Below are 57671 nucleotides of genomic sequence, written 5' to 3'. Positions count from 1 at the left end.
TAAATACAGCATTAATGTATTGTATGATGACAGCGACGAGTCAAATATTCTTTTAAGTGATATTGAAGTGTGCGTAAAAGAAGGGATCGTTCTACTCCGATCAAAAAGAATAAACAAATTTCTGATTCCGGTTTTATCAAGTGCTTATAATGTGGATACAGATCAGCATCCATACTTCAGGTTTTTAGTACATGTAGGTAAACAATTTATCATTAACCCGATGAATATATTCTGGCCTGAAAAATTGAACAATAGAAATTATTTGCCACGTATCGCATGTGAGAAGGTGATTTTATCAGAAGCTACCTGGCAGTTTTATGAAAAAGAGATTAAACAGTTGCAGACCGGAATGTCAATGCATGCATTTACCGAATGGAAAAATAAGTGGAAGCTGAATGATAAAGTGGTTCTGGTAGAGGGTGATAACGAATTGTATTTTGATTTTACCAATGAATTTAGTGTACGTGTCTTTCTGGATACTATACAACCCATGAAGTATCTGAAAATATTTGAATTTTTAGAGACCAATGATAATGTTGTGATTCGTGATGAAAAAAATGACGGATTTGCTTCGCAATGTTTTTACTTCTTTGTGCCGGAGAAAAAGGAGTATACACCTGATTTCAAGCAATTCTTACAGCCCGAAACTCACTGCGACCATGAAAAAAGATTCTTTTATCCGGGTAGTGAATGGATTTACCTGAAACTGTATTGTAATCAGATATCAGCTAATAAAATCATTCACCAGTATATACAACCTGCTGTTCAGGAGTTATATCAAAAGTCTCTTCCGGCTTTTGCATGGTTCTTTATCAGATATTCAGATCCGCATTATCACATCAGACTGAGAGTGAAAACCGCTGATTTTGTGGAGGTGTTTCCTGTGTTGTCAAAATATCTGAATAAGGCATCTGAAAGTCAGTTGATTTATAATATGCAATTAGATACTTATAGAAGGGAACTGGAGCGTTATGGCGGAAAAACGATAGAACCGGTTGAGCTGATTTTTCACTACGATAGCCTGGCCGTCATGAATGTGATAAACTTGTATCAGGGGAAAGTCATTCCGGGTGATCAGACTTCTTATTTAATTGGCATCCGGTTGATCGATTCAATGTTTGATGCATTGGGTTTCAACAAGAACGATAAAATAGAAATTATCAGAAGCCTTGACCATAGCTTTGGTACTGAATTCAATAAGTCTACAAATAAAGCGCTTAAATCGCAACTGGCTTCGATGTACAGAATAATGAGTAAGCAGATTGTGGAGGTATTGACAGACCAGAGTAATTATGCTCCTTTTAATGATTGGTCGGCTTCAATTAAAGCCATTACCGAAGTGCGTGAGCAAGCAATCAAACGGATTGTGGCAGAGTATACCGGAGTTACAAAAGATAACTGGAAAGAAGTTGCTGCAAGCCTGGTACACATGACGATGAACCGATTATTTTTTAAAGACAACCGGTTTCACGAAATGGCTGTTTACGATTTAATGAACTGTGCGTATAAATCTATTGCTGCAAGAAAAATGAATACACATGAAACAACTGGTGCTCATTAATAAAAAGAAAGAATTACCGGATCGTAAGCTCGTTAGTTACCACGATTTTACATTGAAAGGATTATGTGGCGTGTTTACAATCGGCTTGTTGGAAACTGACGATATTCACCTGGATACATCCTTGCCTGAAAATGACTATAATGTACTGGTGAAAATTTTAGCGGTTTCATCAAATTACCGTGATATATACTTATTGAATTTGTATAGCCATCTTTTAAAAAAAGAAGATGCTCCGCATTATGTATTCGGATCTGAATTCGTAGGAGAAATTGTTGCGGTGGGTAAAAAAATAGAACATCTGAAAGTAGGCGACCGCGTAATTCCTAACTGTGCTTATCCTGAAAAGGAAGCACCTTTTCCACTGATGGAAGGTATTCCTTCTAACAGCAGTTTTTCAGAGTTGTTAGTAATCAATGCCTTTAACGTGGTAAAAATTCCGGCTTCTATGTCGAATGCTGAAGCTGCAGGTTTTTCTGTAAACTTCTTTACGGTTTACAGTATGCTGCGTAAACTGGGTGTTGATAATGATAAACCTAAGAACATCCTTTTATTCGGTGTTAAATCGAACGTTTCGCTCACTGCTTTATTGGCGTTACAAAATAGAAGTGACGTTACATTGTACGGTACTTCTTCTAACGATGAAGGATTGAGTGAGCTATTCAGTTATGGATTAAACCGGTTAATTATCAGCGATTCAAATCACTCGGTAGATATAAATAAAATTATGTCGATACGTGCTATTGCAGAAGCCGGCGGCTTTGATTATGTTATTGATCCTTTTTCTGATATGAATATGAATGCTGCCGCACAGCTGTTAAAGAAAAATGGAAAATATGCCACCTGTGGGATACAAAATCAATTACCTGAGGGTGTAAATAAGTTTGACAGCAGTATTCTTGAAGTACTGATCAGAAAAAATATTCAACTCATATTTAATTGCCTGGGAATGGCGGAAGATATTGAGGCCGCTTTTGATGATTACAGAAACGAAAAGTTATCGGTACCGGTTTACAAAACATATCCGCTTTCACAATACCACGACTTTCTGCAGTATTCCTATGGACATTCTAAAAAGCCATTCGGAAAGTTAGTACTGTCGTTCGCTGAATAATATTTTAATTATCAAACTTTATATTATTGTGATTAAATACCTACAAAATATCATCAGGTTTGGTAGAAAAAGACGCTTTCGGTTTAATAAACAAACGAACATGATGGACTGCGGTCCTACATGTTTAAAAATGATTGCTGCATACTACGGTAAGAATTATAATATTGACACACTCAGAAGGATTTCGGGATATGGAATGCATGGTGTTTCAATGCTGGCGCTTTCTAAAGCTGCCCGTAAGATAGGTTTTAAAGCAGAGGGTATCAATATCAGTATGGAGTCGTTGTCGTCGATTGAGCTGCCGGCTATTATGCATTGGACGAATAATCATTTTGTTGTATTACTGGAAGTAAAAAAGAATAAATACAAAATTGCTAATCCTGAAGCAGGAATCATAGAATATACGGAAGAAGACCTCTTGCGTTCATGGGCGCAAGGCGATGGACAGTCTGGATATATTCTCTTATTACAGCCTGATGAGGAAAGTAAAGAAATAGAAGAGCAGCCATTGAAGAAGTTAGACTGGAGCTTCGTTACAAAGTATCTTCGTTTCAGAAAGATGGATATTACAGTGGTGTTTATTGCCTTGTTACTGGTGATGGTCATCAACTTTACATTTCCGTTCGTAGCCCAGAACCTGATTGATAATGGAGTAACGGATAAAAATCTTTCATTTGTTACTTTATTGTTGCTGGCGCAGGGAATGTTAATCATCAGCCGCACGGTGATTGATTTTGTCAGAAGCAGAATCATGCTCAAAGTAACCAGCTATCTGAACTTTCAGATTGTTTCGGATTTCTGGATCAAACTCACCAGTCTCCCGCTCAATTTTTTCGAAAAACATCGCACGGGCGATATTCTGCAAAGAATAAATGACTCAAACCAGGTGCAGCGGTTTTTCACGGAAACAACTTTTTCTACAATTTTTTCATTGTTAAACTTTTGCGTATACGCAGTGATTCTGATAACTTATAGTGTAGAATTATTTGGTATTTTTCTGATAGGATCTGCGTTGTACTTCCTGTGGATTACATATTTTCTCAAGTATCGTCGTGAAATAAATCACAAATATTTTACACTCGCATCGTTAGATAATACTACAAAGATTCAGATGGTGCAGGGTATTAAAGATATCAAACTGAACAATGCAGAGCGCGAAAGGAGATGGGAATGGGAGAATTTACAGGTAGCTATTTTTAATCTGAATTTACGAAGTCTGAATATTAATCAGCTGCAGCAGGCCGGTGCTTCGCTGATTCTTCAAATACAGGGTCTCTTTTTGAGCTACCTCGTAGCCCGCTATGTGATTGATGGAAAGTTAACGCTGGGTGCCATGTTATCTATTCAATACATACTGGCTCAGTTAACAGGCCCGATTACCCAATGGATCGGTATGATTCAAACGCTACAAGATACCAAAATCAGTATTGAACGTTTGAACGAAGTACAGCATGTGCAGGAGGAAAAATCAGATAAAGTAGAGTATTGTAAATATCTTCCTGCAGACAGATCTATTATAATAAAAGATCTGTCGTTTTCCTATCCGGATATTGACGAAGAAGTCGTTTTGAAAAATATAGATCTCGAAATACCGGAGAATAAGGTTACAGCAATCATTGGTTCGAGTGGTAGCGGAAAAACATCATTAATCAAGATGTTACAAAAAGTATATTCAAACTATAAAGGTGAAATGTATGTGGGGCGTGATGAGAAAGTACCGTTTAATAAAATAGAACCTTCTTACTGGCGATCAAAGTCAGCTTCTATATCTTCTGACAGCTTTATTTTCAACGGAACGATTCTGGATAATCTGACTATCGGATCGGGTGATATAGATTATGACAGAGTATATGAGAGCTGTAAAATTGCAAATATTCATGACTTTATTGAGTCGCTGCCAAGAAAATATTATACAGTAATTGGCGATAACGGTATGAGCTTTAGTCAGGGGCAGCGGCAGCGCTTGTTGATCGCGCGGGCAGTTTACAGAAAATCAGACTATCTGTTTCTTGACGAAGCCACCAGCGCATTGGACTCTCAAAATGAATATGAAATCATGCAGAATCTGCGAAGTAATGCTGCTAACAAAACGGTGGTGATTTCAACGCATCGCCTGAGCACCATTCAGCACGCAGATCAGATTATCGTTTTAGAAAACGGCGAAATTATCGAACAAGGTACACACGATTATCTGATGGAACTGAGAGGCCGTTATTTCAGATTGGCCAACGAGCAGTTTATTCATTCTTAAAATTTATTGATTATGTCTGTAGATATACGTGAGCGGTCTCCGATAGCAAATGGTTTGGTGCAGAATCATAAAAGTTTTATCGAAAAACACGCACTGTCGCTGTTTTTAATCATTCTGACGTTTATCTTTTGTTTTTCATGGCTGGTAGTAGAACAAAAAACCATTAAACAGGATGCGATACTGCTTTCTCCGGAAACGCAGCTAAATAATTGGCCGTTTTCTTCCGATTCTGCAAAAAAAATATTATCTTCAGAGAGAACCACCGGTTCTTTATACGCAGACCTGAAATCTGCTGATCATCTGTTGGTTTACGTTAGGATTGGGAGTAGGCGCGAAGAAATATTGCAGCATAACGATTCTTTATCTGTTGTATTCACTAATCTGCTTACCAATGAAGTGGCCGGTGTAAGAGCAAAACTGTTAAAAGACTATCCGATGGAAGAGTCTAAAAATGATTTTGCTATTGTGTCGGCTGATAAATTGCAGTTAGATCAATTTTTGTCGAACGTTTCAGGGGGAAATGAACTGAGAATAGAGGTTTTCTTTAAAATGAAACCGAAACGTTTGATTGAAAACTTATTTACTTTTTCTAATCCGGATTCTTTTCAGCTATAATTATGCATGTATTTATTAAAATGTTTTTATTTTCATCATTAATTTTTAGTTGTAAGCAAAAGAAAAAACAAGTTGTTGTTCAGGATCCCGTTCCTCAACGGGCAGCCTTTCTGCATTTGATCAATAAAATTGAACACTCGGTTCCCTATCTTTCCCAAACCGTTGATAGTGCCTGGTTGAATAACCTACAAAAAAATACTTTAGAACAAATTTCTGCTTCTACCGGAACAATAGAGTTCTTCAGATTAACTTATCCGATTGTTACAGGTATTAAAGATCCACACTTCAAACTGGCATTGTCTGACGATTCAGCCAGCGTCATCTTTGAGAAAAATAAAGTATTTCCTTTAAAACTCTATGTGGGCCCGGATGAGTTGTATGTAAAAAAAGATTACCGGAATGTTGCTGATAAAATAGAACACGGCCGGAGAATATTATCTATCAATCATCTTTCTGCAGATCAGATTATAAAAGAATTAAGTGCGGGCATTCACTATAATGAAAACGAACAACGATTTTTCTATTCACACCTCGAACGTAACCTGAATGAGTTGTTGTTATTATTGATGGATTATAAGAACGAATTTGTTGTAAAACTAGACGATGGTATTGAGTATACGATAGAGGGTGTTTATAAAAAAGATTTAAAGGATAAGGATACCGTTGAAAATGCAAGCTACCGGTTTTTAACAACCAATACTAAAAAGGTCGGTTATTTAAGACTGGCTTCTTTAGTAATTGAAGATGACTTGTCATACTACGATAATATTTTTAATGATTTTTTTGCACAGGCAAAAAATGAAACAATAAAAGATGTAATTATCGATATCAGAAATAATTATGGTGGAAGTACAAGAGTAATACGAAACTTGCTGGAATACATCGCCCGGGAAAAATATGTATTGGCAAAGGAAGCTTTTTATGACAAAGAAACCGGAAAGCCTGAAGTCAGAAGTGATGCTTATATCTACCCTTCTAAAAATAAAACACCTTTCAAGGGAAGAGTCAAATTGTTAGTGAATGAAAATACATTTTCCAGCGGACATATTTTTGTTTCTGTTTTTAAGTTTTACAAAATGGGCGTCATCATCGGTGAGCCGGGAGTAGAAAAAACGATCATTTCCGGCGAACTCAAAAAAGAAGTTTTTGAAAATGTCGGTACTGAACTGTGGTATCCCAACAGTAATTTTTTGTTGAACGGATACAAGAGAAACAAAGTACAAAGTGTGTTACCTGATTATATGGTTCGGCAAACTGTTGCTGACAGAATCAATCAGGTAGATCCTGTGCTGGATTTTGCTTTAGAGTTGATTGAGAAAGACCGGTAATTATAATTCAATAAAATTTTGAATCCAATCTGATTGCTGCCGGAGGCTATTTAGTAAAGTTGCTGTTTTGGTTTTTAACTGCAATCTTGTAATAACTGTTTTATTAAAGTTGGCGTATTTCTTTTTTGCTTCCACAAAATCATTTTTGATACCGAGCTCAACGGAGGTTGCAAAATAAGAAATGTGTAAATGCGGTAAAGCGACACCGAGAATCATACCTGGTAGGCCGTTAAATGATTCAGGACCACCGCGTGGCATCAGTTCAGTGGTATAGAATGCAACTACATAAATAGAATCCATCATAATTCCGTTGGCCCGCTTACATTCATAGCCCGCAATCTCTCTTATTTCATCGGTAAATTTCCATTTGATCTGCTTTAAACTATCACTTACATAAACCGTCTGGTCAAAAATTTCTTTTTCACTTAGCTGTTGAAAATTAGAAAAGTTAGTAACAATGACGTTCTTGTATCCCGCAGGAATGGCAAAATATTGTGAAAAGGTAATATCACTGTTAACCGGTTGATAGATGCTTAGGTTTGCTTCAAAGTTGAGTGCAAAAGTATCTGTCCAGAATTGAGGTGAGGACGTTCTGTATTTCTCCATGAAGCCGAAAATATCACTTTCTGCTATGGCTTTTGTTTCTTTCAGGTAAATAGGCATTGTAGCGAATGTATTTACTTTTCTTTCGTAAATAATTCTGCCCTCTCTGTATACATTCGTTACCTGAGCGGTGGTAATGAGTGAAGAGAAAATGAATAAAGTGATTATTAAGTATTTCATGAATTATTCATTTATTGATGGATACGTTTAAAGCGTGAAAAATTCCACGTTGCTCCTATCAGAAAAAATCTTTTGATGGCAAGATGACTGCTTTCTTCGAAAAAATTATCCGTCGCCGTTCTGTTATAAACCCTGTTTTGATTTAAAATGTCGTTGCAGGAGATTTTTACCATCAGCTGTTCGTTTTTCAGGAACTTTCTTCCTATCCAGGCATTCCATAAAAACCTGTTAAAGTTTTCGTCAAAGAACTGATTTTTCTGTTGCCATAAATAATTGACATCATTGCTGAGTTGATATTTGCCGAGGAAAAGATTGACACGTGAAACGATTGTTACTCCTAAATAATCATTTGGTTGACCTGTTTGCAGGCTTGAACGGTTTTTGGTATAGCTCAGGTTACTGGCTACGGTGATATCATAACTATTGGCTTTCGCTTTGTAAAAGCCTACTCCTCCCGATACCGTATGGTAATTGAGTTTATTTAAAACATCATTGACCAGGTTGAATGATTCTCCTCCGGTAATACTTCCCATTAATGTAACCTGTGATTTGATGGATTTTATTTTCTTTGAAATAAAACCATCTGCAGTATAGCTGCTGGTATTTTCACCCGGCAGGTTAATATATCGATACTCGTAAATACCGTTTGGTGTAATGTTGATACTCAAAGAAGCCGGATTGCTTAATATTTTAGCAGATCCTGCCATTCTCAAATAGGTTTCCGAGGCAACTTTATAGTTGGTGTATTCCAGCTGAAAACTATTGTCAAAGCTTGAGTTAAGATTCAGATTGTCACGGAAAAAAGTTGTTTGACTGTTGTTGTACCGAAATGGTTGAATTTTATCTCTTTCAGGAACAATTGTGTTGCCGTTATAAATGAGGTTCAGCGTTTTTCCGACACTGAGACGATAAGTGATGGTGGAGCTTGGGTTCCAGGTAGTGAAATTTCGTTTAAGCAAATGATCGGTAAACCTGTTTTCCATATGGAGATTAGTATTACCTGCACCACCACCTATTTTAACGGTTAGTTTGCGGTAAACATAGTTCAGGTCTACTTTTCCTCTATTGCGGTATTGATTCGTATGAAAGTTATTGCTGAATAAATAATCTATCTCACCGGCGTGCGATCCATTGTTATTAAATGATTGCTGATCGTCAATAAACTGATCATAATTGAATCTGTAGGTTACCAATAAACTTACTTTGCGTGAAAGCGGTTCCGTATAAGTAATGCTGGTACCGTGTGTGAATTTATCTTCAATTGATCTTTTTAGCAGCGATAATACAGCTGAACTGTCAATGTTGTTATTGAGATTATAAAAGTCAGTGCGCGAAAAATAATTTTGGTTACTGGTAGCATCGGTAAACCCATTTTCTAAATAAACAGCATAGCTACGACCGGTTTTTTTCAACCTTTGTTCCCAGTTTATATTCAGTGTGTAATACTTAGTGTTAATGTCTCCAGACTGATTTCTTGAATAATTGTTTAAGGTATATTCGTTATCAATATTTCTTTCTCCGGTTAAAAAAGCAGCGTTATTGTTTTTGTAAACAGACCCGCTGCTGAAAATTTTCAGCGTAGTTTTAGAGTTAATGGTTCTGATGAATTGCGCATTCAGGTATTGAGTATTTTCGTCTACCCTGCTGCTGCTTTCTGATTTTCCGTAAATTGTATTGGAGGGTAAATTGTTCACGCTATTTACGACAGATTCATTTCTGTTGTTGAATAACCTGAGTTGATAATTTGAATTGAGTGAATTTTTGTTTTTATCCCATTTTTGGTCGAGGTGTGCTCCGCCCGAAGTGATTTGCGGAATACCGGCACCGTTGTAGCTACCGTTTCCGGATTCCTGAACGCCTAATCTTTGTTTGTCAGCATTTTCAAGTCCGCTTTTTCCGGTATTACTACTGGTAATAAATGCAGCTTTTTTATGTTTAGGTTTAAAGTGATTGATAAAACCCTGTGCAGCATAAAAATTTTCAGCGCCGGCACCTGCTTCTGCTTTACCGAAAATTCCATTGTTTTTATCTTCCTTTAATTTCAGATTAATGGTTTTATTGCGTACCCCATCATCAATTCCGGTAAAAGTAGCCTGATCTGATTTTTTGTCGAATACCTGTACAGTTTCTACCATATCTGCCCGGATATTTCTGGTAACTAAGGTGGGGTCGTCTCCGAAAAACTCTTCACCTTCTACCAAAACGGTTCTTACCGTCTGACCGTGGGCAGTGATATTTCCGTTAGGGTCGATTTGTAATCCAGGAAGTTGTTTCAGTAAATCCTCTACCGTGGCATTTTTATGTACTACAAAACTATCGGCTTTAAATTCGGTAGTATCACCTTTGATTCTGATTTGTCCGTTACCGGATCTTACAATGACCTGTTCGAGTAGTGCTGCTTTGGGTAACAAATGAATTTCTTTAAGATCAATTGTTGCAGAGGAAATGTTCAGGTCTTTAAGCCGGATAAAGTAATCGAGGTATTTCGGATAAGAAAAATATACAATCAGGTCGGTATGCGGAATATTTTCAAATACAAATTCACCGGTTTTAGAAGACCGGTTATCTGCGATAATGATGGAATCTTTTGCATTGATAAGTATAACGGAAACGTCAGCCAGGTTAATGTTGTTCACACTGTCGGTAATTTTCCCTTTAATAACCTGCTGTGCCTGGATATTGGTATAAGTAAATATTGAAAAAAATAAAAATACGAGCTGTATTTTCTTCATTCCTGTTTAGTTGTGGTTTTGAGACAATAAATCAGTCATACAATTTAACAAGAATGCGGAAGAGAACTCTACTAACGTTCATAAATATGTCAATTATTTAAACTTTTTTTTCCAAATGACAGTAGTAATGGGGGTGAAATAAAAGACGGATGTATATTAGTCGGGTTATTGGGTATTTTTCATTGGAGAAAAGAGTCGTATATGTTGCCGTTTATGGATACGCGAATGTATGATACGGATAGTGTGTGCGGCTTTGTAAAACAGAGCGCTTTGCTTTGGATTTTATAAGGTACGGATCAGCAAAGCGCTTCTGAAGGAAAAGCTCATCATAGAAAACTATAGATGAGAAAAGAATTCATATATCAGGAAGGGATCAGCAGGAGAATTTCTCCTGCTGATGTATTAATTATAAATTTCAACACCGGTAACTTCGGTAGAGGTTTCTCCTAACCAACCGGCATCCTGATTCAAACCGGTATAAACTTTAATAAAGTCGATACCTTTTAGTTTTACTGAATTTCCGTTTTTATCAACAGCCCAGTTCAGGTCAATTTTAGCATCTGCATGTGTATTTGCGTGATTGTCGGCATAACCCCATCCATAAGCCGGTAATACCCAGTATTGAGCAGGAGGAGTTGCAGTGTTTGTGGCCGTTTTTGGTAACAAAGTTCCTTTAAAAGTAAGCGTATTTGCTTCGTGCCACAGCGGGTAATAAGATGCCTGCGTGTTAAACGTATTCCTCAGCACAAACCCTTCTCCACCCTGGTTATCCGTCCAGCGAACATCTCCATTTAACGGATCTGGTTTGTGATAAGTGATTTCATAGTTGTGAATTGTAGCGGGATTGTTATATTCGGAACCTGCGATTTCATACCATTCATCGTCAGGTAAACCATTTCCGTTTGCATCGTAAGAAACCATAATAATTCCGGGCTCTGCATTATTCGTTCCTGCATTTCCTTTTATTAGGAAATCACGTTTGTCTGCATTATTCATGATAACATGATCAAAACCCATCACCACATATCCACCATAAGCGCCGAGGGTAATCATACCATTTGCTTTCAGTGTATTTTCGGCTTTTAGTGCCATGTCTGCTGCGGTTTCACCTTCTGTCCATAAAGGAAGTTTATTCACCTGTTGGCCGGGCCCAGGTAAAAATTCATACACTTTGAAAACGCCATTGGTGTAAGATTGATCTGCTACCTGAATGCTTACGGTTTGTGCATTACTGCCTACTGCATTATAGGCTACGAGTTTTACATCGTAAGTACCGGGAGCAGAAAAAACGTGTAAAAGATTTTTATCTCTGGAGATGGTATCGTTACCGATAATCCATGCAATATTGGCTTCGTCGGCATAAGAGATTTGCGGTTGGATGCGTAACCATTTCCATTTGCTTACATTGAATCCGCCGGCAGGTACGGTAATGCTTACTGCAGGAGCGGCAGCATTAATACTGATGCTTTCACCGTTGCTGAAAGTGAAAGTCATGATACCGTCTACTAAAGAAATTGAAACAATGGCGGGAGCGTCGAGTCCGTTCTGACCTTCAGCGGGGATGCCGGTGTCTTCACCGTCAATAAACCAGTGACCGTTAAAACCAACTTTTACTTCGGGAGAATGACCTACAGAAGGTTTGCCGGTATCAACGCCATCGATGATCCAGGTACCGTCTTCGCTGATGGTAATGAAAGCGGAAGTATTTCTGACTTTAATAGAACTTCCATCAGAAAAATTGATGGTATAAGAACCTGTTTGAGCTGTATAACCGGTAACATAAACGCGGTTGTTAATGGCGCTCATCAGGGTTTCATAATTTTTAAGCTGTTGTTTTAAATCATCGACATCGTTGCGGAGTTCTTTAATGTCGTTTTTGTAACATCCTTGAAGGGCCATTATAGTGCAAGCCATCAGGACGCAGGTCAACTTTCTCATATTGCGTTATAGTTGTTTGATGATAACTCACTGGTAAAAGCTGTTGAAGGGAATCTGATAGTAGAACGTATCCATACGATACATCAAACTATGATCTGACATAAGATCAGTAGCCATATAAAATACCATAACGACGAAAAAATCGCGTAAGTAATAAGATTGTTCCGGGGTATCACCGTCAGAACGGGCTTTTAATTCGGGCTTTAGTTCGCGAAAGCCATGAATACGATCTCATGTTGGCAGGTCTTCTGACTTGCTTCCCTTGGCCTGACCTTCCCATCTTTCAACATAGTTGGCGACAGTGGTTTTGTAGTGGCCTTGGTTACGAAGCTTACAGCTGCGCGACAGTTCCGGAGTTACACCGGATTCCCATATTGTTCTGATTCTCAAAAAGAAGCAGACACCAACAGATGCCGCAAAGTTAGGGGAAATATTCAGGAAAAAATGAATTTGTTTTTTGGGGAGGGTTGAGTAGATAACCGGTTTTGGTGAAAAAGATAAAAATGAGCTAATGCCGTTCTCTTGACCTTTGTCAAAAAAAGATCAATTAATAAAGATGATTGTTATCATTTAATGTCCATTTCGCTCAAAAGTTTTTCGCTTCCACAACCCATAAATAACTATTTCTAGTGATTTTTATTTACTCCTTTTACCACTACATTTGTTCCTGCTTATACACTACTTATGAAAATTCAACGCCTGTTCATCCTTGCAATTCTTGTACTTTGCTCTTTCTCTGCATCTGCACAGTCTGACTCACCCATTAACTGGTTCTGGGAAAATTTTATAAAACATATTAAGTATCCCCCTGATATTTATAGCGATGTTCGAATGAAAAGTGTCACAGCTTGTGAAATTGAACTGTCATACCTCGAAGACGGAGAACCTGAATCTATTATCTTCTCCTCCAAATACATTTATCTCGATGAATATGGCATTATCAAAAAAAAAGAGAATTATCAAAGTATTCGAACAATTCGGCATAAAAAAAATGATTTTACAGGTATTCACGCCTTCTCCATTCAAAAAGAATCGATACCTCTTATCAAACAAAAACTCATCGAACTCACTTCTCAGTGTAACGATACTTATGATTACTGGAAAACAAAAGACCAGGCAATCGACTGGCTGAAGTTGAAGCTGAATATGTATTTCTATACCAGAAGTACACTGAATGATAAATACGTGTCTAACCCACGTATTGAAAAAATCAATGAGTGCGAGATCCTCTTGAACTATGATATCACCGGCAATGGTGGCAATAGGTGGGCAGAACCTAAAAAAGTTGGTGTCGCTAAGGAAACAATACCCATGAATATGGAAAGAATTTCCAGCGTTCTTTATAATTTTCAGAACGAATCTGCCAAAATTGAACAGTTCGACGGATACCTGAATAAAACACAATCGAACCAAAACTCAATCATAAAAATTGCCTACGCAGAAGAAAACCTCTATGAAAGAATTTTGAAAGCAATGAAGTTCCTTCATCAAAGCTGTGTCTCCGATGATGTGTTTGAAGAAATGGCTAAAACAGGACGATCTTTTGTGGAGGAAGAAAAAACTCCTCCTCCCACCAAAGAATCGATTGTTAAATATGATGATGGTACCATTAAACAGCGGGGATTCTTTACCACCAATAATAAAGCTACAGGTGAATGGAAGTTTTACCACCACAATGGCGAATTGCATGCTATCGGTAACTTTGAAGAGCACCAAAAAACAGGACTCTGGAAGTACTATTATGATACCGGTAATTTATTGGAAACAGGACTCTATTCCAATAATGAACGCCAGGGTGAATGGAAATCTTACAATGATTATAATAAAAAATTAAGCAGTCAGGGATTTTACAAAAATGGTAAAAAAGTAGGCCTCTGGAAAGAATTTAATATTGATGGAAGTACCGCCAGCATCGGTAGTTATGATGCAAACGGATTAAAAAATGGTCTCTGGAAAGAATACCATGAAAACGGAAAAATGAAAGAAGAATGCGAATATTTAAGTGGTAATCGTATCGGTGCCTATAAAAGCTATCATGAAAATGGCAAAGTATGGGTGATTGGTCAGTATGATATTAACGGAGACAGAGTGGGCGAATGGAAAGCATACTATGATGATGGAAAGTTGGAAAGTAAAAACCAATATGTGAATGGAAAAGTGCAGAGGAATTAAGCCGGTGATGGTCAGTAAGGGAATAAGGGTCAGCAACTAGTTGCTTCCGGGGCTTCTCTCTACAGTTGATATTGTTTAATATGCTAAGATCTTCATTTAAACGTGAAGGGAATGAAGAGGCGTATTTTGTTTTCTTAATTCCTTAAGGGTAAAAAAAATGCGTAGCCGTTTTCAATTTGTATTCTTAATGGTAAAAAAGTAAACCTCACTGTTCTACTCATTGCAAACAAATTGTATTTATTACTCCGCCTCTTTATGATCTGTCGTAACTTTGAGCTCTATCAAAGCCGCCATTAATGGAATTCGGAAAACTTTCTCCTGTTGAATTAGAAAAAGTTGTCTTTAAGTTACCAGACGATGCACCGTTGAATAAACGGGTTTTAACCGGTACTACTGCCTCCGCCTTTCGGATAAACCTGGGTTTAACAAACTGGGGATTTTCACAATGGGCCGGCAACTTGTATCCACCCCAGATAAAAGAGAAAGATTTTCTGCACTATTATTCGCGTCAGTTCAATAGCATTGAGTTAAACGCTACGCACTATAAATTGTATGGAGCCGGTACCATTGCAAAATGGAAACAGGCTTCTCCTTCAGGCTTTCTGTTTTGCCCGAAAATGTTCAAAGAAGTAACACACAAAGGCTCGCTGATGGGAACGAAGGCATTGGTGGAAGAATTTTGTGAGGCCATAAAATCATTTGACGATCGGCTAGGACCCCTCTTTATTCAGCTGCCTGAAACCTATAGTGCCAACCGCATGAGCGAATTACTTGAATTTCTGAATTATCTTCCGAAAACCTATACGTTCTTTTTAGAAGTACGTCACCCCGACTGGTTTTTGTCTTCTCAACTGTTTGATCACCTGCAGGCTTTGGGTATAGGTGCTGTGCTGACCGATACCGCCGGAAGAAGAGATTGCGCACATATGCAGCTGACTATTCCAAAGGCATTCATCCGCTTTGTGGCCAACGATCAGCATCCTACCGACTACAAAAGAATCGACGAATGGGCAGAGCGAATTAAATACTGGAAAAATAACGGATTGGAAGAGTTAAGCTTCTTTGTTCATTCTCCCGATGAAGGAAAAGTGCTGGAAATTGCGGCATATGCAATTGAGCGCTTTAATGCTGTGTTTGAGGCGGGGTTAAAACCTTTGCGTTTGGGGGGATACACGTTGTTTTAATGCAGCAGTACTTTCCTTTTATTATTAATAATTTTTCTTATATTTTGATAATTAATCTGTTAGAGAGTTTGATTAAATTGATTTACTAACCGATTAGTAAATTTCCTAATCAATTAGGAGTTTTGGGAAAAAAGATTTATTTTGTTGCTGACTTTTGTCGTGAAACGAACTATATCACTAAAAAAATCTCAATGAACAGATTAATATTGATTGGAAGTTTTATCGTGATGGCTCTGCTGGGCCTTGGTCAGAATCAATTTGTACTAAAAGGTCATATCGAGGCAGCATCTCCTGTTAAAATTCACCTCAGCTATCTTGATTATTCTGATAGTGTGGTTTCTGATAATGGTGTTTTTCGTTTTACGGGAATGCTCCCGCATCCGGCATTGTTTCGTTTTTATGTTACTGAAATTTCAAGCCAAAAGACTACCACGACCGAGTTTTTTGTAGAGAAAGGATGGATAAATTTATCTTCTCCCTTTTCTACCCTTAACATTGCTGTACCACAAATGGAGTTTGATCAATCGAACCGGATAATGAATGATCATTTGCAAAAGTTTTCTTCATTAGTTGGATTGTACCGGTATACTACCGACAGTCTTAGTAAAAGAAAAGACCTTGCAGAACGTGAAAGGAAAATTGGTAGCCAGCTGGCAAAAAAGATTATTGCTTTTGAAGAGATGTATGAAAAAGATTTTATTATCAGGAATAAGCAAAACTATGTAGGGGCTTATTTTTTGTACAGATATGGAGCTGGCTTTATGAATGATCGTGAAACTGACTCTGTTTTAAACTTGTTTGAACTACCTGTAAAGAAGGGTTATTATATTACTAAACTGGAAGAGAAGTTAAAGTATTCGTCATTATTAAGGGAGGGAGCAAAAGTACCAGACCTATACTTGTTAAATGATAAAAAGACAGCAGTAAACCTCAATACTTTACTTAACAATAAACTTACGCTGATTGATATTTGGGCAACCTGGTGCAAGCCCTGTATCGAAACACATGCGGTTCTGAGAGAATTATATACAAAATATAAAACTGCAGGATTAGAAATAATAGGTATTTCGCTCGATGATAACAAAGACAGCTGGAATAAATATATCGCAAGAGAAAAATTGGTATGGATGAATCTGATAGATCCCAAAGGCTCGAAAGGTGAAGCGAATAAAGTGTTTGATCTTGTAAATGGAAATGGTGTTCCTTTTTTCGCATTGGTGAATGAGAAAGGGGAATATGTCAAAGTTGATATGGATGAAAAAGAGCTGGAAGCTTTTATAAAAGAGTATCTTAAACCATAAAATAGATGCATCCTCATCGATCTGCAGTAAAGAAAAAACTCCTAAAAATAAATATTGAACAATAACAGCTCACGGCTTTGTTTTGTATGTTGTTGATTATCAAGAACAATTCATTGAGTATGTTTTAACGAACTCCTAATATCTCCTAATTCTTCAAAAATTAGGAGATATTGTTCTTTTTTTTCCTAATTTGGTAAAAATTAGGAAAGATATGAGGTTGCCCGCAAAACCACCTTTTGTTGCAAAAGGATTTATTTATTCCGATGGTCTGGATGAATTAATACAGCTCGGTCGTTTTTCGGAATTCCTGGATGTTTCTGACAGGAAATACTACTATTGGGATAAGTGGAAATATCTTGCATTGGAGTGGGGCATTGACCCGAAATTACTATGGTATACGGTAAAAACACATAGACTTTCTAATCGAAGAATACAAATATCTGCAATAGATGGATTTACTTTCCGCTTAGGAAATCCTTCGGTTGTTCAGGAGTTTCTACACCAATTTGACCTGAACCTTGGAGGTACTATTCAGGGGGAAAGTATTATTCCCGCAGAAGAAAGAGATAAATATCTCATAAGTTCATTAATGGAAGAAGCAATTGCTTCCAGTCAGATAGAGGGGGCTGCTACTACAAGAAAAGTGGCAAAAGAAATGTTGGAGAAAAACAGGAAGCCGAGAAATACTTCAGAGCAAATGATTCTTAATAATTATGAAGCAATGAAGTGGATCGTTAAAAATAAAGAACTTCCATTTTCTGTAGAAAATATAAAGCATATTCATGGCATACTCACGCGGTCAACACTTTCTGATGCAGAAGATGAAGGACATTTCAGAACAGGTAATGATATTAGCGTAGTAGATGTACAAACCGGAAATAGTGTTTATGTGCCACCGGATTTTAATAATTTGAATCAGCTAATGTGCGATTTCTGTAACTGGGCAAATAGTAATGAGAAAAATTCATTTTTTGTGCATCCCATTACTAAGGGAGTTATACTTCACTTTCTTATCGGTTACATACACCCATTTGTAGATGGAAATGGTCGTACGGCAAGAACAATTTTTTACTGGTTTCTGATTAAAAAAGGATACTGGCTGATTGAGTATATGTCCGTATCCAGAATCATACTCAATTCTAAAGCTCAATATGCACGGGCTTATCTATACACAGAACAGGACGAAAATGACCTGACCTATTTTTTACTGTACAACCTTAGGGCTATTCGTATTGCCCTCGAGGATTTAAAAAAATATATACAGCGTAAAACAGAAGAAAAGAGGAACTTGCTTGTTCTGCTCAGACACACAAACTTTAATGACCGTCAGATTGCTATTTTGCAAAACCTGATTCATGACCAGAACACTTATTTTACGGTCAAACAAATTCAAACGATGTTTGGAGTGAGTAATCAGACAGCGAGAAATGATTTGTCAGGATTAGTAGAAAAAGAGTTGTTAGAAGAAAGAAAAAACGGCCTGAAAAGTCAGTTTTTGCCAGTGGGTGATTTTTTGACAAAACTGCTAAAAAAGAAGTTTTAACTAAAATGAGATCAGCGCATTAATTTTATTGTGTTGAATATCAATAACAATCCGTTGTCTACACTTTTAATGATCTCCTAATATCTCCTAATTCTTCAAAAATTAGGAGATATTAGTAAGCCTTTATTTTTTTCTTTTGATGAACTGGTCAACACCTTTTTCCGGTTGCTCTATCCGGTACCCTGCTACCGATCCGTCGCCGTTCAGCAAGAAAGTATAAGTTAGCTGCGGTCGTATTCCAGATGCAACGAACTTTGTTTCAGTCAAAGGATATAATCCGAGCTCTTTACCACCGGTTGTAACGTACAATCTATAGTTTTTCACAGTAATTGTGGATGCTTCATTATTGTCTGAAATATAAGTTCCGGAACATTGCTGAAGCAGGCCTTCTGATACTCTTAAATCTTTCTCCATCGGTTGTCGGAATAATATTTTTCTGGTGTCTGAGTCAGGTATTCTCCAGCTACTGGTACCCATACCGTCATTTTGCAGTATAATGATCGTTCTGTCTGTATCCGGAAATCTTTCAATATAAGTCATATAACCCGGCCAGCTGCCACTATGGTAAACTCTTTTACCATAGGTTGAACTACTATCGATGAACCATCCGGCTCCGTATTTTGAAGGTTGTCCGGAGTTTAACAACGAACTGGTAAAGATGACAGCCTTCTCTTTTTCTGTAAATAATGTATGGTTCGACAATGCTTCGCTCCACTTTAGCAAGTCAGGCGTAGTAGAGTATAATCTTCCCTGGCCAAAAACACCATCAAACTTGTAACCATATTTCGAAAAGTCTGAAAAGCTTCCATCAGGCATTTCCGTATAAGCTTTTGCGAGTGCCGGAACTACTGTTTTGTCTTTATATACAAAAAGTATATTTGTATTATTCATTTTTAAAGGCTGAAAAATATGTTTCTGCAGGTAATCATTGAGTGAATGGCCAGAAACCCGTTCTATCACAGAACCCAGTAGAAGATATCCGGTATTACTATATTCAAACTTTTCATTTGCACTAAATTTTACAGCAGGTTTTATGTCTGCGAATCTTTTAATAACATCGGTATTCGTAACAATTTTGGAGGAATCCCAGTTGTCATTGAAGAGTATGGTATAATCGGGTAATCCTGATGTATGATGAACCAGATGATGGATGGTAATGCCATCATAAAAAGATAGTTCAGGTATATATTTCGAAACATTATCGCTGAAAGATAATTTCCCTTCCTTTTGCAGTAAAACTATTGCCGCTGCTGTGAATTGTTTTGTTACAGAGGCAAGGTTAAAAACAGAATGATCGTTCAGGGATGTATTGGGAGAACGGTTAGCTATTCCAAAGCTTTTCTGATAGATAATTTTTCCTTTTTCAGCAACTAATACATTACCATTAAACTCTCTGTATTTATACAATTCGGTATAAAACGAGTCGAGACGCGCAGCCGTTTCCGTAAATGATTGACTGCTTACTGTATTTTGCAGCGATGCGGTAATGGGAATCAGGACGAGAAGGGTAATTAATACTTTTTTCATGTACATTTTGTTTTTCTATGACAATGGAGCTCTCATTTTAACCAAGTTACGAACCTTTCGTAGATTGAGGTCGTTTTTAATGGTTAATTTTGTTCGTTAGCTTTGAGAATTGGGGGGATGACACTTGCCACGGGTATTAATAAGGATGAAGAATAGCGTGAGTTTTTATTAAAGAGTGTATTAGGATATAGTCATACGGCTTACTGCAAACTTAATGCGCTTAATTTCTCCTATGTTTGAAATGTTAATAGGAAATAGGAAGAGAATGAAGGTATGAAGGTAAAGCAGCGCAGAAAACAGCACTTCATTGGCTTTTCAACTTCATTTTCTTCATATTTATGATGGTGATTATAAGATAGAATGAGCCAAAGCGAAGCGGCAGGGGTATCTTAATTTCTTAATGGTAAAAACACCGATCAACAGAAGAAAATTCAATTCCTGTCAGCCTCGGTTTTCCCCACTACGTAGTCCTGGTAAGAATATTAACATTTCTACTGCTATACCGAACTGATTTAGGAGATGAGCGATTACCGGAATCCCGAAATATTTAGTAATTTTGCGCTTTAATTTACATAGACTTCATAACACATTATAATGATTCATTTCTTTGTGAACCCTAAGGATCTTGTGTATGGTGTTCAAACAGAAAATACTCCTTCTGCAGAAGACATTCAAAAGCTAAACTGGCTCTTCGGAAACGCGCAAAAACTCGACGAAACGACTGTAAACCGCACATTTGTGGGCCCACGTGCAGCAATGGTTACACCATGGAGTACGAACGCAGTGGAAATTACACAGAATATGGGTATTTCCGGTATTATCCGCATTGAAGAGTTTGAACCTGTAGCAGCCGATTTCAGCGATTTCGACCCGATGATTTCGCAGAAATATACCTCACTTACTCAGGATATGTACACTATTAATATTTCTCCGGAACCTATTCTGGAAATAGAAGATATTGATGCATATAACAAGCAGGAGGGATTGTCGTTAAGTGCTGAAGAAGTAACTTATTTAAATAACCTGTCAACAAAGATTGGTCGAAAGCTGACTGATTCTGAAGTTTTTGCATTTTCTCAGGCCAACTCAGAGCACTGCCGTCACAAAATATTCAACGGAACTTTTGTGATTGACGGAGAAGAAATGCCTACATCACTGTTTAAATTGATTAAAAAAACGTCTGAAACAAATCCAAACGGTATCGTTTCTGCGTATAAAGATAATGTGGCCTTTGTAAAAGGTCCGAAAGTGACTCAGTTTGCGCCGAAGTCGGCCGACAAACCTGATTTTTACACTGAAAAAGAGTTTGAATCAGTATTGTCGTTAAAAGCAGAAACCCACAACTTCCCTACTACTGTAGAACCTTTTTCAGGAGCAGCAACCGGTTCGGGCGGTGAAATCCGCGACCGTTTAGCCGGTGGTCAGGGAGCATTGCCTTTAGCTGGAACTGCTATTTACATGACTGCTTATTCCCGTTTGTTAGCAGACAGACCCTGGGAAAAAGCGATGCAGGAACGTCAGTGGTTGTATCAAACCCCGATGGATATTCTGATCAAAGCTTCTAACGGAGCTTCTGATTTCGGTAATAAATTCGGGCAGCCTTTGATTACCGGTTCTGTCTTGACCTTTGAGCATGAAGAAAATGGTCGTAAGTTAGGTTATGATAAAGTGATTATGCAGGCAGGCGGTATCGGATATGGTAAATTAGACCAGGCCAAAAAACATACTCCTAAAGAAGGCGACAAAATCGTAGTATTAGGAGGAGAAAATTATAGAATCGGAATGGGTGGTGCGGCAGTATCTTCTGCTGATACCGGCGCTTTCGGTTCGGGAATTGAGTTGAATGCCATTCAACGTTCAAATCCGGAAATGCAAAAACGTGCAGCCAATGCGATTCGCGGATTGGTGGAATCTGATAATAATCCGATCGTATCTATTCACGACCATGGTGCAGGTGGACACTTAAACTGTTTGTCTGAGCTAGTGGAAGAAACCGGCGGGTTGATTGATCTGGATAAATTACCGGTAGGAGATCCTACTCTTTCTGCAAAAGAAATTATCGGTAACGAATCACAGGAGAGAATGGGACTGGTAATCGGTGAAAAAGATATAGATATTCTGCAAAAAGTGGCAGACCGTGAACGTGCACCGATGTATACCGTAGGAGATGTAACCGGTGATCATCGTTTTACTTTCCAATCAAAAACCACCGGTGAAAAACCAATGGATTATGCATTGGAAGATTTCTTTGGATCGTCGCCTAAAACCATCATGAAGGATAAGAAAATAAATCGCGTATATGCCGATCTTTCTTATGATGTAAAAAATATTCCAACCTATCTGAACCAGGTTTTACAATTAGAAGCGGTAGCTTCTAAAGACTGGTTAACCAATAAAGTTGACCGTTGTGTGGGTGGCCGTGTTGCAAAACAACAATGCGCAGGTCCGTTGCAATTGCCTTTGAACAACGTCGGTGTAATGGCATTGGATTATAAATCTACTGAAGGTATTGCAACCACTGTAGGCCATTCTCCCTTAACAGCGTTGGTAGATCCGGCTGCGGGTTCAAGAAATGCAATTGCCGAAGCTTTATCGAATATCGTATTTGCACCGGTTAAGGATGGCTTGAAAGGAATTTCTCTTTCAGCCAACTGGATGTGGGCGTGTAATAACGAAGGTGAGGATGCGCGTTTATATCAGGCAGTGAAAGCTTGTTCTGATTTTGCAATTGAATTGGGTGTCAATATTCCTACCGGTAAAGATTCATTATCGATGAAGCAAAAATATCCTAACGGTGATGTGATTGCTCCGGGTACTGTGATTATCTCTGCTGCAGGGAATTGTACAAACATTCATAAAGTGGTAGAACCGGTTTTACAAAAAAATGCAGGTTCTGTTTATTATATCAACTTATCAAAAGATGCGTTCAAGTTAGGAGGTTCTTCATTTGCTCAGGTCAATAATAAGATCGGAACAACGGTACCTACTATTCAGGATGCTGCTTATTTTGCAAAAGCGTTTAATGCAGTTCAGGCATTAATAAATAATGATAAGATTGCTGCCGGCCATGACGTTGGTTCAGGTGGTTTAATAACGACATTACTTGAATTATGTTTTGCGGATGTAAACCTTGCTGCAAACTATGATCTTAGCGCGTTGAATGAAGTTGATACCGTGAAAGCATTCTTCAATGAAAACATTGCGATCGTATTACAGGCGAAAGATGATGTAGCTTTTGAACAATCATTAAAAAGCGCCGGTATAGAAGTTATAAAAATCGGAACTGTTGTAGAAGGAAAAGACGTTTCTTTCAAAAATAACGCTGATAGTTTTACATTTAATGTTGCTGAAACCCGCGATACCTGGTATAAAACATCATTCCTTTTAGATCAGAAGCAATCTAAAAACGGAATGGCGCAGGAGCGTTTCAATAACTATAAAATACAACCATTACAATATAATTTCCCTGCTCAATTCACGGGAAAAAAACCTGTGATAGACGCTGTTAAACCTCGCCCTAAAGCAGCAATTATTCGTGAGAAAGGTTCAAACTCAGAACGTGAGATGGCCAATGCGATGTACCTGGCAGGTTTTGATGTAAAGGATGTTCACATGACCGATTTGATTTCAGGTCGTGAAACACTGGAAGATATTCAATTCATCGGTGCAGTAGGCGGCTTCTCTAACTCGGATGTATTAGGTTCTGCAAAAGGTTGGGCCGGTGCGTTCCTTTATAATGAGAAAGCGAAGAAAGCCTTAGACAACTTCTTTGCCCGCCCTGATACAATGTCTGTTGGTATCTGTAACGGTTGTCAGTTGTTCATGGAATTGGAGTTAATTAACCCTGATCATGCTGTACACGGTAAAATGCATCATAACGTTTCGGGTAAGCATGAATCTAACTTTGTATCTGTAACATTACAGGAGAATAATTCAATCATGCTGAAAACCTTAGCAGGGTCTACATTAGGCGTTTGGATTTCACATGGTGAAGGAAAGTTTAAATTACCGAATACCGAAGATCAATACGATATCGTTGCGAAATATGCTTATGAAGGATATCCGCATAATCCGAACGGATCGGATTTCAATACGGCGATGATGTGTGATGCCACCGGCCGCCACCTGGTAACCATGCCGCATATTGAGCGTTCAATCTTCCAGTGGAACTGGGCACACTATCCGAAAAATCGCCAGGACGAGGTAACTCCCTGGTTAGAAGCTTTCGTGAATGCCAGAGTTTGGTGTGATGCGAATAAGAAATAAGAATTTGACAAATGATAAAAAAAGTCCCGCTTATACTAGCGGGACTTTTTTGTTTTATATCCTTTCCATAAGTTGAGTTAGTTTGTTTCTCCTTTAATATACTTTCTGATAATGTAATCAGTAATAGGTCTTAGCCTTAGTTGCTGATGAACCGGATGTTGGCCATCCGAAGTGTAATATTCTAATTCTCCATTGATCTTCACATACCATACGAACCCTCTTGAATTGTAACTGATCGTATCTGTTTGAGTAATTCTTTTTAGACGTTTAAGCTTTTCAGTATCCAGGGCAATAATTAAGGTGTCGCCTCTTTTTTGACCACAGGAAATCTGTTCGTATTGTTCACCCGTCCAATACATGCAGGACTCATTCAGCGAGAGGCTCATGGGTGAATTACTGTTATCTTGAGTATTACTAAACCAATAGATACTGCCAGAGATTAGTACTAGCAAAATAACGGGCCCAATCATCTTTTTTAAATTCAAATTTCTTTTAGTTGAGGAGTCTGCTACTGAATTTACTGCTGCACGGATAGCTTGTTCAGTATCTTTTGTACTTTCATTTTCTATGATTAACTCCACTTCTTTATCCTCTTTCAAATCTTCAACATCTTTTTGATCAGTTATTGCTTCACATAAGTTTACCACATATTTTCTTCCCAACTCAAAAGGTCTTGGTTTAAAATCAATTAACCAGGCTAAAAGTTCTACCGTCTTTTTTTCCGGGTCTTTAGTTTTGTTTTTTAAAAAATTAACGAGCGGCTTAAACTTGTCTGTCGGATAATCTTCAATTGCTTTCAGGGCAGTTTTTTTATCGGTTCCTTCTCCAAAGAAAATTTTTAAGATGCTGATATCCCGTTGTTCAAATCGCTCATTACAAATAATAAAACACTCATCTTTTAATTGAGCGGGAGTCGGTTCTATCATGTTTTGAGAAACATCATTTGTTTCTCTTTTTTTATTGTATAAGGCTAAAATGGCGTCGATATAATCACGATACATCTCAAAAAATTAAATAAGTCAAAAAGAATTATAGGAATTTATACGGCTTTTCCGGAATTAAACAGGAATCATCAGGTTTCGAAAGGAATGATCGGAATTCTCGGAATCGCTTGCAGATCAGCCCTTTATCCCATACTATCTTCGTTCTCGAAATCGGTTGAAATCTCACAGGCCATGAGATTTACTGTACAGCGCCGGTTTCACATTGAGTATTGAAAGCGGAAGTTAATAACCGTCTTTGGGAAGCGTTTACGGATTTCCGTAATCAATACTCATCTCTTCCCAAAAAAACGTGAGAGGTTTTTCCTCTTGCTCTGCTAACAACGCTGCACCGGAGCTAATGCCCGGGAGCAGTATCCATTCACTCATTCAAGAAATAATCAAATGTTATATTTATTTTTCGCCCTTTTAGTGGCGTTATGGCCGGGGCATGCACATAATCCAAATACAGGTACGAACTATACACAATCCAGTAACACCGGTGATGGTGGTGATGGCGGCGACGATGGTACGGGTGGTGAAACAGAACATATACCACCAAAACCTCCGAAACCACCAGTTCCATAACAGGCTTAACCAATAAGGCAAGATTTTTCTTGCCTTATTTTTTTGCCGCTAACGAAAGAGCATATGTTATTTTCTGTATTTTTAAAAAAATAGCGGTCTTGATAAAAATACCTATTTTTCTAATACTACTTGCTGCTGTCTTAGGTTTTCAAGGATGTAATGACTTTAATCAAGTCACTCCTCCCGAAGAATCTGTCGATTTTGGAAAAGGAGAATCATTTTTTAATATTAATAATGATTCGGCTTTTTATTACTTCAATCTGGTTGCTACTACCTCTTCCGATAGTTTAGAAATTGCCAGCGCCTACACATACATGGGCATTATTCAATATGGTGCCGGCGATTACTTTGGTAGTCAGGAAAGCTTACTACAATCATTGAAGCACTTAAATGAAAAAAAGGAAGATCATTTCCACTGTTTTTTCTCTACTTATAATGAACTGGGCAGAACGAGCGAACGTCTGAAAAACTACAATGCTGCTATAGATTATTACGACAGAGCTTTAAAATTTACCAATGACGGTGATTATGAATTAATTGTATTAAGTAATAAAGCAGTTGCTTTTGAAAAAAAGCAAGCATATGCAGCCGCTATTAATATCTATAATTCTATTATTGATCGGGCTACCAATAGTAAAAAACGATATGCCCGTATTTTATCGAATCTGGCGAGAACAAAATGGCTGGAAAATTCCCGGTATCAACCATTACCTGAGCTATGGGAGGCATTGAATATACGCCGAGAAGAAAAAGACAGTCTTGGCCTGAATGCCAGCTTTTCTCATTTGTCTGATTTTTATGCCAGACTACATGCTGACTCTGCGTTAATCTATGCTACCCGATTATATGGTACAGCGCGTCAGCTAAAAAGCGCAGACGATGAGTTAGAAGCGCTGAAGAAAATTATTAGTCTGGGATCTTCTGCTGTAAAAGACGAATATTTTGACAGATACCTTTATTTGAGCGATAGTATACAAACTGAAAGAAATAATGCAAAAAATCAATTTGCCTTAATAAGATATGACGCGGAAAAGGCAAAGGCAGACAATTTAGTATTACAGAAAGAGAATGCAGAAAAGAAAGTAAGAATTATATGGCAACAGGTATTGCTCTTGATTACGATTCTGTTAGCAGCCTTCGGATTTATCTGGTACAGGAGAAAAAAACAACAAACAATACGTGAACATCAATTGAAAACTTCACAAAAAGTGCATGATGTAGTTGCAAATGGTTTATACAGATTAATGGCAAAGGTTGAACATGAGCAGATTAATCAAAAAGATGATTTGTTGGATGAAATGGAAGTACTGTATGAAAAATCGCGTGATATTTCATACGACCAGATGGAGGCTTTACGTCCGGATTATCAGGAATCTGTATCCAGACTATTAAAGTCTTTTTCGTCGAATGACACGAAAGTCTGGATTATTGGAAACTCTAAGGAATTCTGGGATCAATTATCTTTAAAAATGAGAACACAGCTTGAGCATGTTTTACAGGAACTAATGATCAATATGAAAAAGCATAGCAAAGCAAAAAATGTAAAAATAATGTTTGATGTTAAACAGAAAGGTGTGGTTATCGACTATAATGATGATGGTATAGGCATGTCTCCCGATATTAATTATGGAAATGGGCTTAAGAATACGGAAAGCCGTATAACGGAAATGAATGGTAGAATTATTTTTGATAAAACACCCGCAAAAGGGTTGAATATTCAAATTTACATTCCAATCGAATAAGTAATATGATAAAAAAAGTACTCATTGCCGAAGACCACGAAAGTGCAAGTATTTCCGTTCAAAAAACATTAGCTGAGATTGGTTGCGATCAGGCTGATTATGTTTATTACTGCGATGATGCACTAATCAGGATTGAGAAAGCATGTCAGTCAAATAGTTCCTACGACCTTTTAATAACAGACTTGTACTTTGAAGAAGATCATCGGAAACAACAAATTTCTAATGGTAGAAATTTAATCATTGCAGCAAGAGCTATACAGCCAGATTTAAAGGTACTGGTATTTTCTGCCGAAGGAAGATCAGTTGTTGTAGAAAAACTATTCGGTGAATGCGACATTGATGGTTATGTCAGGAAAGCTCGTGGAGATGCAAAGGAACTAATGAAAGCAATTCATCAAATCGATAACAATCAAAGATACTTTCCAATACAATTCACTCAGGAGTTGAAACAAAATAATCATGAATTTACCGAGTATGATATGACTATAATATCACTTATGGTACAGGGTAAACGTCAAAAAGAAATTTCTGAATATCTAAGGGATAATAATATTACTCCCTCCGGTTTAAGCAGTATTGAAAAACGACTCAATTATATCAAAGACGTCTTCGGATTTTCTACAAATGAACAATTAATAGCACATTGCGTAAAGATTGGAGTTGTATAATATACTTCAATAGCCCCTTTTTACCTCCTCTTTTTAAAATAACATTTTTTTTGGGATTTACGGTTTTCCGTAAAAATTGATCAGCAGAGCCGGTTACTTTTAGTATGTCATTAAGCAATTCAATATGAAAGATTGCTACTCTAATGATAGCTCGACAGATTAGTTAATAAAAATCAGCGTAGTGAAGTTTTGATACTACTACCCTTTATCTATTCATGTAAAGCATTATTGTTAGAAATGATAATCCTTCATTAATATGTACTAAAAGCAATTATAATGAAAACTGGTTTCAGAATACCTTCAATAAAGAAGCGTATAGCTGCGAGAACTTCTGTTAAGCGTTATCTAAGACAATCAATGGGATTAAAAGCCCCAAAAGGTTGGGGTTGGATTACAGACCCTCGCAGGGCTGCTTACAATAGGGTTTATAGCAGAGTAACCGGAGGATGTATGGTTGCTGTCGTATACATCATTGGGATATTTATGCTCTTGATACAAATATTTTAATCTGCAATGAAGAGTTGCCTGTATATATCATTATTGTTAATCACGTCAGGTTGTGCCGAACGAAATGTATTTGTATGCGAAAGCGATCAGTCAGTAAAATATCACTATAAGGTAAACTGTATAGGAATACAAAAATGCCGATATAAGATTGTAGAAATATCAATTGACAGTGCAATGAATCAGGGTAAGTCACTTTGCAGTTGGGAAAATTAACGGCACTCGATAGCTGCAATATTCAATAAAACCAAATCAGATATAAAAATGTCAATTAATCTGCAAAAAATTACAATAAAAAATCAAGGCGATAGTCATTCAATTGATTTAAAGAAAAGAGAAGTTTTTCAAAAAGAAATTTTAATTAACCTCAATTGGTCTAATGGTGAATCAAAAAAAGGTTTTTTGGCTGGCTTATTAGGAAGGAATACAGATATTGATCTTGACTTAGGGTGCTTTTATGAGTTAAACAATGGTGATAAGCTGGTGATAGATGGTCTTCAGTTTTCTAAAGGACGGGGAGGTGCTAAAGATAGACTTACTAATCAGGGCAGGTATACTGATCGCCCATGGATTTGGCACACGGGTGATGACCGGGGTAGTAATATTGGTTCCGGAGAAAATATTTTAATTAACCCAATTGGTGTAAGAGATCTTAAGAGGGTTGTGGTTTATTGTTTCATTTATGATGGAGTAGCAAGATGGGCAGATACAAATGCTGTTGTAAATATAAAAGTTGCAGGAAATCCTGATGTAGAAGTAGAGCTCGGAAAGCAAAATAGTATAAAGAAATTTTGTGCTATAGCAGAGATTATGTTTAACCCGGATTCAATGAACGTAAAGAAGCTTGTAACATTTCATAATTCTCATAATGAGTGTGACAAGGCTTATAGTTGGGGTTTTAGATGGACTTCAGGCGCAAAATAAAACAACAATGGAATTAGATATTAACAAATGTCAGCATGTCTCCTTTGATATGTGGATGACCTTGATCAGGTCAAATCCATTATACAAAACAAAAAGGACTGAGTTATTAAAAGATGTCTTTTCAATAAAATCAGCTATCAATGAAATTGAAGCGATTATCAGGTTCTATGATAAAGAAGCTAATAGGATTTCAGAAAAAAGCGGTTTACACATACCTCGTGAAAAGATTTACTTGTCTTTATTAAAAGAAATGAATGTGTATGTGGCTAATGTGGAAAATAAAAAGTTTAAAGATTTTATCACAGCTGCCGATGAATTGTTTGTTAAATATAAACCGCTGTTGATTCAGAAAGATATCATATCGCTATTTAAAAAAATAGTCAGCAAAGGAAAAACTATAAGTGTTTTAAGCAATACCGCTTTCGTGAATGGAGCTGTTTTGAAGACGGCACTTCGGGATTACGAATTTGAGAAATACTTTTCCTTTCAACTATATTCAGATGAAACAGGCTTATCAAAACCTGGACCCGGAGCATTTGAATTGCTTTTTCAGAATGTATCAAGAATAAAAAATATTTACAGAAATGAAATCTTACATGTAGGAGACAGTATAATCGCTGATTTTAATGGTGCACGTGCTGCTGGATTTCAATCTCTTTTAATAAAAAAATAATGTTGTGAATTTTACATACAGTTTACATAAAATTAATCATAGGAATGATCTGATGTTTGATGCGTCTGGCTATAGCCTATTTAAGTTTGGAGATACTTCCTGGGCAGAAAAAATGGCAAATGCACTTTTTGATGGCTTTGTTAAGGAATATGGCAGTGTTCTGTTAAATCAAAAAGAAATTGTATTGCTTGCCAGTCCTTATTGTTCAATACCTACTGCATCTAATTTTCTTTGTTACTTTTTCAGAAAAAGGCTGAATGAGTTTCTCTATATGAATAAGAGAGATGCATGTTTAAATAGCAAAATTCATAGAAAACAAACTTATGTTGAAGATTATGGAAATCTGGATTATAAGCAACGTATTGACTTGATTTCAAATGACTCTTATTATATAGATAGAGAATTTGTAGAAGGTAAATTTTGTATTTTTTTAGATGATATAAAAATTACAGGAAGTCATGAATTTACAATAAATAAGATACTTAAGGAATACAATGTGTCTGGGAGATTTGTGTTTGTATATTTCGCAGAACTTGCCAATAAACTTATTCACCCGAGTATAGAAAATTATTATAACTATTATGCTGTTAAATCTCCTGAAGATATTGTCAGCATTATGAGGTCTTCCGTTTTTAAATTCAATACAAGGATAGTAAAGTATATTCTTTTAATGAAAGATATTGATTTTATGTTCGTGATTCAACGAGTTGAGAGTAAACAGAAACGTGAGCTGTTTGATTTAGCTATTAGCAATAATTATCATAAAATAATGGAGTATAAAAAAAATTTACAAAAATTAAACAATCTACTATGGCAATTAACTTACAAAAAGGACAACGGCAAAGTATTAGCGCACCAAAGTTTACCATTGGTTTAGGCTGGGATACTAACAACTCTACAACTGGAAGTGGATTTGACCTGGATGCTTCTGTTTTTATGTTAGGAGAAAATCGAAAAATTGTATCGGATCAACACTTTGTTTTTTATAATAATCTAAAATCTCCAAATGATGCTGTAGTTCACACCGGTGATAATCAGACTGGAGATGGGGATGGTGATGATGAACAAATTATAGTAGACTTATCAAGAGTTGAAGCTAGTGTAAATGAGATTTGTATAGTAGTTACTATCCATGATGCAATTTCACGTAATCAGAATTTCGGACAGGTGCGTAATTCCTGTATAAGAATTGTTGATTCAGTTTCAAACGAAGAGTTGTTGAAATACGAACTGGAAGAAGATTTTTCAATTGAAACAGCTGTAGAATTTGGACGAATTTATAAACGAAACGGTGAATGGAAGTTTGAGGCTGTAGGTGCAGGAATGAAGGGTGGGTTAGAAGATTATTTAAAGAAATATAATTAGAAAAGATGACAATAAATCTTCAAAAAGGACAACGAATAGATTTAAAAAAGAATAGCGTCGATCTGTTAAAAAATATATGTGTCGGGGTAAATTGGGGGGCTATTGAAAAAAAATCATTGTTTGGAAGTGTTTCGAAAGAGTCTGTTGATTTAGACGCCAGCTGTATTTTATTTGATGCTTCTGGACATGTGTTAGATGTAGTTTATTTCGGAAAGTTGATTTCGAGTGATGGTGCAATCAGGCATAGCGGAGATGATCTGACGGGTGATGTAGACGGTGATGATGGACTTGATAATGAAATAATAACTATTGATTTTTCCAGAATTAATCATTCTGTTGCCTATGCAGCCTTTGTTTTGAATAGTTTTCTTGGTCAAGACTTTTCAAAAATACCATTTGCTTCAATCAGGATTTATGAGGGAACGCCAACCAGTGTAGTGAATGGTATAGCTCAGTATAATATCGCTAAAGAACCGAATTTTATGGGTCATGTATCTATGATAATGGGCGTGTTCTACAAGCGAAATGGCGAATGGAAATTTAATGCAATCGGTGAGCCTACAAAAGACAAAAACTTAGAACAAACTATTGTAACTGTACAAAAAACATTTTTATAAATATGAGACGATTACCTGTTTATCTTCTATTAGATACCTCCGGATCGATGAGCGGCGAACCGATCGAGGCTGTAAAGAATGGTGTTCAGATGATGATGCATTCGCTAAGGCAAAATCCGCAAGCTATAGAAACTGCATTTGTAAGTATAATTACTTTTGATTCAGATGCTAAACAAATTATTCCACTAACAGATCTGGCATCTTTTCAAATGGTGAATATTCAGGCATGCGGTGTTACATCTCTAGGCGCCGCCATGAACTTGTTGGCGGATAGATTAAATACTGAAATTATTAAAACAACCACTGAACAAAAAGGTGATTGGAAGCCTCTGATTTTTATTATGACTGATGGAGTGCCAACAGACGATTGGATGTCAGGGTTTAATAATTTAAAGTCTGTAAATAAAGGTTTAATTGTTGGATGCGCGGCAGGACATGCAGCAGATGATAGCGTGTTGAAGCAGATTACTAACTCAGTGGTTAGGTTGGATAACGCTGATTCAGATAGTATCTCTAAATTCTTTCAATGGGTAACGGCTTCTATTTCTACATCTTCAACAAAAGTAGAAGAGTCTGGTAAAGAAGTAACCGGCTTAGAACACTTACCCCCACCTCCGTCAGAATTAGTAATAGTAGCATGATATGAATAGACGACTACTAGCCTATTTTCTATTAGACACTTCAGGTTCTATGCATGGAGAGCCGATTGAAGCATTAAATAATGGTTTCAATGGACTTGTGAATATGTTACGAATGGACCCGCAAGCAGTAGATTCCTTATTTCTGAGCGTAATAACCTTTGATAAAGTGGTGAAGAATCTGGTTCCTTTAACTGATCTGGTAACTTTTCAACCTGTAGAAATTCGTTGTCCTGAAAGTGGTCCGACACATACGGGTGAAGCACTTGAAATGTTGTACACTTTGGTAAATAGAGAGTTAATCAAAGGCTCTTCAGACCGTAAGGGTGATTGGAAACCGCTACTTTTTGTTTTTACAGATGGAAAACCTTCAGATATTGGAAAATATAAAGAGTTTGTGGCTAAAATAAAAAACATTGATTTTGGAATTATTGTTGGTTGTGCTGCAGGTCCGAAAGCTGAAGTTGAGTCACTAAAAATGCTTACAGAAAATGTTGTAAGGCTTGATACGACTGATGCCAATACTTTAACGTCTTTCTTTAGATGGGTAAGCTCCTCCATAGAGCTCGGTAGTAAATCTCAGGGTACGGGAGAGATTATTACATTACCGCCGCCCCCTGCAGAACTTGTTATTGAAGGATAAGTATTCTATAAATTTCTTTGAAGAATAAAACAATCCGGAGGAGAGATTACTTTCTTATAACTCCCTGATACATCCGCCTGCCTGATATTTAAAAAATCTATTAATGGAAATATTTTTAAAGAACCTGTTGGAAGAAAACAACATCGACCCTGCTAAAATTGCAAGTGATACTTTTTTAAAACTAACCGAAAACGCCAGAATCGCAGATTTAAGCAGGTCTATTACTGATAAAAAAAAACAGATAATAGATATTGTCAATATATACAAGGATAAGGAAGAATTTAAGAATTCCAGAATTGTTATGGATAATGCAAGTGCTAAGAAAGAATATGTTTACACATTTGATTTGACTCCTTATCCGAATATTGTAATTAAAGAGATAAAAAATATTGATTCAATAGGACTGAATTTTGATGCTGAGGCCGTATCTGTTTACGGAGTACCCTTGTTGGCTAATTCAGTTGAATTGTATTTATCCTTTTACAATAAGAATGATGAGAATCAGAGTGAGGATATTAAAACAGTTACTCTGTTAGTTAATGCAGATCCGAAAGACTTATGGAACAACATACCGAGCGACAAAAACCTGAGATATGCGAAAGGAGATATGGAATGCTTCGTTGGTTCTTTTTTAGATAGAAAAATTGTAATAGCATCAACAAGAGGAAGGTCGCATGCACATGAAGGGCTCTCTAGGGATGATCATTTTTGTAGTAAGGATTTGTTGAATGGATGGAGTATTATATCAGTTGCTGATGGTGCTGGTTCTGCAAAATATGCAAGAGAAGGTTCCAGGATCGCAACAGAAAGTATTGTTGAATTATTTAATAATGAAACTATTTTGTTAGAGTTAGATCATCTGATTCATCTCTATTTCTCTGATAGCAATCATGAAGATCTTTCGATTAAGACGGATAATCCGTTTGATACAGGTGAAGATACTCTTGAAAAAGAAAAAATAAAGATAAAATCTTCTATAATAAACATATTGTATAAGTCTGTAAGAAGTTTACACACGTTGTTGTCTGATTACGCAAAACAGGAATCTATTTCAATAAAAGATCTGAATACTACCTTGATTTTTACGCTGATAAAAAAGTTTGACTTTGGATATGCGGTTCTTTCCTTTGGGGTTGGAGATTGTCCTATCAACGTAATCTCAAAAGATTTTAATGAGGTTAAATTGCTAAATATGCTGGATGTAGGGGAGTTCGGCGGAGGTACGAGATTTATTACAATGCCTGAGATTTTTAACAATCCAAGTATGAGTTCCAGATTCGCAATTCATAAGTTTCAGGACTTTTCGAAAATATTTTTAATGACCGATGGAATTTATGATGCAAAGTTTGTAACAGAAAATAAGCTGGAAGATTTGGATACCTGGAAAGCTTTTATGGATGATTTGAATGGAATAAATGAAGATCAGTTTAAAGTTGATTTTGACAATGACATAAATATAGAGATCGATCTTTTAAAATGGATGGATTTCTGGAGTAAAGGGAATCACGATGATAGAACATTAGCAATCATTTACTAAATATAATATGAAAATTATAAAAGTTGCTTCTGTCATTGATTCTACAAGAATTTATGAATATGTTGATGATGGAAGCCCTAAGCAAGGGGGAGTTAAAGACGTCTACTTTTCGCCAGACAGAAAGTATGTTGTAGCTTTTTTTAGAAGTCCTTTAGACTTTAATCAAAAGGATAGAATTAAACGTATTGTTACTTTGTATCTGGATAATATCAAAAAAGGAAATGCTGCAGATTATTTTCTGGAGGATGTTTTTAGATGGCCTTATGATGCAGTGGAAAAGGAAGGAAAAACTGGTGTAATTGTACCTATTTATAGTTCCAGATTTTTTTTCTCTAAAGGATATCAAAATTCAGACACCATAAAAGGGGGAGAAAAAGTAGGAAAATGGTTTACTGCTCCTTCGTTTAGAAACAATCAATACCCACTTTCATTAGACAGGTCAGAATTGGGTGACTGGCTCGGTTATTTTCAAGTAGCTATAAACATATGCCGGGGAGTTAAGAAAATGCATCAAATGGGTTTAGCTCATTCAGATTTGTCTTATAATAATGTTTTGGTAGATCCGGTTACAAAATCTGCAAATATTATTGATTTGGATGGATTGGTGGTTCCCGGCTTATTTCCCCCGGAAGTAATTGGTACTGCAGATTTCATTGCTCCCGAAGTTTTGCGAACAAAGCATTTGAATATTACAGATCCAAACAGAATATTGCCCAATCAAAAAACAGATCTGCATGCGTTAGCTGTTCTGATATATATGTATTTACTAAGGCGTCATCCTTTACGGGGAGGAAAGATCTGGGATGTAGACTCTGAAAAGGATGAGCTTCTGGCAATGGGCGAAAAAGCTTTATTCGTCGAACATCCAATGGATATTACTAATCGGGTAAAGGTAGATCAATTAAGAAAGTGGGATGCGTTTTGGGGAGATACAAACAAGTTACCATATACTATTACCGGTCCTTATCTTTCAGAGTTATTTAAGCATGCTTTTGTAGATGGATTGCATGACCCTATAAAGAGACCGATTGCAAATCAATGGGAAACCGCCTTGCTTAAAACAGTAGATTTAATACAGCCTTGTACCAATCCTGTATGTGAAGAAAAATGGTATGTCTTCGATAATACATCCAAACCGCAATGTCCTTTTTGTGGTACGAGATATAAAGGCTCTTTACCAGTTATTGATTTATACTTTAAGTTTAAGAATGATACATGGAAGTCAGAAAATCATAGGTTAATGGTTTATCATAATCAATATCTTTTTAAGTGGCATGTATCCAGAAAGTTTATAAGAAATGAAAATATCTCTAAAGAAGATAAAACACCTGTAGGCTACTTTACATTTCACAAAGGTAAGTGGGTGCTTGTTAATACAGGGTTACAGGGTATGAGAGATCTTACAAATCAGAAAGACGTTCCCACAAACTCTATGATTGAATTGTCAAGTGGAATGAAAGTAAGGCTTTCTGATGAGGATGGGGGACGTCTTTTATATGTCACAATCATAAATCAATAAAATAATTATGGAAAAAAGTATTTTAGAGTTGCACCCTGGACTTTTATGGGGTTTTGGAATAACGGTGATCATTATGCTATTATTAGACCTGGGTGTTTTTAATAAAAAAATTCATGTCATATCTTCAAGAGAAGCTACTATATGGTCGGTCATATGGATCTGTTTAGCTATGTTGTTTTCTGGGGTTATTTACTGGGTTTTTAATACTGACTCTTCAGGAAATGAGCTCGCCATTGAAAAGTTTACTCAGTTTCAGGCAGCTTACTGGATAGAAAAAGCATTGTCTGTCGATAATCTTTTTGTTTTTATACTTGTGTTCTCATACTTTAAAGTTCCCCGGGAATTACATCACAAAGTATTGTTTTGGGGTATTTTAGGTGCTTTGGTTTTCAGGGCTGTATTTATATTCGCGGGTGTCGGAATAATAAATGTTACTTATTTGCCGGTTCTTGAACTCTTAGGTAAACCGGTTCAAATCAATATTGTACTTACTTTATTTGGCCTCTTTCTTATTTATGCTGGCATTAAGTCATGGGGCGGAGGAAATGATGAGGAAGATCAGGACTTTGGTAAATCTGCTGGAGCAAGATTGATAAAACGCTTATACAAAGTTAGTGATAATTATGACGGTGATAAGTTCTTTACTATTCAAAAAGGAATTAAGATTGCAACTCCTTTGTTGGTTGTTGTAGCTGTTATTGAGTTTACGGATGTGCTTTTTGCTGTGGATTCTATTCCTGCAATTTTTGCAATATCAAAAGATCCTTTTATCTTATATACTTCTAATATATTTGCCATTTTAGGTTTACGGTCACTTTACTTTTTGTTATCAAACTTCATTCATATGTTTAGTAAACTGCCGTATGGTCTTTCTATTATACTAAGTTTTATCGGAATTAAAATGGTTCTTTCCCCATGGCTTCACATACCTTCTACTATTTCTTTAGGTATTGTTGGTGGAGTGTTGATTATTTCAGTAATAGCTTCTTTAATGTTTCCGGAAAAAAAGATTCCTTCCTTGTAATTATACATTCATAAACCATACGACAAATGATATTAACAAAAAAGCTCGTCGTATGGTTTATTTCAATTCTTTAGTACAGTTAATTAACTTTCAACGAACTCATAATTTCTTCTGCGTAAGTTTTTATATCCGGCCAGGCGCTAGCAGGGCTGGTAAAATTGATTAGTAAAAGTTGTCCGTCCAGACTGGTAAAAAGAAAGTAAGTAAATGATTCTTTTTCAGTATATATTACTTTGATAAACCCTATGTTTTTTTCAAACTGCTCTATGACTCCATCTTCTATCCATTCAATACCTCTTTCTTTTTTCATATGACTCATATGAAATTCTTTAAATTCCTTTACCTGTCTGTTACTAACTCTCTGAGGCATCTTTATAAATTTTATACTGGTTTTATTTTCTTTATTTACCAGTATTACAGAGGGGCGCATGGTCGGGTCAGGATATTCTTTAATTATTTTTTCCTGTGATTCTTCTTTATACGAATCTTCCAGCGTTATTTCTACTTTGTCGTTTAAGAAAACTCTTGTTGATTTTGTATTTTGCCCAAAAGTAATATTGCTTAAAGACAATAGTATTAGTAAAAATGAAGCAATTTTTTTCAAATCAATAATTTACTTATGTTTTAAATCGTGTTCCGAATAACAATTATAAGTATAAAAATTGATTTAAAGAGCTTATTGATTGAATTAATAAGTAAAGATGGGGGCCGGCTGGTTATTATACATTGTAGTCAAAACTTCATCAATAATTTCTTCCGTTTTGTCGGGATAGTTCACTGATATAGGTGTTGATGAGTTTACCCATGTACGCAGCAACTTTAAATTCTTTTCCTTTAAACATTTCATCACCGGTATACCCATTTCCTGCAACGCAGCGGCATTACAGTGTTGTTCATACTGATTTTTCATAGGAACTACCAGTAATTTCTTTTTTAAGTAAAGCGCTTCGGCGGGTGTCTCAAAACCTGTACCGCAAAGAACTCCTTCCGAAGACGCCATGCTTTCTATAAAGGCACTATTATTAATCGGAAAAAAAGATATGTTGTTTATCGTATATGCCCTCTTACAATGCTTTGAAAATACCTGCCATTTGATATCGGCGCAGGTACTGAGAGCCTGTAAAATTCGTTCGTCACTATATGCAGGAAGATACACGGTGTAATGGCCAAGATTAGTAGGAGTGAGCGACCGGATCTGATTGCGTATAACCGGTGTGTATATCTTGTCGTTATAAGATTTGAAGTGGAAACCGAAATGATGAGTGGCCGGAGCATATTTGCTCATAATCGCCCGACCGATAATATCCTTATGTGAAGGCTTAGGTGACTGAGGTTGCATCACTGCTGCCTGATGGCTAAGCGCAATGCAGGGCTTGTTTTTAAGATAACATGCCCACGCAGAAACAGGTTCAAAGTCATTAATCACAATGTCATACTCGTCTACCGGAACAGTTCTGATTTCTCTTACTAATTGTCTGAAATTACTTTTCTTCAATGTGTCCACCAGATCTACGCCACCCTTTTTTCCAAATGTAAAACTTAATCCTCTGAAACGATAGTTGACTTCGAAAGGTAGCTCTATATCACATTGTGTTCCGCTGATTAAAATATCTACATTGCCTTTTTTTTGCAAAATAGGAATGATGTCGAAGGCGCGGCTGATATGGCCATTGCCGGTTCCCTGTATTGCATATAGTATTCTCATATTGCTTTCATCAGGTTAAATTCGTGTAACAGATTTGAAAAGAGAATTGAGTCATTGAACTCTTCTTCTTCTACCAGTATTTCTGAAAAATGACTTTTATCATAACGGTAAAGTGTCCATTCTCCGTTTTGAAATTCTAGAGCACTGAGATTTTCTATCCAGTCGCCAGAATTTAAATACATAATAGAACCGTTTGAATTCGAAATCTCTCTCATTTCCGGTTGATGGATATGACCACATACCACATAATCATACTGATTCATAATACCAATGTCAGCACTTGTTTGTTCAAAATTATTGATGAACTTGACGGCCGATTTTACACTGTTCTTGATTTTTTTGGAAAGAGAGAGTTTACCCTGGCGGAATATTTTTTCTGAGATGAAATTTACAAAGCTGTTTAATAAAATCAGACTATCATAACCGATCGCACCCAGCTTTGCCAACCATTTGGAATGCTGCATGGTTACATCAAAAACGTCTCCGTGAAAAATCCATGCTTTTTTATTATCCGGTAAGTCTAGTACAAGTTTGTTAACAATTTGAAGCGAACCCATTTTTAATCCGGCAAACTTCCTCAACATTTCGTCGTGATTACCCGTGATGTAATAAACTTTTTTCCCTTTGCTCGCCCAACCCATTAAATGTTTTACCACCTTCATGTGGCTTTTAGGCCAGTATCGTTTACTGAATTGCCAGATATCAATAATATCTCCGTTCAGAACAATTTGTTTGGGGTTAACGCTTTTTAAATACTGGAGTAGTTCTTTTGCACGACATCCGTAGGTACCGAGGTGAATATCTGAAAGAACAAGAATATCTACGTTTCTTTTATGACCTTTCATGGACATAAAAGTAGAAGTGCCGTATGATTTATTGTTTACAGAATCTTTACCAAATTATTAATTCGGGTATTTTCTGAGTTGATAAATACCATATAAATAACTGCTGTTGGGTTACAGCATTGTTTAATCGTTAGATATACAATCGATTACATTTTTTCAGATAAAGAAAAATTCAATGACGCAGCTTTTATCGACTGGAGGTGAATCGTGCCAGAAAATATCCGATTCCCTCATAAAGTGTATTAGAGAATATGTTGTTAAGTATAACTTAACCTCGGATCGTTAAAAAAATCGTTCACGAGATTGGGATTAGCATTCTCTAAACTTCCCAATTTCTCTATCTTTTCAACTTTATTTCCCGGCGTCTCCTCTGTATAAATATTATAAAAGAGAAGCCCGGATTCTGTAATATCATAAGTGCTGGTTTCTCCATCCGGTTGTTCTGCTTCGAGATTTTTTGCTGCTAACCCATTTACTGTACTATATTCTAAGGAGAAACAGGTCATGTTAAAGTGATGAACAATATCAGCGTCATAAATACTAATAGCTGTAACGCCTCCAAAGTACCATGGAGCCGGTGATGCATAGGTCATTTTTGTACCGTCACGGAATATCACTGTCCGGTTTTTACCAAACCTGTCTTTGATATGTTTACCGTTCAGGTTTTCGTGGCTGGCCGGAGATAATTGCCCCGGTTCCCCATCTCCCCAGAATTCAAATTCGAAGTTCGAATAAGCATTGTCACGCAGTTTAATGATCAGTGACTCAGGGGATTTTCTTTCGATTCTGATCGTTACTCCTGCTACAGATTCGTAGACGTATACCTGTTCACTCAATTTGCTGAGCCCGGGGCCGGTAGAAACTGTCTTACAACTACCTAATACAGGCGTTTCTTCTTCCTGTTCTCCTTTCGACTTTTTGCAGGAGGTTGATACGAGAACAGCGAACATTGCAAACAAAAGCCATGGTTGCGAAAGGTTTCTATTAAACATAGTATGTTTTGATTTTATTCTATCAGCTGTTTTTGGGGCTTTTAAGTATGTCCCAGACGCGGGTCATCGAAAAAGTCATTTATCTGGTTGGGTTTGTCTCTTTCTAAGCCTCCCAGTTGCTCTATTTTTTCAACTTTGTTTCCGGGAGTATCTTCTGTATAGATATTGTAGTAGAGAAGTCCTGTTGCTGTAATCTCATAGGTGCTGGTTTCTCCATCCGCTTGCTCTTCTTCGAGGCGTTTAGCGGCTACGCCGTTTATGGTACTGTACTCCAGTTTGAAACAGGTCATGTTGAAGTGATGAACAATATCTCCATCGTAAATGCTAATAGCGGTAATTCCTCCAAAATGCCATGGCGCTGGTGATACATAAGTCATTTTTGTACCGTCACGAAATATCATCGTACGGTTATTGGCAAACCTGTCTTTGATGTGTTTACCGTTCAGGTTTTCATGACTTGCCGGAGATAAGAGCCCTTCTGCTTCATCGCCCCAAAATTCAATATTGAAGTTTGGATAGGATTTGTCGCCCATCAAAATTGTCAATGATTCAGGTGCATTTCTGATAATACGGATTGTTGCTCCACCAGCAGATTCATAGAGATATATTTTTTCGCTCAGCTGACTTAATCCCGGGCCTGGATTAACTTGTTTGCAAGTACCAAATTGAGGAGCCTCTTCCTGATCTTCTTTTGATTTCTTGCAGGAAGTAAGTATTAGAGCAATAAATATCGCCGGTAAAAGCCATCTGTCTGATAATTTTCGAATAAACATGTATAGTGATAAATTTATGATATATGAAATGTTACCCGGAAGTATAAAGCGTATGGATTGTTAGGTATGTCCGATGCGGGGATCATCATAATAGTCGTTGATCAGGTTAGGTTGGTCCCGTTCCAGCCCTCCAAGGTTTTCCCGTTTTTCAACTTTATTGCCGGGAGTATCTTCTGTATAAATATTGTAATAGATGAGCCCTGTTTCCGTAAATTCATAGGTGCTGGTTTCTCCGTCTGGTTGTGCTTCTTCCAATAGCTTTGCGATTGTTCCATTCACGGTGCTATATTCAAGCTTAAAGCAGCTTATGTTGAAATGATGAACGATATCACCATCATAAACGCTGATAGCTGTAACTTCTCCAAAATGCCAGGGTGCAGTAGCTGTTATTGTCATTTTAGTGCCACCAGGAAAAATAAGCGTACGGTTGGTTCCTACTTTATCTTTAATATGTTTACCGTTCAGGTTTTCGTGACTGGCAGGGCTGGGGGTCTGGTGATCATCGGAGCCTCCCCAGAACTCAATAGATAAGTATGGATAATTCTTATCACTCATGTTAATCACTAAACCTCCGGGTGAGATCCTGTCAATACGAATAATTGCGCCGGTAGACGATTCATACAAATATTGGGTTGCATTCACCTGGCTCAATCCCGGCCCTAACGTTACTGACTTACAGGTACCCAGCTCCGGCACATCTTCTTTATCTTTCTTACAGGCGTTGAGTAAGAACGCTGTAACAGGAATAAGCAACAGATTCCCCGAAAAACGGGAGATACTTCGAAAAAACATAGTTTGGTTTTTAGTTTATATCGTACAACTGGTTCAATAGTCATCAAAAAATGTTTTTTTCTTAAAGAAAATGAATCTTAATAGGTCATTTAAAAAAAATAAGCATCCTTCGGGATGCTTATTGGTCTAAAAACAGGACTTGGATGTGTTATTGGGTTTTTATCATTTAATGGTGGTCTAATGAAGGAGTGATCATAATATGTGCTTTAAATGTTCCTTCATCCATCAGCCAGGGTTGACCCAGGTTATTGGGTTTGTTAGAAAGTCCCAGGTCCGCAGCTTTAGCAAAAGGAACATAAATTACATATCTTCTTTTGAAATCACTCATTTCGCCTGTTTCTTTATTTAACTTATTGAAAGAACCCCAATATCCAAAAAGTGCAGTGGGTGTTTTTGGCATGGAGAGTTTGCCTTCTGCAATTTCTTTTTCTCTGATGGCATCCCGTTCTTTACGTTTGTTCTCCGCTATTAATTCTCTGCCACGTTTCATGAAAGGTTCTAATGAATTATGATAACAATAAGCGGCAAAATAGCTGGGTGTTCTATAATCAGGTGCCAGACAGGTATAGTCGTTTGTTCCTTTGCGCAGTGTTACCAGCTCTCCTTTTGCATTATAACCGAGTACGGTTGCTGCTTCTCTGAATTCTGGCGGAGCAGCCTGTACCGCTACCTTAATCTGAACTTCTGCAGGAAGAATATTTTCTTTGCTTTGTGCAAAACTAATCATTGCTACAAACACACTGATCATTGTTAACGAAATACTTTTCATTTTTTATGGTTGATATGTTTAAAATATGGTTGATGATTTAGAATGGACGTCTGCCTGTTTCCTTAATCACATGAATCGTTTTTAATGCCTGAGTTGCCACCGCAGGGTTAGCATCGCTTGTAAGTTTTTCACATAACTGTAAAATTTCTTGCTTATGATAAGAAAAACCAAACCATGAGAGTGCCTCTAATGCTGCTACCCTAACCTGTTCAGCAGACTTTGTGTTACCGGCCAATGCCAATGCTGCTGGAACTAATTGATGATATCTATAGGCTCTTAATGTTCTTAAATCTGCAATCAGTTCTTTGTCAGTTGCTTTTTCATTTCGTAAGTTGTCTTCCATTTTTGACAACTTTTGTTTTTCGTAAGTGAGTTTTCTGGTTAGTTTTTCATGCAACTCTTTGTTGTCCGGATCATTTTTTAATAAACGGTCAGTTTCCGGTAATGAAATAGTGTTATTAAAAAACGGAATACTCCAATCCAGTTTGTAAATCACCCGCTTCATTTCCTGATTATTGATGTAATGAGTGAGTGTTTCTTTGAATAATTCATCATCGCCCTGCTCTGCAATATCATAAGCGGCTTTTCTTTGAATATATTCATAGTTGTCATTGAGTGCTACTGTAACCAGCTTCTTTAAATCGGTATTTTCGTACCGGCGAAGTAAAAAGTAAGCTTGTGTTCTAACCGACTCGTTCGTGTGCCCGGTCAGGATATTGTATAGTTGACTGGTGAATTGAGCTTCCGGTTGTGTTTTAAATAGTTCAGTAAGCGCATAAGATTGCAAATCGGCGTCACCATTTTTTAAAATCTTTTGCCACTCTTTGGCTGAAGACGTTTGACTACCCATCAAACTATTATAGTATTTCTGCTGTGGTGCCTGAAAATGATAGGTTGGATCACCCATGATATGTGTTTCCAGATAAGCGGTTTTTTTCAATAAATGACCAACACGCACACCATGTTGTAATATTCCCAATAATTGAATGCTCCATAAATCTTGTAAAACACCTACCGAGTTTGCAAATGCCGCAACGTTTTTACCGTTGGAGAATGGATAGTAACCTGCCAGATAATCATTGAGATGGAATGATCCTGTGAGGCAGGAATTCAGGTAGGCGACTCTTGCGTTGATATTCTGAAGGTCCCAGGTCTGCATATCCAGTTTGTCATTGAATATCGAGTCCTCGTCAATTTTCTCCTGAATGAAAGCATCTTCAAACCACTTATCGTTCAAACCCAATGATTTTTGAAACCCTGCTTTAACTTCTTCCAGATTTCTTCCGGCTTCTTTTGCATTTCTCATTTTTGAGCGTATGTAACGAGCAACATTTTCCATAGATGGTTGTGGTGCAGATGCATCCGGATATCCATTGAGTAGTTGTAAAGTAGCAGTTCCATGTCCGGTCATGAAAGCCAGATCCAGGTTTTCTCTTCTTAACTCAGTCAGTAAATTGTTCTTCATGAAATCGGCATTCCGGTAGTTCAGAAATTTAATGGAATGACCTTTGGTAAATAGAGCAGGAAATGTGGTACGAATTGCTGCTACTTCTCCCGCCCAGCTAATGGTTGAATTAGAGTTGTATCCGTGACCAGTAGATACAATCATATTGTTTAATGGATTGCTTTCCTTTTTTACAGCTACCACTTTTTGCAGATAATTTCTGATCTGCTCAATACTGCTTTGCTGATTTTCTGCCGGAGGTTTGATACGTGCAGAGTAGATATCCATTTCAATATACTGAGGACTCTCCGCTTTTATCTTATAATAGAACAGGTTTTTACGACTTGAATCTTCATCCTGCTTCAGAAATTCAAACTGAAGATCAAAGTCGTCATAAAACCGGTCAGATGGAACTGATGAACGATCCCATCTGATGGTTTCCACCATTTTAAAAGTAGAGGTAAGGTATTGTGCTTCTCTGATCATTGGTACCGGAATGTTACCAATGAATACAACTCCTTCCAAAGGACTTTTAGGTGCTTTATATAATTTTTTTAACACCTCTCTTATCTCTTCGGGATTTTTCCAGTTATGCGAAATAATATAAGTACCTAATCCATCTGCTTCGATACTGCTTTTATAAGCAAGTACTTCTTTTTCTACGGCTTCATAAGTTTTGTTATCAATGACGATCGCAAAACTGGAAGATGTTTTTACTGATGGGTTGATAATTGATTGTGCTTTTGCTATAGTTCCGGAGAAGATGATACTTCCGAGTAATAATAGCATTTTTGATCGAAACGCTACGCGTGCTAAACTTGTTGACATAAAACGATAACTATATTTTATTGATATTGTAAGATTTTTTTTGTTCTGAATGCCTCTTGTCTTGCTTTTTCAGAAGTTTGTTTTGAATCTATAACTTCCTGACAAACTTCGATTATCGCCTTTTTTTGTACAGATCTGTTAAACCACGACAGAGCCTCCAGCGCAGGTATGAGTTGTTCTTCATTCTTTAAGCTCGATCGAATAAATTCAATTATTACCGGTACATATTGGTGAAACCTATATGCACGCATGATGGTAATCGCGAAGCCGGCTTGTCTGTTCGTCGTTTGGGATTTGTTTAAATCGAGGTAAGCTTTGTCAAAGAAACTTTCCTTGCTCACTTTCTCTTTAAGTTCTTCAATTGCGATCCGATCGAAAATGGGTTGATGGGCGGCTGCACTGTCAATAGCAGTCAGTACAGACTCTTTGTCAAAGAAAAGCATAACCCGCTCTACATTGAAAACAGTTCTGTTGGTATGCCTGTCCTGAAAGTATAATTCTATCATTGGTTGAATAAATGAAGGGTGGCCTATTTCTCCCATTTCTGTAATGGCAATCCGGCGCAGGTATTCAAAATTATCTTGCGAAGCATCAATGACAATCTTATACCAATCGGCAGGTTGTATTTTTTTTAGCAAAAGAAAACAGGTTGTCCGTACTGTTTCCAGAGAACTGTTGTAGAAATAATTTCTGAGGAGTGCTGTTGCTTTTTCCTTCTTATCTAACTGACTGATTTTTGTTAAGGCCAGTGCCTGTATATCGGGATGTGGAGTACTTAGTTGCTTCTTCCAGTGCTGAATATTTTTATTATGTGTAATGTGATTATTCCACACAGTTACATCTTCTTTATAATTGAAGAAGAAGGTAGGATCTCCGAAAATATGCGTTTCCAGATAAGCCGTGTGTTTAAGAATATTGCCAACTCTGGTACCGAATTGCAATAAACCGATGAGCTGATTAGCCCAAAGATCTTGTAATACACCAACACTATTTGCTATTGCTGCTATGTTTTGGCCATTTCCAAATGGATAATGTGCGGCTAGGTAATCATTTAGCTGAAACGAACCGGTTAAACAGGCGTCAAGATATACGAGTCTGGCATTTATTTCGGCAGAACGCAGGTCTGCAATCGAAATAACTTTTTGAGCATGGTAAAGAGAGTCGGCAGCAATGGCAGTTGTATCAAAAATGTTACCGAACCATTTATCATTTAAGCCCAGTATTCTTTGAAATTGATTTTTTCTTTCGCTTTGCTGCGCCTCATCAGTTTCGCGTATTTTTTGCCTTACATAACGAGATACATTCTCCATAGAAGCCTGCGGATTGGAGACTTCAGGATGTCCACTTAGTATTTGTTCATCCGGTAAGCCATGCCCGTTTAAATAGGCAAAATCCAGTTCATGGTTTTTCAGCGCGCTCATTAATACCGGTTTAATATTCTCTTTATTACGAAAATTCATGAAACGGATATGGTTGGGCTGCTGATACAGATCTGCAAACTGAGTTCTGTAACCGGTTACCAGACTTCCCCAGCTGTTTAATGCATTCGAATTATATCCTTCACCTGTGAATGCCAGAACGTGACTGAGCGGATTGTTTTTTTGCCTTTCACTCACCAGCTTATTCAAGTACTTTCTGATGTAAGCAACACTTTCATCTATTGACGTTGCGGGTGCTTTTATTCTACCTGAATAAATATCCATGCTGATAGCATGATCACTTTCGGGAAGTAGTTTATAGTAATAAAGAAGTTTGTTTTCTTCGTCTTTTTTGATGAACTCAAATTTCAAATCGAAGTCATCGTAAAACCTGTCAGATGGTACAGATGACTCTATCCAGTCCATCTGTTGTGGCATTTTAAAAGTAGAAGTCAGATGTTGCGCATCTCTGATCATCGGTACAGGAATATTACCGATAAAAACAGCTCCTTCAAGAAAACTATCAGTGTACAACTTATGTAAATATTGTCGTATGTTTTCAGGCTGCGGATCTTGTTCTATAACCAGATGAACATTCAGCCCTTCTTCCAGGAGTATTGACCGATAGGCGCTGATTTCTTTAGACAACTGCTGATAGTGCTCATTGTCAATTACAATTGCAAAAGACGACTTTACTGATTGAGCGTAAGCATTGGAATATAAAAAAATAGCCAATAATATATAAATCTTCTGTATCATTATTAATTAAATACTCCGATTGAGATTGAATAAAATTGATTAGCTAAACCTGCTTTGTAATAAGTATTATCCCTTGTGTTTGAGAAGTGCGTATAAGACCCTTTTACATAAAGTTGTGATAATACCTTAGGAACTGAAAAACTATATTGTACATCGAGCCTGTTGGATAATTGATCTATACTGTTAAAATAGAAGTTTGGATAAGTGATCTGATAGGCGGCAAAGTTGTTTGAAAAAGATTTATGAATATATCTCAGTTGACTGCTTAATGCGGTCTGATAACTGCCATTATATTTTATCAACAGTTGACTTTTAGGAAAATGAATCCATTTACCAGACTCAAGCGAAACTTGTAAAGTAGTGAGTTGTTCCAGCCCGTTGGTGCTCGGATATAATTCTTCCGAACTTCTCAGATTCGTTCCCGCTCCCAAAATCCAGTTGACTCGTTTTTCTTTTCCGGTCAACAAAAGCTGATACCGGATATTTGTTTCGGTACGTATTTTTGAATTCATTTCAGACTGATGAATGACGATATAAGATTGAGTAGTGGTGTTATAAACCTGAACATATTCTGTATTGGAGATGTTTCTGTTAAGCAGATATACAGATAACTGGTGTTCTTTCGATGTGGAAACGGAGCTATAAACCAATTGCGCCTCTATATCATTGTATTGATGTTTTCCGCCATTAAAAGGAGTAGAAGTTCCATCGGTAACATTTTCAGTATTCTGCTTGAAAGAAATGATAGAGCGTAGCCTTTTGTTTTGATTAAAATCATATCCTACACTAATTCCTCCGCCATAGATATTGCCTTCATAAGCTCTGGACAAGGATCCCAGAATAATTGGTCCGTTGTACAAATACTCACCCATACCACTCAGTTTGAATATCTCTTTATTTCTTAAGTGATTTTCCAGAGAAATGGAAAGATCTTCTCTCTTTCTGTTGTAGTATCCGTTTATACCAAGTTTCCAATGATTGTGCAGGTCAAACATCAGAGAAGGAGTGAGTTCAATGTTGATTGTCTTGTCTAGCGGGCGCGGATCTTTTTGTCTTGCTCCGTTTAATACTTCATAAGTGAGTCCTATTCCGGCACGCGTATAGCGGTTGATTTTTGGCGATACGATTTTTGCCTGTAGCAAATAGTGTTGTTTCCTCCAGTCTCCATAGGAAGAATCTGCAACCTGGTAAGGATTGTCACTATAGGGATTATTCATTGAAGTCATGCGCGTTTGAAAATCTTCAAATTTTGAAAAATGAAAATTTCCATAAATCACCCAATTATTGAAAGAAAGAAATTTTTCAGATTGTACTTTAAAGCCTTGTGATTTTTCAGGCATATAGGCATCTCTGAATTTATTGTTTCCGGAGAAATATTGCAAAGAAGCATTACCGATGTTTATACTATCGTTATCTGCCAAAAAAACGGGGTTGTCAAAAAGCACAGTGTTTTGCCGCCACTGTGCTTTTTGCCATTCCGCTGCCGGCTGGGCGAAAGCACCAGCCGGCAAAAGAAGAACAACCAGATAAAAAAGAGTCTTCATTTTATATCCTTGAGTTATTACCAACCTTTAGGAGTTGGTGTGTTAGCTACTTCAAAGTCGTTCGAAGAGTTATTGGTATCCTGTAATATTTTACGACCGTTGATTTCCTGTTTTACTTTTCTGCGCAGAGAAGTTCCGGTATACGTAGAACCTACAGTGTTCATACCTGCATCAATGCCAATCGGAAGTCTTTTTTGCTCTGTACGGATATTGCTGTTCGCCACTGCATCTACTCCATCAATAATAGAAGCTTTTGGCACCTGTGCATAGAGTGAGCTTGAAGTGGTATTTGGTTCTGTGAATTTTGGTAAAGATGCAGCATCGCTATGTTCGAAGATGACTAATCCGCTACCGAAAACACCTGGCAGGTAATCGAATAAGGTAGTTGAATAAGAATGTAAAATGTCAACATTCGGAACATCAGGATTGTCAGTGTCTGGAGTGTTCGGATTTACATAAAAGAATACTTCAAAATCTGCAATACCCTGACCCAGGTTTACAGGAGAGTTCGCATTGCCATTCGGATCATCTTTATGATTGATCGCATCTGTTGCAATCACGATTGATTTACCCGGAGCTACAGGGTGTTCTTTACCGCTACCCGGAATTCTCAGGATTGTTGCGAGATAAACGTCATCACGGCCCTCCGCAATAAAACCATATACTGCTGTAGTAGAAGAAGAGGATGCTTTTGTATTACCAATCAATAATCCGTCTGCATATAATGTATCGGTAGAGTTATTATATATCTCTATGAATGCATCATAAAAATAGAAGGAGTTTGGTGCTCCTGAATAGTAAAACTCTTTAATTACCCATCCGCCGATTGCACTGCCGGTCAGCGTAATGGTTTTACTGCCTTCGGCAATAATTTGTACCTGCGGTTCTGTAGCATTCAGGAATACTTCCTGCGCAACACCTGTAAGTGCCTCTGCCGCTGTTGTTGATAATTCTTTAGAAACCGTAATCGAATAATTACCGGGTGTCAGACCTTCAAAATTGGCAGTTCCTGCTGCATTTGTTACTAATGCAGTTTGCTGATTGGTCGTTAAGTTTTTTAATACCACCGTTACTTCCGCAGCCGCTACGGCATTATATGTTGCAGGATAGTTTACTGTTACGGCATAATTTACACCATTGTCTACATCATTGTTCTTTTGACAAGATGTAACTGCGATGGTTCCGCATAAAAACAATAGAAAAGCACTAATTCTCATTTTTTTCATTTTAAATAGTTACAGCTTTATAGAAATTTCAGATCCAAAGAATATTGGTATGTTTCTTTTAGTATATATAGTAGGATATCTCGTACTGGTTTGTAATGGCCTGTTGTTGATTACATTGTTGGCGAAAAATGAAAAGTTCAATCCGTTCTTAAATTCTTTAGTCAGTTTCAGATTGAATAACCAAAGCGGCTTCCAGCTTTCTTTAAGAAAAATGGCGTCGTTAATATTTAAATAAATGTCAGCATCCCTTACCGGGTCGATTTCGGCAATTTCTTTAGGTGTCAGATAATTGAGTACCGGATTGTTTCCTTCTTTATCAAAAGGTATGTAGCCGATCGGATAAGCATTATAGCCCACATATTCATGCGCATCTTTCCAGATTGTTTGTGCTACCAGTGTCACCACAAACCCTAATTGCGGAATATTATGTATTGCTCTGACGGTGGTAATAAACCGGTCACTGACAGCGCCGCGGCCTGCTGCAAATACACCGATTCTGGTAGTAGCCCTGTCTGCCAGGTTTTGTTGAAAAATGTAATGGTTGTTAGAAGTTGATTTTGTCAACGTATAAGCTCCGCTAATGTTAAAGGAAGTATTGATTGAATTAAACCGGCCCAAATCCAGGTCAAATTCTACTCCTTTGTTGATTCGGTTGATATTGTTTGTCGGAATAAAATAGGATACAAACCGGGTATTCGTTTCCACCACATTACTGAGAGCCGGTTTTTGGTCAACCGGTCTTTCTGCAACTGTGTAAACAGGATAACGTGAAAACTGAACAGACTCCAGCGTAGTAGACATGCTGTAGCCATTATTAGTATGTTCTTTATAGGTGGTTAATGATAATCGGGCCGTCGGATTAATCATTTTTAATTCAATGTCTACCCCTGCTTCCAACTTGGTGTTTTTAGTTAATTGCAGTTGACGGTTTTGTGAGTTATATACCCGCGTGGCGATCAGCGCTAAACGCTCGTTCGGGTTAGTGGTGTAATGATTCAGGCTATAAAAATCATAATAGGCATTCTCCGGATATAAATAAAGTAAAGTAGGTGCTTTAGACGTAATACCATAGGCGGCACGAAAAGTAATACCTTGTGGTAGCGTATAAGTAGAAGTTATCCTGGGCGACAATGCCGAGAGATGATACGCTGATTCAAAAGGCTGAACAATATCATAACGAAGCCCGGCAGTGAGTTGCCATCTGGCATCTCCGATATTTTTAGTTATTTTATCCTGCAGGTAAATAGCTGCCTGATGTAAAGCCGGTATCTGATTATAAGCTCTTTCACGGAATGCTGCTCCCGAAGTATTGCGCGGAGGACGCGAGAAGGTTTTTCCCGAACCATAGTTGGCGTCCATCTTATATTCTACACCAGTCAGCACCGAATGATTAAAGCTGCCGGTAAGAAAATAGAAACTGTTCGAAATCCTGCCGTTTAAGTTAAGCGGTTTACCATTCACCCACATTCTGCTCAGATAAGTAGAGCGCAGATAAGGAACTTCCAGCACCGTATTATAAGTAGCATAAGATTCTGCGGTGATATCTGCTGTGTATTGCTGCTGCTGATAACCTTGCTGGTCAATATAATTTGCACTTAAAACATAGTCTAACTTTCTGGAAAATTTTTTATTGAAATTAATTGAACCGTTGGTAGATAATCTTATAGACAAATCGCGCGCGAAGTTAGAAGCAGAATCTACAATGTAATCAGGATCCATTTCATACTTATCACGGGAATATCCTAAAGCCAGCGTGGTATTGGTAAACCAGATTTTTCTCGCTCCGATCGTACGGCTGTATTGTGCCGATCCGGTAAGTCTTTTATAATTTCTGTATTTATTGGTTTCACTATCTAAACTCTCGGTATAATCAAGATCAACAAATAAAGCGCCTTTATTTTGCTTCAGTTCTATTCCCTTACCGGCCCAGAATTGTGTAAGGGCGGGATTGAACCTCGCTTTCACTTGAAATGGTTCCTTGCGCGCTTTGGTTTTAACAATCACTGCCCCTGACAAGAGGTCTCCATATTCAACAGACGGAATACCTCTGATCACTTCAACGGATTCAATATTATCGGCAGTAATTGTTCTCAGGTCAATACCCGATCCGCTGGAGGTGGAAAATGACGCACTGCCCCCTGACGTTGCCGTGTTAATTGCCTGCAGGTTAGCATTGTTTGAAAGAGCAGCTCCGTTGATTACAATAGCGGTACCCAACGAACCGAGATTGTCACTATCATACTGACGGATAGAAGCTCTGGTAACATTTGAAAAACTCGGATTACTTACCACCGCTCCCGGAACAAGCTGCAATACTTCCTGTAAGCTGGTGGCCTGCAGGTGCTCGATTGCTTTGCGGTTGATTTTTGTAGAAGTAACGCCGTCTTTGTTGTTTTCAACACCAATAACAACAACTTCCTGTAGCGAAACAGAATTACGTTTTAAGTAAATATTTATCGGCGTTGAGGATGTGTTCACGATTATTTCAGAAGCAAGATATTGTCCGTGTTCAACAGATATGGTTATGCGAATATTCGGAACTGCTGTGAACATAAAGCGACCCTGTTCATCGGAGAGTGTTTCCAGCCCCAGCTCTTTAATGGTGATTTTTGCACCGGCAAGTAATGAAGAATCGTTTGCGTCAAGTACTTTTCCTGTTAGTACAATCTGTTCCGCAACAGTTGTACCTGCAGGCATTGCATGTAAGTAAAGGCCGCTTTGCACAAGAGTTGTACAAAGAAGAATAGCAAAAAACTTAGTAATCATTTCATTTATTTCTGGTTACCAAAATGGCAGGCGACTTGGTTTGCACTATGTATAAATACACAGAACAGCAATAAGAATTGGATTAACTAAAAACTCATATGGATGAAGGGAGGTTATTCAACAGCAAAACTATTTTAGAGATCAGTGTTTGACTTACGATATGAGGAAGTAAGTTGTCGAATGAAGAAATAATAAGGAGATCGGTCATTAATTTTTTTACTGCATGTTATTAAATTACAATAACGTGACTGTTGTTCATGCAGATTATACTATAAAATCATCTTTAAAATTAAAAAAGCCTTCTTTGAATTAGAAGCATAGAATGTATACGTATGATAAGCTACCCGAAATATAATTTACTTTATTATTCTGAAGTGTTGAAGTAATTAAATTAAACAAATTAATGCCTGATCGGTAAATGTTAGCAGGAACAATATATTATTAAATAATAAGGTAAAAAGAACTTTAAGTTTGCTTTTAGTGTTTTATGCCTCATTTTTTGTTATAAATTTACCCGAAAAGTACTTATTTTATCATTGAAGTAAGCTATAGTGCTCTACTTCCGAAACTCCCTGTCAGCTAATACCACATTTAATCACCTGCCCTAAAGGAAACAATATTGTTCGGTGACGATCCGAAAATATGTAATCAGAATAAGCCTATCGTATATCCCTTCTGTACTTTATCGAAAACCTTCTACTTTAAATAATCAAAACATTAAACCCGCTGTTTATGAGGAAAGCCAAAGTCGCTACCAGATGGTTGATTTTTTTAGTGTGCACCTTCCTTTTCGTTCCTTTCAGTTGTAAAAAGTTTGATCAGATTTCAGTTGATAAAGTTTTATCCCGCAATTTAACGGTGGAGGAAGCCATGGCACATTATAAGAAAATTGCTGCCGTTAAAAAAAGTAATCGCCAGGATAAGCATGTATTGAGAAGGGCAGATTCGGGGGTTGCTACAATTGAGATTGACCCCAGCCCTATGTGGGATGTTTTTCAATACAGGATGATTGAATCCGGCAGTCAGGCAGTGCTCACGCCACTTTATCAACCGGATACCTATATAAAAGTGGATAGTAATAAAATGGTGGGTTATGGTTTTCTGAATTATCTGATGATGTATAAAGATAGCCTGGATAATGTAATCACGGAAAGAGTACTGCTAATACCTTCTTTGAAATGGCTGCAATCACAAACTGCCAGAAAGTATGATGGTGATATTATTGTAAAAAGTTTTGAGGGCCAGGTAAAACGCGTACTTCGTTTTGAAGATGGAGTGATCGTAAACAATAATCAACGCCGCGCTCCTTCAACCGGAAGTATGCTGCGGACCGGCGACGAACCGGAAGACACTCCAACTCCCGGAGGTGGAGGCGGTGATGATGATGTATGTTTGGTGGTAACTACTTATGTATTTCAATATGTGGCAGGATTGAAGTGTGGTTGTATGGGGCACGCGTACGGCGATCCTGTATGTACGTGTACGAGCCAGCCACCTACTCCGGGTTACACAGCTACTTTGGCGTATGAAACGGAGATTAGCTGTCCGATAGACGATGACCCTCCGGTAAATCCACCGGGAGGAGGAAGTGGCGGTACACCTGGTGATCAGCCGGGAGGTAATGGTCATGGTGGTGGTGGAACTTCAGGAGATGATTATCCTCCGCTCAATTGTAATCCCGATCCAAACTATACGGTGCCTACAGAACCGCCTCCACCCGGAACCGACTATATACTTCCCTGTTCCGAAGTAGAAGTGCCGGTAGAAGATCCCGATGATCCGCCACCACCGGTAGGAGGTGGTGAGGCTGAGGAAGAGGGAACTGTTCCTTGTGCTGATGCAGCAGAAGCTTATGGCAAAGTGATGCAGATAATGTCGCAAACTGCTGTTGGGGGAATGATTGCTGCTATGACACATACCCTCCCTACCGATAATGTTGAAAAGTCATTTTCATTCGGAAAAGATGCATCCGGACAGTATGCCACTACTCCTTTAAGAGTTGGTGCTGCAACCGGTACTTCGGTGAGTATACAGGTTCTGGATCAGAATATGACTGTCATGGGCGGCTTCCATACACACCCGTCTTTAATATATGATGTATTTTCTGCCGGTGATGTTTATACGATTGCAGAGGCCAATGCGCTCAATGAAAACTTTCAGCACTTTTTTGTGATCGGCGCCGGCGGCAGTACCTATGCATTGTCTATTATTGATCCGATTGCCTTGTCGCTGTTTTTGCGGGATTTCCCTAAAAGTAGTTTTTTTGATCCTGTAACGAATGACTGGAATGCTAACAGCATCATCGGTGTGGATGCTCAACTGGCATTTAACGACCTTGTTAACCTGGGGCGCTCTCCCGATGAAGCGATGGAAATGACACTGGCTTTTATTTTAAAAGAGTTTGATACCGGGCTCACTTTGTCTAAACAAAATGCCAACGGTATTTTTGAAGGAGTGTATGTCAATAACGTATCAAATACGGCGTCTTCACCTATTCAGTTAGTTAAAACAAGAATCTGTAACTTGTAAGCATCATCAGGAAAATAAACATTTTAATGCTGCATTCTGCCAGAATACTCTTCCATAGAGCAGGATGTAAAAAATAAAAAAATACTCATGAAAAAAGTAATATTTCTGATAGTTGTCTGCTTTTTTGCTTTTCAGGTTTCTGCTCAGGTGACTGATACATTAAGTTACCTGCAAACAGAAGTGGTAGCGAAAAAGAACTTATATATCGGGCAACCTTTGTCAAAGCTTTTATCAGATCTTCAGATACAGCCGAAATCTATTTTTGGAGGCATAGCGCATAATAATAAAACGATTGAGCCATATACAAAGTTTTATTATGGCGATCACGGAGCGGCTTCTTCGAATGCTTATTACATAACGATCAGCTGGGAGTCTACCTTACAAAAATCAGAGACTATGTCATTGCAGATGAATAACAACGGCCTACTCAATACTACCGTAAAAAATTATTATGCTAACAAAATCATTAAAGATATTACGGTCAGCAGAAATCCTGATTTCACTAACCGGCATCGCCGGGCGAATGATTAGTAGAGTATTCTGTTTCTTAAATAGAGAAGAAAACGAAGTTGTGAATTTTGGTAACGATTCATAATGTATGATTCGTGATTTGTGAATCTCATCAGGGTGATTCCCAATATCAAACATGCTTCTTTGGTATTGATAAATTATATGTTTTGTCCGGTTTTTTGTCAAAAAACCGGACATTTTAATTAAAATATTGATGGATTAGCGAAGGCTAAAAGTGCTGTTTAAAGTCGGTTTTCGCTCCTTTGGGTAGTGTATTTGTTCATCAGATTATTGAAGACGTACAGCCTGTTTCCGGTTTGACGGAGTGGTAAATTTAAATCAAGGAGGTTTAAAATAGGTTGAATAGTGGTACTAATAGTACATCTATGTGTTTCAGAATAAACCTGTTTTCCTTCATTAGATAGTTAAACTAATTGGTTAATTATTTACCTGCTATTTAATCTTATAGGTTTAAAATGTAAGATTATTCTCTGAAAATGAAATGGCAGGCATTCCCGTCTGATCGAGATACTATTGGTGAAAAAATTTTAAAAAGCCTGTTTTTACCTGGGGTAGTCAGCGGCTAATGCAAAGCTGTAACTACAGATCTTTATATCTTACTGCATGACGGCAGACCGATTGTGGAATGATAGAGCCGTTGATTTTGTTTTCCAGATCATAGAATCGAAAATTTGTGAGCCATTCTTATAACTTATAGCGAGTATGGATATTTCCGGGTAGGCTGTTACTGACAAAAATAGGGCAGCTATTCAGTTTTTTCTATCAATAACACAAAACAAAACCGGGTTTCAAGCAATTGAAACCCGGTCTTTGCTCCTCCAAGTAGAGTATTTGCTAACCAAATTATACAGGATTTACAGGATATTTTAGCCCTGCCGGAATGGCAATTTTAGTGTAAACGATATTCATTTGCTGGTTTAAAATTAGTTTGATAACAGTGTATAAGTACCTGTATATGTCAAAAAATAAACCTGTTTTACTATAAATGACTCTGTAATTAAACCAATTGGTTTAAT

The 57671-nt window shown here is 37.4% G+C and carries 42 protein-coding genes and 1 riboswitch (1 of these 43 running past the window's edge); of the genes, 25 read left to right on the top strand and 17 right to left on the bottom strand.

Annotation, left to right across the window (positions count from 1 at the left end; all coding sequences use genetic code 11):
• The 5 genes in view from D9O48_RS06815 to D9O48_RS06795 are tightly spaced (at most 28 nt apart) and all read left to right on the top strand, a layout consistent with a single transcriptional unit that may run on beyond the window.
• On the top strand, positions 1-1561 hold the end of the coding sequence (locus tag D9O48_RS06815) for a lantibiotic dehydratase (RefSeq protein ID WP_126971986.1). It extends 1631 nt beyond the left edge of the window; the window shows 1561 of its 3192 coding nt (coding positions 1632-3192); its start codon lies beyond the left edge, outside the window; it ends in the stop codon at positions 1559-1561.
• A complete protein-coding gene (locus D9O48_RS06810; RefSeq protein WP_126971984.1) occupies positions 1539-2672 on the top strand; it encodes a quinone oxidoreductase family protein in 1134 nt (377 codons plus the stop codon). Before D9O48_RS06815 ends, D9O48_RS06810 begins: the two co-directional genes overlap by 23 nt.
• A 28-nt stretch (positions 2673-2700) precedes the next feature.
• A complete protein-coding gene (locus tag D9O48_RS06805; protein WP_262707378.1) occupies positions 2701-4923 on the top strand; it encodes a peptidase domain-containing ABC transporter in 2223 nt (740 codons plus the stop codon).
• 12 nt (positions 4924-4935) lie between these two features.
• Positions 4936-5538 (top strand): hypothetical protein, encoded by a 603-nt coding sequence (locus D9O48_RS06800; protein ID WP_126971980.1) that lies wholly within the window; start codon positions 4936-4938, stop codon positions 5536-5538.
• A 20-nt stretch (positions 5539-5558) separates the two neighbouring features.
• The gene (locus tag D9O48_RS06795) at positions 5559-6866 is read left to right on the top strand and encodes a S41 family peptidase (protein ID WP_158624839.1); all 1308 of its coding nucleotides are present in this window, start codon (positions 5559-5561) and stop codon (positions 6864-6866) included.
• Here the strand turns inward: D9O48_RS06795 and D9O48_RS06790 are convergent, their stop codons facing one another.
• The 3 genes from D9O48_RS06790 to D9O48_RS06780 all read right to left on the bottom strand — a co-directional run bounded on the left by D9O48_RS06790 (position 6867) and on the right by D9O48_RS06780 (position 12319).
• Positions 6867-7649: a GLPGLI family protein gene (locus D9O48_RS06790; protein WP_126971976.1), complete on the bottom strand. Its 783-nt coding sequence runs from the start codon at positions 7647-7649 to the stop codon at positions 6867-6869.
• Between the two features lie 11 nt (positions 7650-7660).
• Entirely contained in the window at positions 7661-10381 is a 2721-nt protein-coding gene (locus D9O48_RS06785) for an outer membrane beta-barrel protein (RefSeq protein WP_126971974.1), read from the bottom strand.
• A 402-nt stretch (positions 10382-10783) separates the two neighbouring features.
• A complete protein-coding gene (locus tag D9O48_RS06780) occupies positions 10784-12319 on the bottom strand; it encodes a PKD-like domain-containing protein (protein ID WP_126971972.1) in 1536 nt (511 codons plus the stop codon).
• 221 nt (positions 12320-12540) lie between these two features.
• Positions 12541-12742, bottom strand: a riboswitch (cobalamin riboswitch).
• A 261-nt stretch (positions 12743-13003) separates the two neighbouring features.
• Between D9O48_RS06780 and D9O48_RS06775 the strand changes: the two genes are divergently transcribed.
• The 4 genes from D9O48_RS06775 (at position 13004) to D9O48_RS06760 (ending at position 18519) form a co-directional block, all read left to right on the top strand.
• A complete protein-coding gene (locus D9O48_RS06775) occupies positions 13004-14491 on the top strand; it encodes a toxin-antitoxin system YwqK family antitoxin (protein WP_126971970.1) in 1488 nt (495 codons plus the stop codon).
• 296 nt (positions 14492-14787) lie between these two features.
• Positions 14788-15675 carry a DUF72 domain-containing protein gene (locus D9O48_RS06770; RefSeq protein WP_126971968.1) on the top strand — a complete coding sequence of 296 codons (888 nt, stop codon included), beginning with the start codon at positions 14788-14790 and terminating at the stop codon, positions 15673-15675.
• Positions 15676-15866: 191 nt separating this feature from the next.
• Positions 15867-16976 carry a TlpA disulfide reductase family protein gene (locus tag D9O48_RS06765; protein ID WP_126971966.1) on the top strand — a complete coding sequence of 370 codons (1110 nt, stop codon included), beginning with the start codon at positions 15867-15869 and terminating at the stop codon, positions 16974-16976.
• 211 nt (positions 16977-17187) lie between these two features.
• Positions 17188-18519 carry a Fic family protein gene (locus D9O48_RS06760; protein WP_126971964.1) on the top strand — a complete coding sequence of 444 codons (1332 nt, stop codon included), beginning with the start codon at positions 17188-17190 and terminating at the stop codon, positions 18517-18519.
• A 123-nt stretch (positions 18520-18642) separates the two neighbouring features.
• Here D9O48_RS06760 and D9O48_RS06755 read toward each other — a convergent pair whose 3' ends face one another.
• Positions 18643-20046 carry a serine hydrolase domain-containing protein gene (locus D9O48_RS06755; RefSeq protein WP_158624838.1) on the bottom strand — a complete coding sequence of 468 codons (1404 nt, stop codon included), beginning with the start codon at positions 20044-20046 and terminating at the stop codon, positions 18643-18645.
• A gap of 594 nt (positions 20047-20640) precedes the next feature.
• On the opposite strand from D9O48_RS06755, the gene purL reads away from it, so the two are divergent.
• Entirely contained in the window at positions 20641-24312 is a 3672-nt protein-coding gene (gene purL / locus D9O48_RS06750) for a phosphoribosylformylglycinamidine synthase (protein ID WP_126971960.1), read from the top strand.
• A 77-nt stretch (positions 24313-24389) separates the two neighbouring features.
• On the opposite strand, the gene D9O48_RS06745 is transcribed toward purL, so the two are convergent.
• The gene (locus D9O48_RS06745) at positions 24390-25313 is read right to left on the bottom strand and encodes a hypothetical protein (RefSeq protein WP_126971958.1); all 924 of its coding nucleotides are present in this window, start codon (positions 25311-25313) and stop codon (positions 24390-24392) included.
• Positions 25314-25697: 384 nt separating this feature from the next.
• Here D9O48_RS06745 and D9O48_RS06740 point away from each other — a divergent pair, with 384 nt between their 5' ends.
• The 13 genes from D9O48_RS06740 (at position 25698) to D9O48_RS06675 (ending at position 37734) form a co-directional block, all read left to right on the top strand.
• On the top strand, positions 25698-25880 hold the full coding sequence (locus D9O48_RS06740) for a hypothetical protein (RefSeq protein ID WP_126971956.1): 183 nt from the start codon (positions 25698-25700) through the stop codon (positions 25878-25880).
• Positions 25881-25978: 98 nt separating this feature from the next.
• Entirely contained in the window at positions 25979-27622 is a 1644-nt protein-coding gene (locus D9O48_RS06735) for a tetratricopeptide repeat-containing sensor histidine kinase (RefSeq protein ID WP_126971954.1), read from the top strand.
• 5 nt (positions 27623-27627) lie between these two features.
• Positions 27628-28290, top strand: a complete 663-nt coding sequence (locus tag D9O48_RS06730) for a response regulator (protein WP_126971952.1) — start codon at positions 27628-27630, stop codon at positions 28288-28290.
• A 768-nt stretch (positions 28291-29058) separates the two neighbouring features.
• Positions 29059-29718, top strand: coding sequence for a stress protein (locus D9O48_RS06720; protein WP_126971948.1), 660 nt, complete (start codon positions 29059-29061; stop codon positions 29716-29718).
• Complete coding sequence (locus tag D9O48_RS06715; protein ID WP_126971946.1) at positions 29663-30391, top strand: HAD family hydrolase; 729 nt, start codon at positions 29663-29665, stop codon at positions 30389-30391. Before D9O48_RS06720 ends, D9O48_RS06715 begins: the two co-directional genes overlap by 56 nt.
• Positions 30392-30395: 4 nt before the next feature.
• Positions 30396-31268: a phosphoribosyltransferase family protein gene (locus D9O48_RS06710; RefSeq protein ID WP_199750524.1), complete on the top strand. Its 873-nt coding sequence runs from the start codon at positions 30396-30398 to the stop codon at positions 31266-31268.
• The gene (locus D9O48_RS06705) at positions 31202-31756 is read left to right on the top strand and encodes a TerD family protein (protein ID WP_126971942.1); all 555 of its coding nucleotides are present in this window, start codon (positions 31202-31204) and stop codon (positions 31754-31756) included. The genes D9O48_RS06710 and D9O48_RS06705 overlap by 67 nt, the downstream gene beginning before the upstream one ends.
• 5 nt (positions 31757-31761) lie before the next feature.
• Positions 31762-32373 (top strand): TerD family protein, encoded by a 612-nt coding sequence (locus D9O48_RS06700; protein WP_126971940.1) that lies wholly within the window; start codon positions 31762-31764, stop codon positions 32371-32373.
• A 2-nt stretch (positions 32374-32375) separates the two neighbouring features.
• Entirely contained in the window at positions 32376-33014 is a 639-nt protein-coding gene (locus D9O48_RS06695; RefSeq protein ID WP_126971938.1) for a vWA domain-containing protein, read from the top strand.
• 1 nt (position 33015) lies between these two features.
• A complete protein-coding gene (locus D9O48_RS06690; protein WP_126971936.1) occupies positions 33016-33654 on the top strand; it encodes a vWA domain-containing protein in 639 nt (212 codons plus the stop codon).
• Between the two features lie 103 nt (positions 33655-33757).
• Positions 33758-35191: a PP2C family serine/threonine-protein phosphatase gene (locus D9O48_RS06685; RefSeq protein WP_126971933.1), complete on the top strand. Its 1434-nt coding sequence runs from the start codon at positions 33758-33760 to the stop codon at positions 35189-35191.
• Between the two features lie 7 nt (positions 35192-35198).
• Positions 35199-36710: a helix-hairpin-helix domain-containing protein gene (locus D9O48_RS06680; protein WP_126971931.1), complete on the top strand. Its 1512-nt coding sequence runs from the start codon at positions 35199-35201 to the stop codon at positions 36708-36710.
• Positions 36711-36717: 7 nt separating this feature from the next.
• Positions 36718-37734, top strand: a complete 1017-nt coding sequence (locus D9O48_RS06675; protein WP_126971929.1) for a TerC family protein — start codon at positions 36718-36720, stop codon at positions 37732-37734.
• Positions 37735-37813: 79 nt separating this feature from the next.
• Here the strand turns inward: D9O48_RS06675 and D9O48_RS06670 are convergent, their stop codons facing one another.
• From D9O48_RS06670 to D9O48_RS06615, 12 genes are all read right to left on the bottom strand, one after another.
• Positions 37814-38338 carry a hypothetical protein gene (locus D9O48_RS06670; RefSeq protein WP_126971927.1) on the bottom strand — a complete coding sequence of 175 codons (525 nt, stop codon included), beginning with the start codon at positions 38336-38338 and terminating at the stop codon, positions 37814-37816.
• Positions 38339-38422: 84 nt separating this feature from the next.
• Positions 38423-39439, bottom strand: a complete 1017-nt coding sequence (locus tag D9O48_RS06665; RefSeq protein ID WP_126971925.1) for a glycosyltransferase family protein — start codon at positions 39437-39439, stop codon at positions 38423-38425.
• Positions 39436-40284: a UDP-2,3-diacylglucosamine diphosphatase gene (locus tag D9O48_RS06660; protein ID WP_126971923.1), complete on the bottom strand. Its 849-nt coding sequence runs from the start codon at positions 40282-40284 to the stop codon at positions 39436-39438. Before D9O48_RS06660 ends, D9O48_RS06665 begins: the two co-directional genes overlap by 4 nt.
• A gap of 257 nt (positions 40285-40541) precedes the next feature.
• Positions 40542-41276 (bottom strand): hypothetical protein, encoded by a 735-nt coding sequence (locus tag D9O48_RS06655; RefSeq protein ID WP_126971921.1) that lies wholly within the window; start codon positions 41274-41276, stop codon positions 40542-40544.
• Positions 41277-41317: 41 nt separating this feature from the next.
• A complete protein-coding gene (locus D9O48_RS06650; protein ID WP_126971919.1) occupies positions 41318-42049 on the bottom strand; it encodes a hypothetical protein in 732 nt (243 codons plus the stop codon).
• Positions 42050-42109: 60 nt separating this feature from the next.
• Entirely contained in the window at positions 42110-42841 is a 732-nt protein-coding gene (locus D9O48_RS06645; protein WP_126971917.1) for a hypothetical protein, read from the bottom strand.
• A gap of 166 nt (positions 42842-43007) precedes the next feature.
• Complete coding sequence (locus D9O48_RS06640) at positions 43008-43610, bottom strand: hypothetical protein (protein WP_199750523.1); 603 nt, start codon at positions 43608-43610, stop codon at positions 43008-43010.
• A gap of 37 nt (positions 43611-43647) precedes the next feature.
• On the bottom strand, positions 43648-45882 hold the full coding sequence (locus D9O48_RS06635) for a hypothetical protein (RefSeq protein ID WP_126971915.1): 2235 nt from the start codon (positions 45880-45882) through the stop codon (positions 43648-43650).
• Positions 45883-45899: 17 nt separating this feature from the next.
• A complete protein-coding gene (locus tag D9O48_RS06630; RefSeq protein ID WP_126971913.1) occupies positions 45900-48059 on the bottom strand; it encodes a HEAT repeat domain-containing protein in 2160 nt (719 codons plus the stop codon).
• Between the two features lie 2 nt (positions 48060-48061).
• The gene (locus D9O48_RS06625; RefSeq protein ID WP_126971911.1) at positions 48062-49603 is read right to left on the bottom strand and encodes a DUF6850 family outer membrane beta-barrel protein; all 1542 of its coding nucleotides are present in this window, start codon (positions 49601-49603) and stop codon (positions 48062-48064) included.
• A 17-nt stretch (positions 49604-49620) separates the two neighbouring features.
• Positions 49621-50820, bottom strand: a complete 1200-nt coding sequence (locus tag D9O48_RS06620) for a DUF4876 domain-containing protein (RefSeq protein WP_158624837.1) — start codon at positions 50818-50820, stop codon at positions 49621-49623.
• Between the two features lie 18 nt (positions 50821-50838).
• A complete protein-coding gene (locus tag D9O48_RS06615; protein WP_126971907.1) occupies positions 50839-53595 on the bottom strand; it encodes a TonB-dependent receptor in 2757 nt (918 codons plus the stop codon).
• A gap of 732 nt (positions 53596-54327) precedes the next feature.
• Here D9O48_RS06615 and D9O48_RS06610 point away from each other — a divergent pair.
• Together D9O48_RS06610 and D9O48_RS06605 are read left to right on the top strand one after the other, a co-directional pair.
• The gene (locus D9O48_RS06610; protein WP_126971905.1) at positions 54328-56124 is read left to right on the top strand and encodes a hypothetical protein; all 1797 of its coding nucleotides are present in this window, start codon (positions 54328-54330) and stop codon (positions 56122-56124) included.
• Between the two features lie 87 nt (positions 56125-56211).
• Positions 56212-56655: a hypothetical protein gene (locus D9O48_RS06605; protein WP_126971903.1), complete on the top strand. Its 444-nt coding sequence runs from the start codon at positions 56212-56214 to the stop codon at positions 56653-56655.
• The last annotated feature ends 1016 nt before the right edge of the window (positions 56656-57671 follow it).

This window comes from Gynurincola endophyticus (genome assembly GCF_003991195.1).
Classification (GTDB): Bacteria; Bacteroidota; Bacteroidia; order Chitinophagales; family Chitinophagaceae; genus Gynurincola; species Gynurincola endophyticus.
This window is presented reverse-complemented; position numbering and strand designations above follow the sequence as displayed.

Coding starts and splice junctions, on each gene's coding strand:
- D9O48_RS06810 (WP_126971984.1), top strand. CDS start 1,539: ATGAAACAACTGGTGCTCATTAATAAAAAGAAAGAATTACCGGATCGT.
- D9O48_RS06800 (WP_126971980.1), top strand. CDS start 4,936: ATGTCTGTAGATATACGTGAGCGGTCTCCGATAGCAAATGGTTTGGTG.
- D9O48_RS06795 (WP_158624839.1), top strand. CDS start 5,559: ATGTTTTTATTTTCATCATTAATTTTTAGTTGTAAGCAAAAGAAAAAA.
- D9O48_RS06790 (WP_126971976.1), bottom strand. CDS start 7,649: ATGAAATACTTAATAATCACTTTATTCATTTTCTCTTCACTCATTACC.
- D9O48_RS06785 (WP_126971974.1), bottom strand. CDS start 10,381: ATGAAGAAAATACAGCTCGTATTTTTATTTTTTTCAATATTTACTTAT.
- D9O48_RS06780 (WP_126971972.1), bottom strand. CDS start 12,319: ATGAGAAAGTTGACCTGCGTCCTGATGGCTTGCACTATAATGGCCCTT.
- D9O48_RS06775 (WP_126971970.1), top strand. CDS start 13,004: ATGAAAATTCAACGCCTGTTCATCCTTGCAATTCTTGTACTTTGCTCT.
- D9O48_RS06770 (WP_126971968.1), top strand. CDS start 14,788: ATGGAATTCGGAAAACTTTCTCCTGTTGAATTAGAAAAAGTTGTCTTT.
- D9O48_RS06765 (WP_126971966.1), top strand. CDS start 15,867: ATGAACAGATTAATATTGATTGGAAGTTTTATCGTGATGGCTCTGCTG.
- D9O48_RS06760 (WP_126971964.1), top strand. CDS start 17,188: ATGAGGTTGCCCGCAAAACCACCTTTTGTTGCAAAAGGATTTATTTAT.
- D9O48_RS06755 (WP_158624838.1), bottom strand. CDS start 20,046: ATGAAAAAAGTATTAATTACCCTTCTCGTCCTGATTCCCATTACCGCA.
- purL (WP_126971960.1), top strand. CDS start 20,641: ATGATTCATTTCTTTGTGAACCCTAAGGATCTTGTGTATGGTGTTCAA.
- D9O48_RS06745 (WP_126971958.1), bottom strand. CDS start 25,313: ATGTATCGTGATTATATCGACGCCATTTTAGCCTTATACAATAAAAAA.
- D9O48_RS06740 (WP_126971956.1), top strand. CDS start 25,698: ATGTTATATTTATTTTTCGCCCTTTTAGTGGCGTTATGGCCGGGGCAT.
- D9O48_RS06730 (WP_126971952.1), top strand. CDS start 27,628: ATGATAAAAAAAGTACTCATTGCCGAAGACCACGAAAGTGCAAGTATT.
- D9O48_RS06720 (WP_126971948.1), top strand. CDS start 29,059: ATGTCAATTAATCTGCAAAAAATTACAATAAAAAATCAAGGCGATAGT.
- D9O48_RS06715 (WP_126971946.1), top strand. CDS start 29,663: ATGAGTGTGACAAGGCTTATAGTTGGGGTTTTAGATGGACTTCAGGCG.
- D9O48_RS06705 (WP_126971942.1), top strand. CDS start 31,202: ATGGCAATTAACTTACAAAAAGGACAACGGCAAAGTATTAGCGCACCA.
- D9O48_RS06700 (WP_126971940.1), top strand. CDS start 31,762: ATGACAATAAATCTTCAAAAAGGACAACGAATAGATTTAAAAAAGAAT.
- D9O48_RS06695 (WP_126971938.1), top strand. CDS start 32,376: ATGAGACGATTACCTGTTTATCTTCTATTAGATACCTCCGGATCGATG.
- D9O48_RS06690 (WP_126971936.1), top strand. CDS start 33,016: ATGAATAGACGACTACTAGCCTATTTTCTATTAGACACTTCAGGTTCT.
- D9O48_RS06685 (WP_126971933.1), top strand. CDS start 33,758: ATGGAAATATTTTTAAAGAACCTGTTGGAAGAAAACAACATCGACCCT.
- D9O48_RS06680 (WP_126971931.1), top strand. CDS start 35,199: ATGAAAATTATAAAAGTTGCTTCTGTCATTGATTCTACAAGAATTTAT.
- D9O48_RS06675 (WP_126971929.1), top strand. CDS start 36,718: ATGGAAAAAAGTATTTTAGAGTTGCACCCTGGACTTTTATGGGGTTTT.
- D9O48_RS06665 (WP_126971925.1), bottom strand. CDS start 39,439: ATGAGAATACTATATGCAATACAGGGAACCGGCAATGGCCATATCAGC.
- D9O48_RS06660 (WP_126971923.1), bottom strand. CDS start 40,284: ATGAAAGGTCATAAAAGAAACGTAGATATTCTTGTTCTTTCAGATATT.
- D9O48_RS06655 (WP_126971921.1), bottom strand. CDS start 41,276: ATGTTTAATAGAAACCTTTCGCAACCATGGCTTTTGTTTGCAATGTTC.
- D9O48_RS06650 (WP_126971919.1), bottom strand. CDS start 42,049: ATGTTTATTCGAAAATTATCAGACAGATGGCTTTTACCGGCGATATTT.
- D9O48_RS06645 (WP_126971917.1), bottom strand. CDS start 42,841: ATGTTTTTTCGAAGTATCTCCCGTTTTTCGGGGAATCTGTTGCTTATT.
- D9O48_RS06640 (WP_199750523.1), bottom strand. CDS start 43,610: ATGAAAAGTATTTCGTTAACAATGATCAGTGTGTTTGTAGCAATGATT.
- D9O48_RS06635 (WP_126971915.1), bottom strand. CDS start 45,882: ATGTCAACAAGTTTAGCACGCGTAGCGTTTCGATCAAAAATGCTATTA.
- D9O48_RS06630 (WP_126971913.1), bottom strand. CDS start 48,059: ATGATACAGAAGATTTATATATTATTGGCTATTTTTTTATATTCCAAT.
- D9O48_RS06625 (WP_126971911.1), bottom strand. CDS start 49,603: ATGAAGACTCTTTTTTATCTGGTTGTTCTTCTTTTGCCGGCTGGTGCT.
- D9O48_RS06620 (WP_158624837.1), bottom strand. CDS start 50,820: ATGAGAATTAGTGCTTTTCTATTGTTTTTATGCGGAACCATCGCAGTT.
- D9O48_RS06615 (WP_126971907.1), bottom strand. CDS start 53,595: ATGATTACTAAGTTTTTTGCTATTCTTCTTTGTACAACTCTTGTGCAA.
- D9O48_RS06610 (WP_126971905.1), top strand. CDS start 54,328: ATGAGGAAAGCCAAAGTCGCTACCAGATGGTTGATTTTTTTAGTGTGC.
- D9O48_RS06605 (WP_126971903.1), top strand. CDS start 56,212: ATGAAAAAAGTAATATTTCTGATAGTTGTCTGCTTTTTTGCTTTTCAG.